The organism is Solirubrum puertoriconensis (assembly GCF_001483135.1).
GTDB classification, from domain to species: domain Bacteria; phylum Bacteroidota; class Bacteroidia; order Cytophagales; family Hymenobacteraceae; genus Solirubrum; species Solirubrum puertoriconensis.
The window spans coordinates 630,970-688,640 of the sequence record NZ_LNAL01000008.1; the positions used below are offsets into that span (position 1 = coordinate 630,970).

51 protein-coding genes and 1 pseudogene (1 of these 52 running past the window's edge) are annotated in these 57,671 nt (G+C 57.5%); 27 read left to right on the forward strand and 25 right to left on the reverse strand.

The window, feature by feature from the left end:
- Window positions 1-101: 101 nt before the first annotated feature.
- The 6 genes from ASU33_RS16905 to mutY all read right to left on the reverse strand — a co-directional run bounded on the left by ASU33_RS16905 (window position 102) and on the right by mutY (window position 7,093).
- The gene (locus ASU33_RS16905; protein WP_059072005.1) at window positions 102-434 is read right to left on the reverse strand and encodes a hypothetical protein; all 333 of its coding nucleotides are present in this window, start codon (window positions 432-434) and stop codon (window positions 102-104) included.
- Window positions 435-1,886 (reverse strand): hypothetical protein, encoded by a 1,452-nt coding sequence (locus ASU33_RS16910; protein WP_149867277.1) that lies wholly within the window; start codon window positions 1,884-1,886, stop codon window positions 435-437.
- A gap of 620 nt (window positions 1,887-2,506) precedes the next feature.
- The gene (gene recG / locus ASU33_RS16920; RefSeq protein ID WP_059072008.1) at window positions 2,507-4,603 is read right to left on the reverse strand and encodes an ATP-dependent DNA helicase RecG; all 2,097 of its coding nucleotides are present in this window, start codon (window positions 4,601-4,603) and stop codon (window positions 2,507-2,509) included.
- Window positions 4,604-4,688: 85 nt separating this feature from the next.
- Complete coding sequence (gene gldD / locus ASU33_RS16925; protein ID WP_491044428.1) at window positions 4,689-5,276, reverse strand: gliding motility lipoprotein GldD; 588 nt, start codon at window positions 5,274-5,276, stop codon at window positions 4,689-4,691.
- A gap of 184 nt (window positions 5,277-5,460) precedes the next feature.
- A complete protein-coding gene (locus ASU33_RS16930) occupies window positions 5,461-5,934 on the reverse strand; it encodes a single-stranded DNA-binding protein (protein WP_434060537.1) in 474 nt (157 codons plus the stop codon).
- A 58-nt stretch (window positions 5,935-5,992) separates the two neighbouring features.
- Window positions 5,993-7,093 (reverse strand): A/G-specific adenine glycosylase, encoded by a 1,101-nt coding sequence (gene mutY / locus ASU33_RS16935; protein WP_059072011.1) that lies wholly within the window; start codon window positions 7,091-7,093, stop codon window positions 5,993-5,995.
- Window positions 7,094-7,239: 146 nt separating this feature from the next.
- Between mutY and ASU33_RS16940 the strand changes: the two genes are divergently transcribed.
- The 3 genes from ASU33_RS16940 to ASU33_RS16950 all read left to right on the forward strand — a co-directional run bounded on the left by ASU33_RS16940 (window position 7,240) and on the right by ASU33_RS16950 (window position 10,549).
- Complete coding sequence (locus ASU33_RS16940) at window positions 7,240-7,581, forward strand: HU family DNA-binding protein (RefSeq protein WP_262696974.1); 342 nt, start codon at window positions 7,240-7,242, stop codon at window positions 7,579-7,581.
- Between the two features lie 96 nt (window positions 7,582-7,677).
- Complete coding sequence (locus ASU33_RS16945; RefSeq protein ID WP_059072013.1) at window positions 7,678-8,586, forward strand: tetratricopeptide repeat protein; 909 nt, start codon at window positions 7,678-7,680, stop codon at window positions 8,584-8,586.
- A gap of 355 nt (window positions 8,587-8,941) precedes the next feature.
- Window positions 8,942-10,549: an Rne/Rng family ribonuclease gene (locus ASU33_RS16950; protein WP_059072014.1), complete on the forward strand. Its 1,608-nt coding sequence runs from the start codon at window positions 8,942-8,944 to the stop codon at window positions 10,547-10,549.
- Between the two features lie 93 nt (window positions 10,550-10,642).
- On the opposite strand, the gene ASU33_RS16955 is transcribed toward ASU33_RS16950, so the two are convergent.
- Entirely contained in the window at window positions 10,643-11,332 is a 690-nt protein-coding gene (locus ASU33_RS16955) for a porin family protein (protein ID WP_059072015.1), read from the reverse strand.
- 111 nt (window positions 11,333-11,443) lie between these two features.
- On the opposite strand from ASU33_RS16955, the gene gldB reads away from it, so the two are divergent.
- Together gldB and ASU33_RS16965 are read left to right on the forward strand one after the other, a co-directional pair.
- The gene (gldB, locus tag ASU33_RS16960) at window positions 11,444-12,466 is read left to right on the forward strand and encodes a gliding motility lipoprotein GldB (RefSeq protein WP_059072016.1); all 1,023 of its coding nucleotides are present in this window, start codon (window positions 11,444-11,446) and stop codon (window positions 12,464-12,466) included.
- 33 nt (window positions 12,467-12,499) lie between these two features.
- Window positions 12,500-13,699 carry a glycosyltransferase family 4 protein gene (locus ASU33_RS16965; RefSeq protein WP_059072017.1) on the forward strand — a complete coding sequence of 400 codons (1,200 nt, stop codon included), beginning with the start codon at window positions 12,500-12,502 and terminating at the stop codon, window positions 13,697-13,699.
- On the opposite strand, the gene nth is transcribed toward ASU33_RS16965, so the two are convergent.
- The 5 genes from nth to ASU33_RS16990 form a co-directional block, all read right to left on the reverse strand.
- The gene (gene nth, locus ASU33_RS16970) at window positions 13,696-14,370 is read right to left on the reverse strand and encodes an endonuclease III (RefSeq protein WP_059072018.1); all 675 of its coding nucleotides are present in this window, start codon (window positions 14,368-14,370) and stop codon (window positions 13,696-13,698) included. The two genes, ASU33_RS16965 and nth, sit on opposite strands and share 4 nt — an antisense overlap.
- 22 nt (window positions 14,371-14,392) lie before the next feature.
- Window positions 14,393-14,623, reverse strand: a complete 231-nt coding sequence (locus tag ASU33_RS16975) for a hypothetical protein (RefSeq protein WP_286130624.1) — start codon at window positions 14,621-14,623, stop codon at window positions 14,393-14,395.
- Window positions 14,562-15,197, reverse strand: coding sequence for an RNA polymerase sigma factor (locus tag ASU33_RS16980; protein ID WP_059072020.1), 636 nt, complete (start codon window positions 15,195-15,197; stop codon window positions 14,562-14,564). Before ASU33_RS16980 ends, ASU33_RS16975 begins: the two co-directional genes overlap by 62 nt.
- 228 nt (window positions 15,198-15,425) lie before the next feature.
- Window positions 15,426-15,962, reverse strand: a complete 537-nt coding sequence (locus ASU33_RS16985; RefSeq protein ID WP_059072021.1) for a DUF6799 domain-containing protein — start codon at window positions 15,960-15,962, stop codon at window positions 15,426-15,428.
- Window positions 15,963-16,019: 57 nt separating this feature from the next.
- On the reverse strand, window positions 16,020-16,469 hold the full coding sequence (locus ASU33_RS16990; protein WP_059072022.1) for a hypothetical protein: 450 nt from the start codon (window positions 16,467-16,469) through the stop codon (window positions 16,020-16,022).
- A gap of 338 nt (window positions 16,470-16,807) precedes the next feature.
- Between ASU33_RS16990 and ASU33_RS16995 the strand changes: the two genes are divergently transcribed.
- From ASU33_RS16995 to ASU33_RS17025, 7 genes are all read left to right on the forward strand, one after another.
- Window positions 16,808-18,103, forward strand: coding sequence for an MFS transporter (locus ASU33_RS16995; protein WP_078063208.1), 1,296 nt, complete (start codon window positions 16,808-16,810; stop codon window positions 18,101-18,103).
- Between the two features lie 339 nt (window positions 18,104-18,442).
- On the forward strand, window positions 18,443-19,021 hold the full coding sequence (locus tag ASU33_RS17000; RefSeq protein WP_059072023.1) for an RNA polymerase sigma-70 factor: 579 nt from the start codon (window positions 18,443-18,445) through the stop codon (window positions 19,019-19,021).
- 97 nt (window positions 19,022-19,118) lie between these two features.
- Window positions 19,119-19,853 carry a head GIN domain-containing protein gene (locus ASU33_RS17005; RefSeq protein ID WP_059072024.1) on the forward strand — a complete coding sequence of 245 codons (735 nt, stop codon included), beginning with the start codon at window positions 19,119-19,121 and terminating at the stop codon, window positions 19,851-19,853.
- 199 nt (window positions 19,854-20,052) lie between these two features.
- Window positions 20,053-22,428: a TonB-dependent receptor gene (locus ASU33_RS17010; protein ID WP_078063210.1), complete on the forward strand. Its 2,376-nt coding sequence runs from the start codon at window positions 20,053-20,055 to the stop codon at window positions 22,426-22,428.
- 21 nt (window positions 22,429-22,449) lie between these two features.
- Window positions 22,450-23,280, forward strand: a complete 831-nt coding sequence (locus tag ASU33_RS17015; RefSeq protein WP_059072025.1) for a DUF4249 domain-containing protein — start codon at window positions 22,450-22,452, stop codon at window positions 23,278-23,280.
- Between the two features lie 164 nt (window positions 23,281-23,444).
- A complete protein-coding gene (locus ASU33_RS17020) occupies window positions 23,445-24,518 on the forward strand; it encodes a FecR family protein (protein ID WP_059072026.1) in 1,074 nt (357 codons plus the stop codon).
- A gap of 45 nt (window positions 24,519-24,563) precedes the next feature.
- Complete coding sequence (locus ASU33_RS17025; protein ID WP_160328226.1) at window positions 24,564-26,501, forward strand: DUF4974 domain-containing protein; 1,938 nt, start codon at window positions 24,564-24,566, stop codon at window positions 26,499-26,501.
- A 76-nt stretch (window positions 26,502-26,577) separates the two neighbouring features.
- Here the strand turns inward: ASU33_RS17025 and ASU33_RS17030 are convergent, their stop codons facing one another.
- Window positions 26,578-28,092, reverse strand: a complete 1,515-nt coding sequence (locus ASU33_RS17030) for an alpha/beta hydrolase family protein (protein ID WP_078063212.1) — start codon at window positions 28,090-28,092, stop codon at window positions 26,578-26,580.
- Window positions 28,093-28,269: 177 nt separating this feature from the next.
- On the reverse strand, window positions 28,270-28,716 hold the full coding sequence (locus tag ASU33_RS17035) for a GNAT family N-acetyltransferase (RefSeq protein ID WP_059072029.1): 447 nt from the start codon (window positions 28,714-28,716) through the stop codon (window positions 28,270-28,272).
- A 202-nt stretch (window positions 28,717-28,918) separates the two neighbouring features.
- On the opposite strand from ASU33_RS17035, the gene uvrA reads away from it, so the two are divergent.
- From uvrA to ASU33_RS17060, 5 genes are all read left to right on the forward strand, one after another.
- Window positions 28,919-31,753, forward strand: a complete 2,835-nt coding sequence (gene uvrA, locus ASU33_RS17040; protein ID WP_059072030.1) for an excinuclease ABC subunit UvrA — start codon at window positions 28,919-28,921, stop codon at window positions 31,751-31,753.
- Window positions 31,754-31,828: 75 nt separating this feature from the next.
- Window positions 31,829-32,242: a DUF2251 domain-containing protein gene (locus ASU33_RS17045; RefSeq protein ID WP_059072031.1), complete on the forward strand. Its 414-nt coding sequence runs from the start codon at window positions 31,829-31,831 to the stop codon at window positions 32,240-32,242.
- Window positions 32,243-32,307: 65 nt separating this feature from the next.
- Window positions 32,308-33,114, forward strand: a complete 807-nt coding sequence (locus tag ASU33_RS17050; protein ID WP_059072032.1) for a TspO-related membrane protein — start codon at window positions 32,308-32,310, stop codon at window positions 33,112-33,114.
- Window positions 33,115-33,305: 191 nt separating this feature from the next.
- Entirely contained in the window at window positions 33,306-34,070 is a 765-nt protein-coding gene (tpiA, locus tag ASU33_RS17055; protein ID WP_059072033.1) for a triose-phosphate isomerase, read from the forward strand.
- 182 nt (window positions 34,071-34,252) lie between these two features.
- Entirely contained in the window at window positions 34,253-34,633 is a 381-nt protein-coding gene (locus ASU33_RS17060; RefSeq protein ID WP_059072034.1) for a 7(1) septoil knot domain-containing protein, read from the forward strand.
- 81 nt (window positions 34,634-34,714) lie between these two features.
- Here the strand turns inward: ASU33_RS17060 and ASU33_RS17065 are convergent, their stop codons facing one another.
- Window positions 34,715-35,029, reverse strand: coding sequence for an OmpA family protein (locus ASU33_RS17065; protein ID WP_160328227.1), 315 nt, complete (start codon window positions 35,027-35,029; stop codon window positions 34,715-34,717).
- A 26-nt stretch (window positions 35,030-35,055) separates the two neighbouring features.
- Window positions 35,056-35,763 (reverse strand): hypothetical protein, encoded by a 708-nt coding sequence (locus ASU33_RS17070; protein WP_059072036.1) that lies wholly within the window; start codon window positions 35,761-35,763, stop codon window positions 35,056-35,058.
- 186 nt (window positions 35,764-35,949) lie between these two features.
- On the opposite strand from ASU33_RS17070, the gene prmA reads away from it, so the two are divergent.
- The 5 genes from prmA (at window position 35,950) to ASU33_RS17095 (ending at window position 46,799) form a co-directional block, all read left to right on the forward strand.
- Window positions 35,950-36,792 (forward strand): 50S ribosomal protein L11 methyltransferase, encoded by an 843-nt coding sequence (prmA, locus tag ASU33_RS17075; RefSeq protein WP_059072037.1) that lies wholly within the window; start codon window positions 35,950-35,952, stop codon window positions 36,790-36,792.
- A 282-nt stretch (window positions 36,793-37,074) separates the two neighbouring features.
- The gene (locus ASU33_RS17080; RefSeq protein ID WP_078063213.1) at window positions 37,075-38,667 is read left to right on the forward strand and encodes a T9SS type A sorting domain-containing protein; all 1,593 of its coding nucleotides are present in this window, start codon (window positions 37,075-37,077) and stop codon (window positions 38,665-38,667) included.
- 507 nt (window positions 38,668-39,174) lie between these two features.
- Window positions 39,175-44,556: a hypothetical protein gene (locus ASU33_RS17085; protein WP_149867278.1), complete on the forward strand. Its 5,382-nt coding sequence runs from the start codon at window positions 39,175-39,177 to the stop codon at window positions 44,554-44,556.
- 153 nt (window positions 44,557-44,709) lie between these two features.
- On the forward strand, window positions 44,710-45,351 hold the full coding sequence (gene plsY, locus ASU33_RS17090) for a glycerol-3-phosphate 1-O-acyltransferase PlsY (RefSeq protein ID WP_059072040.1): 642 nt from the start codon (window positions 44,710-44,712) through the stop codon (window positions 45,349-45,351).
- 71 nt (window positions 45,352-45,422) lie between these two features.
- Entirely contained in the window at window positions 45,423-46,799 is a 1,377-nt protein-coding gene (locus ASU33_RS17095) for a dipeptidase (protein ID WP_059072041.1), read from the forward strand.
- Between the two features lie 83 nt (window positions 46,800-46,882).
- On the opposite strand, the gene ASU33_RS17100 is transcribed toward ASU33_RS17095, so the two are convergent.
- Entirely contained in the window at window positions 46,883-47,101 is a 219-nt protein-coding gene (locus ASU33_RS17100) for a hypothetical protein (protein WP_149867279.1), read from the reverse strand.
- A gap of 88 nt (window positions 47,102-47,189) precedes the next feature.
- Between ASU33_RS17100 and ASU33_RS21335 the strand changes: the two genes are divergently transcribed.
- A complete protein-coding gene (locus tag ASU33_RS21335) occupies window positions 47,190-47,417 on the forward strand; it encodes a hypothetical protein (protein WP_149867280.1) in 228 nt (75 codons plus the stop codon).
- A gap of 213 nt (window positions 47,418-47,630) precedes the next feature.
- Here ASU33_RS21335 and ASU33_RS17105 read toward each other — a convergent pair whose 3' ends face one another.
- From ASU33_RS17105 to ASU33_RS17125, 5 genes are all read right to left on the reverse strand, one after another.
- Window positions 47,631-48,272: a porin family protein gene (locus tag ASU33_RS17105; protein ID WP_160328228.1), complete on the reverse strand. Its 642-nt coding sequence runs from the start codon at window positions 48,270-48,272 to the stop codon at window positions 47,631-47,633.
- A 213-nt stretch (window positions 48,273-48,485) separates the two neighbouring features.
- Complete coding sequence (locus ASU33_RS17110; protein WP_059072044.1) at window positions 48,486-49,097, reverse strand: porin family protein; 612 nt, start codon at window positions 49,095-49,097, stop codon at window positions 48,486-48,488.
- A 98-nt stretch (window positions 49,098-49,195) separates the two neighbouring features.
- Entirely contained in the window at window positions 49,196-49,855 is a 660-nt protein-coding gene (locus ASU33_RS17115) for a porin family protein (protein ID WP_059072045.1), read from the reverse strand.
- Between the two features lie 173 nt (window positions 49,856-50,028).
- Window positions 50,029-50,736 carry a porin family protein gene (locus ASU33_RS17120; RefSeq protein ID WP_059072046.1) on the reverse strand — a complete coding sequence of 236 codons (708 nt, stop codon included), beginning with the start codon at window positions 50,734-50,736 and terminating at the stop codon, window positions 50,029-50,031.
- Window positions 50,737-50,929: 193 nt separating this feature from the next.
- Window positions 50,930-51,676, reverse strand: a complete 747-nt coding sequence (locus ASU33_RS17125) for a porin family protein (protein ID WP_059072047.1) — start codon at window positions 51,674-51,676, stop codon at window positions 50,930-50,932.
- Window positions 51,677-51,937: 261 nt separating this feature from the next.
- Here ASU33_RS17125 and ASU33_RS17130 point away from each other — a divergent pair, with 261 nt between their 5' ends.
- Window positions 51,938-53,044, forward strand: coding sequence for an acyloxyacyl hydrolase (locus ASU33_RS17130; protein ID WP_078063216.1), 1,107 nt, complete (start codon window positions 51,938-51,940; stop codon window positions 53,042-53,044).
- A 74-nt stretch (window positions 53,045-53,118) separates the two neighbouring features.
- Here ASU33_RS17130 and ASU33_RS21060 read toward each other — a convergent pair whose 3' ends face one another.
- The 3 genes and pseudogenes from ASU33_RS21060 to ASU33_RS17140 form a co-directional block, all read right to left on the reverse strand.
- A complete protein-coding gene (locus ASU33_RS21060; RefSeq protein ID WP_078063217.1) occupies window positions 53,119-53,241 on the reverse strand; it encodes a 30S ribosomal protein THX in 123 nt (40 codons plus the stop codon).
- A 71-nt stretch (window positions 53,242-53,312) separates the two neighbouring features.
- Window positions 53,313-54,362: a quinone-dependent dihydroorotate dehydrogenase gene (locus tag ASU33_RS17135; RefSeq protein ID WP_059072773.1), complete on the reverse strand. Its 1,050-nt coding sequence runs from the start codon at window positions 54,360-54,362 to the stop codon at window positions 53,313-53,315.
- A 78-nt stretch (window positions 54,363-54,440) separates the two neighbouring features.
- Window positions 54,441-54,998, reverse strand: a pseudogene (locus ASU33_RS17140) (magnesium chelatase subunit ChlI family protein); the annotation flags it as partial.
- Between the two features lie 137 nt (window positions 54,999-55,135).
- Here ASU33_RS17140 and ASU33_RS17145 point away from each other — a divergent pair.
- The 3 genes from ASU33_RS17145 to ASU33_RS17155 form a co-directional block, all read left to right on the forward strand.
- Complete coding sequence (locus ASU33_RS17145) at window positions 55,136-56,299, forward strand: site-specific integrase (RefSeq protein WP_059072049.1); 1,164 nt, start codon at window positions 55,136-55,138, stop codon at window positions 56,297-56,299.
- 5 nt (window positions 56,300-56,304) lie between these two features.
- On the forward strand, window positions 56,305-56,991 hold the full coding sequence (locus tag ASU33_RS17150; RefSeq protein WP_059072050.1) for a hypothetical protein: 687 nt from the start codon (window positions 56,305-56,307) through the stop codon (window positions 56,989-56,991).
- A 264-nt stretch (window positions 56,992-57,255) separates the two neighbouring features.
- A protein-coding gene (locus ASU33_RS17155) for a hypothetical protein (protein WP_149867281.1) crosses the window boundary here: on the forward strand, window positions 57,256-57,671 show its 5' portion. It continues 388 nt past the right edge of the window; the window shows 416 of its 804 coding nt (coding positions 1-416); the start codon lies at window positions 57,256-57,258; the stop codon falls past the right edge of the window.

A 57,671-nucleotide genomic window follows, 5' to 3' on the forward strand; every position in this document is an offset into this window, starting at 1 on the left:
GCCGCGGGGAAACGGCAGGGGTATTTCCCGATGGGGGAAAACTGAAAAACCGCCGCTCCGGCTTGGAGCGGCGGTTTTTTGTTGTGGGCGCTTCGGGTAACCTAGGCGTGGTCGTCGTGCCCTATGGCCAGGAGGCCGGTGTGGGCCGCCGAGGCATTCAGCAGCAGCAGAAACAGACGTTGTGCCGGAGTATCGGCTTGCAGAGAGGCAGGCGAAAGCTGCGGGTGCCGGTGCAGCAACATTTGCAGCTTCATGTTCACGATGCCGTTGCTCCAGCGGAAATCCTGCCAGTAATCCAAGCGCTTTTCGATGATGCGCTGCTCCTGCAAGTCGGTAAAGTCCTCAGCCGACAGCTGGCCAGCCTTGGGCAACTCGGCTAAACGGGCCGGGCTAGGCCTAGGTGCGGCATCATCCAACAGGTAAAAATCGAGCATTTACTTCAGCACGATTTTGTTGAGCTGAAGAGCAGCCGATTTCTTGTTGGGGCGCGTTACCACTACCATCGTCTTGTCGTCGAGCCAGGCGGTAAAGTCCTTCACGTAAGCCAGTTGCTGGTCGTTGGCTACGTTCAGGCCTAGAGCTTTCGGGGCCGATACCACGCCGGTAGCGGTGGCTACTTTGCGTCCGAACAGGTCCGACTTGTTCTGCAGCTTTTCCATCGTTACAATACTCACTTCGTTGCCAATGGTGGTGGCGCGGTAGCCAATGCCCGTGAAGCTTTCCGAAGCCGGTGCTACCTGGTGCTTGGCCACTACCTTTTGCCACGTGGGCGACTGAAACTCATTGTAACCGAACAAGTGCAGCTCGCGGGCGTGCACCGGAGCGTTTTCGCCTTCTTCGGCCTTCTTCTCAGCAACTACTACCACGTTCTGGTCGTCGGTGCGCAGCACGTCGGAGATGTACACGTCGTCGAGGCGCTTGGCCGAGCCGCCAGTAGCTTTGTTTACCTCGGTTAGGTATTCGGGTGTGAACTTAAACTCCGGCGCGAACTTCATATCGGTGTTGGCGAAGTCAAACTTCACCAGCTTCAGGCTGTAGTAGTCGCCCGAGTTGTAATCGGCGCAAATGGCGGCGCCGTACAGCGTCTTGCCATCGAGCAGGCGCCATTGGGTATCGCGCACGGTTACCTTTTTGCCGCCAAACGTGCCGCCTACCGCTACCGACATCACCTTCACGTCGGGCTCGGCATCTACGTAGCGGCGCACCGTCAGCTTTTGGTTGTTGTCGCTGATGAGGGCCACGTACTGCGTGCCGTCGTTGGCCACATACACGGTAGGGGAGAAAAACGAACCTAGGGCCGCAAAATCGTAGCTGCGGTCTTTCAGCTTGTTCAGCTGGCGGTCGTAGTGTACGGCATTCAGGGCCTTAATTTGTTCTTCGCGCGTTACGTAGCGGAAGGCAACCACTTGCGTGCCATCGGGCGAGATGCTGATGCCGGGGCGCCGTTCGCGCGGGCCGCCTTCGGCTACTTTCTTGGCCGTGAGCTTCTGACCCGTTTTCAAGTCGATGGGCTGCACAAGTAGGTGCTGGCCAGTTTCATCCTTGTGGTGCACCACCACCAAAGCTTGCTGATCGTTGCGGGCAAAGGCCTCAAGGCTTTCGCCAGCGGCTACCGGCACAGCAGCTGCCCACACTTTCTTCAGGTCGGCATCGTAGCGCTCCACGGCGTACTCCGAGGCCGAGCGGTGGCTCAGGATGATAAAGTCCTTGCTACCCGCAACGGGCAGCGTTTTCACGTGCACGCGCTGGTTGTATGGGTCCTCGGTATGTTCGGGTACGTAAGCAAACGGGGTAGAACGCACGCGTTGCGCTTCGGCAGTGGGCCCGTTCAGGCAAAGGCCAGCTACCAACACAGCGGCCGAAAGGTGAAAAAAAGAAAAGCGCACGGAATTAATTGGTTTAAAGAGGCTTGTGGGTAAGACTAAAAAAAGTTCCTTCTCAAAGGTATCATTCTGCGGGCCGCTCCCGTACATGCCCCGCTACCGAACGGTAGAAATCAGTTGTTCACTTTTTCTTAACCTGCTTTTCGTTACCTCTTACCCTCTTAAACGTTTGAGCCACCTAGGATTACCCAGATGCAAGGCTTAATTTTGCGCGGCCAATAACCAGATCAGTCTGCCAAACCGATCTGCGCTAAAAGCTTACCTCTGGGCACTCAACAGCTAAGTCAGCCGGGCTTGGCCAACTTTTGGGCCCAAATTTTGCAGAGGGCTGCTCTCCTCCACCTGTCTATTGCTCACATGAAGTCCTTTTTACAATTCGTTGTTCTGCTAACCTTAGTTATCCTAGGGAAGCTCGTTAAAGAGCGAGCTAGCACACCCGTCGCTATTAAGCCTCCTGTTACGGAGCAAACGAGCCCGTTGCAATCGTTCTTCGCTCGCCAAGCAAGTTATACGCAAGCACAGGCGAGCAACGCTCCCGTTCGAGCGACAACCGTCTCGATGAACTAGCACTGCAAAACGGCTCTTGTAGCCGTTTTTTTATGCCCATTCCGTGCAGCTACCCGTTAGCTGATGCGGCTCCAGTTCACCGCTGTAGCCGGCAACGACTCGATATGGCGGCGGATGTTCTGGTTTTCGGGTTTGGCTAAGTTGGGGTCGTCGTTCAGCAGCTCCTGCGCTGCAGCCCGCGACTCCGTCAGTATTTTGCCATCCTTCGCTAAGTCGGCCACTAGCAAATCGAGTACACCACTTTGTTGGGTGCCCATCAGGTCGCCGGGGCCGCGCAGCTTCAGGTCGATGTCGGCAATTTCGAAACCGTTGTTGGTGCGTACCATAGTTTCGAGGCGGGTGCGCGAATCCTTGCTGAGCTTGTAGCCCGACATCAGAATGCAGTAGCTCTGATCGGCACCCCGGCCCACGCGGCCGCGCAGCTGGTGCAGTTGCGAGAGGCCAAATCGCTCAGCCGACTCAATCACCATCACCGAGGCATTAGGCACGTTCACGCCTACCTCGATTACGGTGGTAGCCACCATTATCTGGGTTTCGTTGCGCAGGAAGCGCTGCATTTCGTAATCCTTGTCGGCAGCGCTCATGCGGCCGTGCACAATGCTCACCTTGTACTCTGGGAAAGCACGCGTAATGCTCTCGTAGCCGTCGGTCAGGTCTTTGTACTCGGCCATACTTTCGCTCTCCTCAATCAGCGGGTACACCACGTAGCACTGCCGACCCAGCCGAATTTGCTGGCGCATAAACTCAAACACCTTCAACCGGTTCGAGTCGAAGCGGTGCACCGTAACGATGGGCTTGCGGCCGGCCGGCAGCTCGTCAATTACCGACACGTCCAGGTCGCCGTAGAGTGTCATGGCCAGCGTGCGGGGTATGGGCGTGGCCGTCATCACCAGCACGTGCGGGATTACGTGCGGGTTCTTTTGCCAGAGTTTCGAGCGTTGCGCTACGCCAAAGCGGTGCTGCTCGTCCATAATCGTGAGCCCTAGGTTCCGGAACTGCACCACGTCTTCGAGCAGGGCGTGGGTGCCCACCAGCATGTGCAGTTCGCCCGAGCGCAACTGCTCGTGCAGCACACGGCGCTCCGAGGTGCGGGTACTGCCCGTGAGCTTGCCGATCTTGATGCCGAGCATGTCGGCAAACTTTTTCAGGCCCTCGTAGTGCTGGTCGGCTAGGATTTCAGTAGGCGCCATCATGCACGACTGCGCACCGTTGTCGGCGGCAATCAGCATCGAGATGAACGCCACAATGGTTTTGCCCGAGCCCACGTCGCCCTGCAGCAGGCGGTTCATCTGCTTGCCGGCCGTGAAATCCTTGTAGATATCGTGGATAACCCGCTTCTGCGCCATCGTCAGGTCGAAGGGCAGCACGTTTTTATAGAAGTGCGTGAGCGTGGGCACCTTGTCGAAGATTTGCCCCGCCAGCTCCACTTTGCGCTCCGTTTTTTGGCGCAGCAGCTTCAGCTGAATGTAGAACAGCTCTTCAAACTTTAGCCGGAAACGGGCGGCCTGCAGCAAATCGGCGCTCTGCGGAAAGTGAATCTGCTGCATGGCCTCGGCCTTGGGCATCAGCGCGTAGCGCTGAATCAGTTCGGTCGAAAGCGTTTCGTGGAAGTGCGGTGCCGCCAGTTTCAGCACCTGCGCCATCAGCTTGCTGAGGCCCTTGGTGTCGAGGTTGAAGTTGCGCAGCTTGTCGGTGCTGGAATACACTGGCTGCAGGAACGACGTGCCCGGCTTCACCTCCGATACTTCTTCCAACTCGGGGTGCGCCATCTGCGGCTTGCCATTAAATAGCGTCGGCTTGCCGAAAACAATGTACTCTTGGTGGTTTTTAAGCCACTTCTCAAACCACTTCACGCCCTTAAACCACACCAGCTCCACCTCGCCGCTGGCATCCTGCGCCTTGGCCACAAGGCGCTGCTTGCGGCCTTCGCCCAGTAACTCCTTGGTGCGCACGGTAGCCTTTACCTGCACCATGGGCAGGTCGTCGTGCAGGTCGCACACGTTGTAGAACTGCGTGCGGTCGAGGTAACGGAAGGGATAATGCTGCACCAAGTCGCCGTACGTGAACAGGTTCAGCTCTTTGGCCAGCACGTCGGCCCGCCGCGTATCCATACCGCGGAGCAGGGCAATTTTGGTGTTGAAGAAGTTGCTCATGCAGTCATTCAGCTGCCAGCAGCAGGCGAGTGGCTATGGGCAGGGCCCTAGGTGGATAACAGTGGTTAGCAGATAGGAGGCCCGGCTACTGGTACTTCAGCGTATTGACGAGGTGTACGATGTCCTCTTTCACATAGTCAATAACCGGGGCCAGTGAATCGTTGGCCACGGCCGTGCGGAAATACAGCGCTCCGCGGAAAAAATGCTTCGTGGAGTCGGTGGTGTAGAACTGAAACTGGCTTGGCACTTCGCCGCTCAGTTCGAACACGGTTACCTTCTTGCCATCCGGCGTTTGCAGCATGTTTTCCTCTATAGCCGACGCCTTAATTTGGTGCTTGCCCGTGAGCTTGCGCGCATCCTCCAGCATCTTGTTGAAAAGCTTCGGGTTGTTCTGGATGTTGGTGTAGGTAATCTGCACATTGGCGTGCAACGCGGGATAATTCACGTTGATCCAGTGCGGCTGGGCCAAGTACGACGAATCGCGCAGAATGCGGGCGTGCTTCGAGTACTCGAACCGGTACGGATGGCCAGCCGGCAGCTGCTGGTAGGCGTGCGGCGGCAAATCGATGCGGTTGTAGCCTTTGGGCTTGGGCGTGTAATCGGGGGCAGCGTTGCAGCCCGAAAGCAGCAAACTGGCGGTTAGCAGCGCGCAGAAGGAGCGGAGCACAGGCAGCAGGAAAGAAGGTGATAAACCAAAATTACGCGAAGTAGGGCGGAGTACGGCCTAGGTGTATAGACGCTATGCAGCCAATGGGAGCTAAACATACTTAGAGCAACGCTCTGGCCCCGCGTAGCAGAAACGCAAACCGCCCCAGCCAACGCATGACTGGGGCGGCCTATGCCACTGAACAGCAAGCTTAAAACGGCAGTTCGTTCAGTTCCGGCTCTTGGCGAAAAGTATTGGGCTCGGCAGTCGCGTTGTTGGCTTGACTGGCAGCCTGGTTGCCCTGCTGCTCACCGTGGCTACGCCCGCCGCCACCCAGCATCGTGATTTCGTCGGCCACGATTTCGGTGACGTAGCGCGTCTGCTGGTCTTTGTCTTGGTACTGACGCGTGCGGATTTTGCCTTCCACGTACACCTGCTGGCCCTTCTTGATGTATTTCTCCACCGTTTCGGCCAGGCCGCGCCAGGCTACCACGTTGTGCCACTCGGTGCGCTCTACACGGTTGCCCTGCTTGTCCTTATAAAATTCGTTGGTAGCCAAGCGGAACTGCGCTACCGTGCTGCCGCCTTCGAGGTGGCGCACTTCGGGGTCGGTACCTAAGTGGCCGATCAGGATAACTTTGTTTACGCTCGACATAATCTTCTGTGTGTCTTGTTGAAAGAGCAATCAGCAAGTGCTAATTGTATTACAATATCTAAAATTATTAGCTAAAAAGCAAATGGTTTTAGCTAATAAGAATGCCTTTCTGGCTTAAGTAATTGGAAATAATCACCGGTTTGGGCAGCTCGTTCATTTCAGCAGCCATATAAGCCGCTAAGCCCGTCTGCTTCATTACTTCATCGGAGAGCGGAGCATCCAGCCACAGCTCATGAAAGCGCGCTTCAACTTTCTGGTGGCTGAGTGCGTGCCGCAATGCGGCAGCCGGTTCGCTTACCCGATCGGTGGCCATTTGGGCACCTAGGGCTTCGAGTTCGGCAAGTAAGGCTTGCGGCGGCAAAGCGGCCTCAGGTGTTTCGGTCAGGTAGAAATCGTACAGGCTGTGCCAAATGTCCTTGCCCGTGCGCTTGCGCAGGTACACCCGCTCACCGTGGCGCAGCACTAGGTAATGGAAGTAGCGCGTGCGGCCTGCCTTGGCTTTGCTCTTCACGGGCAGCTGCTGCACCATGCCGTGCTGAAACGCAAAGCACTGCTCACGCACGGGACAGAAAAGACAATCGGGATTAACTGGCGTACACTGTATGGCGCCAAACTCCATAATGGCTTGGTTATAGTCGCCAGGCTCTTCCACGGAAATCAGCTGATCGGCCAAGTGCTGAAACTCCTTGCGAGCCGATGGCTGGGCAATGTCGGTAGTGAGGCCAAAAACCCGCGCTAACACGCGGTACACGTTGCCGTCGAGCACGGCCACCCGCTCGCCGAAAGCAAACGAGGCAATTGCCGCTGCCGTGTAGGGGCCAATACCGCGCAGTTTCACTAACTCGGCGTAGCGCGAAGGAAACTGCCCGCCATACTCATTTACGACCTGCTGAGCTGTGGTGCGCATATTACGAGCACGGGAGTAATATCCAAGCCCTTGCCACAGCCGCAGCACTTCCTGCTCGGGAGCGGCGGCCAAGTCGTGCACGGTGGGGTATGCAGCCAAGAAACGCTCGTAATACGGAAGCCCTTGCTGCACACGGGTTTGCTGCAAGATTATCTCCGACAGCCATATAGCATACGGATCTTGGGTGTGGCGCCAGGGTAAGTCGCGGCGGTGGCGCGGGTACCAGTCCAATAATGCCTGCGCAAAAAACGGATGAGCTTGATGCGGCGAAATGTTGATCAACGTGCTGATTATTAATATATTGCCAATAATTACCAGTATTCACGGTATTTGGCAATTGCATTTGTAAAACCAAAAAACGGGACTACCTTTGTGGCCCGAAATGCCTACCGGGCAAGGGCTTACGGGTTTTTAACAGCTTTTTGCCTATTCTTTTTTTCACTTTTCAGGTTCCTAATACAGTGACCAAAGCAGAAGTAATTGCCGAGATTGCCGAGAAGACCGGCATTGAGAAAACCGACGTGTCTGCAACCGTTGAGGCTTTCTTCAAAGTGGTGAAGGATTCGATGGCCAACGGCAACAACATCTACGTGCGTGGCTTCGGTAGCTTCGTAAACAAGAAGCGGGCCCGGAAAGTAGCCCGTAACATTTCGAAAAATACTTCGATCATCATCGACGAGCACTTCATCCCAAGCTTCAAGCCGTCGAAGACCTTCATCAGCAAAATCAAAAACAGCAAGAAGGTAAAAGAGCAGCCGGTACAGGCCTAAGGCTTAAAACCGCTCGGTTCTTCGTAAACTTGCCGGCGCCGCCGAGCTGGTCTGCCCCGAAAGCAGCAGCCCGGCGGCCGCCTTTTTCTTCTGCTTATGGCTAACGGCCGCTCTTCTTTTTCGCCCCAACTGCTCATTCTCATCCTGGCTGCCGCAGTGGTAGTAGGGTTGTTTTTGCTGCCCAAAGGTGTGGTGAAGCCCAAGGAGGGCAAAGGCGAAGCTGCCCGCGATGCGGCGGCCACCAGCGCCCCCAATGGCGGTGGCCCCAATACCAACGGATCCAAAACCGAGGCTTCCTCGGGGCCCGTGCCAGCCAGCCAAGGTGTTACGGCTCAACAGCCGCATACCATGGCTTCGGCCGAGCAGCGTAAGGGCCTGAACACGCTTGTTGCTCGTTATCGTACGGCACAAGGCGCTGCTAAGCTTACAGTAGCAACCGATCTGGCCAAGCAGTACCAATCGGTACAGCGCTTCGACAGTGCCGGTTACTACTACGAGCAGGTTGCCCAAGCTAAGCCCGGCGAGCAAGCCTGGAAGCGCGCTGCCGATCAGTACTTCGAAGCGTACAGCTTTGCTGCTACCGAAGAGCGCGCCAAAATGCTAGGTGGAAAAGCCCGCGAGCTCTACGAGAAGGTCCTGAAGCAGAACCCTCAGAACTTAGACGCCAAGACAAACCTAGGGATGGCACTGATGGCTAGCGAAAACCCCGTGCAGGGCATCATGATGCTGCGCGAGGTGCTAGCGGCCGACCCGAAGAACGAAAAGGCACTTTACAACCTGGGTATTCTGTCGCTGCAAAGCAACCAGCCCGAAAAGGCGGTAGAGCGATTCCAAGAGCTGGTGAAGGTAAACCCCAAGAATGTGAACGGTTTGTTCTACTTGGGCGTATCCTTGGCACAATCCGGTAAAAAGGAGGCGGCCCGGCAAGCATTTCTGAAGGCAAAAAGTATCAGCAATGATCCTGGTTTGCTGACTTCAGTGAACGAAGAACTACAGAAATTGTAGTGCAAACTACTTTCGAAATCAACCACTTAACCTTAAACCATAAATCTCATGCCCTGCGGTAAAAAGAGAAAGCGTCACAAGATTGCCACCCACAAGCGGAAGAAGCGCCTGCGCAAGAACCGTCATAAGAAGAAGTAAGCCCGCGGGGGTTTGCTGGGCGCCTGCGCGGCCGTAAGGCCACGCCGCGCCCTATGTTTCACCCCGCCGACTCCCGGGCGTGGCTTTGTGGTTACGTTCTCCCCGTGGAACTAGATAAGGGGGAAGCTGGTGCTCGTGCGCTGGCTTCCCTTCTTGGCTTATGCACGGTGCAACGCTACTGCAAGCACTCCGGACAGCCGGCTAACCCCGAACTCCATTGAGTAACGAGTTAATCATTAATTCGACTCAGGAAGGCGAGCGGATTGCCCTGCTTCAGGACAAGCGGCTGATCGAGTATCACTTCGACCGCAACGACACCAACTACGCGGTAGGCGACATCTTTCTGGGCACCGTCAAGAAAGTAATGCCCGGCCTGAACGCCGCGTTTATTGATATCGGGTATCAGAAGGACGCCTTTCTGCATTACGGCGACCTAGGCGAGCAATTCCAAACCCTGGCCAAGTGGACGCGCTTGGTGCACTCCGGCAAAGCGCCGGTGGCGCACCTCAAGGGCTTCCCACGCGATGCTGCCCTCGAGAAAGTCGGCAAGATGGCCGACATCGTCAAGAAGGGCCAGCAGCTGCTGGTTCAGATTGTGAAGGAGCCGATTTCGACGAAGGGTCCGCGCCTTTCCTCCGACTTATCCATGGCCGGGCGCTACCTCGTGCTCATGCCCTTCTCCGACACCATCTCGGTTTCGAAGAAGATTGTGAGCCGGGCCGAGCGCGAACGGCTTAAACGCCTTATTGCTTCCATTAAGCCCGATGGCTTCGGCGTGATTATACGCACCGTTGCCGAAGGCCGCGACGTGGCCGAGCTCGACCGCGACATGACCAACATGGTGGCCATGTGGGAGCAGCTCTACCAAAATTTGCGCAACGCCAAACCCAACGACAAGGTGCTCGGCGAGCTGGGCCGTACGTCGTCGATGCTGCGCGACATGCTCAGCGACTCGTTCGACGCTATTCACGTCGATTCGCAGGAACTGTTCGACGAGTTGCGCAACTACCTGCAGCAAATTGCCCCCGACAAGGTAGATCTGCTGAAGCTGTACTCGGGCAAGACGAAGATTTTTGAGCAATTCGACATCGAAAAGCAGCTCAAAACCCTCTTCGGCAAAACCGTTACGGTACCGGGCGGGGGCTATCTCGTTATCGAGCATACCGAGGCACTGCACGTTATCGACGTGAACTCGGGCAACAAGAGCAACCAGCAAAGCGACCAGGAGGCTACTGCCCTGATGGTAAACCTAGCTGCTGCCAAGGAAGTAGCCCGCCAGCTGCGTTTGCGCGACATGGGAGGCATTGTAGTGGTCGACTTCATCGATATGCGCTCCGGCGAGAGCCGCAAAAAGGTGGAGGACACTGTGCAGCAAATCATGGCGCGCGACCGGGCCAAATTCACCATTCTGCCCATCACCAAGTTTGGGCTGATGCAGATTACGCGGCAACGCGTGCGGCCCGAGCAAAACATTATTACCACCGAAGTGTGCCCCACCTGCGGCGGTACGGGTAAGATTACCGCCTCTATTCTGGTTACCGACGAAATCGACCTCAGCATCGATGAGCTGCTGGTGAACCAGAACCACGCCGGACTTACCTTGTACGTGCACCCCTTCTTGCACGCTTACTACACCAAAGGGTTGGTAAGCAAGCAAATGAAGTGGTATCTGAAATACTACAAGTGGGTGAAGGTGGTAAAAGACACCAGTCTTGGCCTCACCGACTACCGTATTCAGGACGAGCGCGGCGAGGACATTGAGCTGCACAGCCGCGCAGCCGAGCTGAACAGCCTGCAAGACCGCGATGACGAAACCGATGACTAAGGCCTAGGTCCTTGTTCCTAAGCCTAAAACACCAACGCCCGCCGTTCTTGAGTGCAGAACGGCGGGCGTTGGTGTTTTCCGTGGCAGCTATACCTAGAACTTCAAACCTAGGTCGAGAGCAACTTCGTTGTTCTTGAAGCTAACGTCCTTGAGTTTGCGGGTGTTATCGAAATACCGCTCGATGTTGAACAAGCCCCGGTGGTACGACACCCCGGCGAAGACCTTGGTGCTCTGGCCCACCTGGTACTCCACACCTAGGCCGCCAAGCAGCGCAGCATCGGGCACAATAAAGTGGCTCGATGCTTTGGTCTCGTTACCAGTAGAGGGGTCGGTGTAGAACTTGTTGCCGTTGATGCGAGACGCTACGCGGGCATTGGCCGTGCCGCCTACCTGGAAGTAGAGCTTGGTATCGGTGGCAATTTCGTTGGTGAACAGCTTCAGCGTAAGCGGAATTTCGAGGTACTGCAGACCGATCTTTTGCTTTTGCGTAGAGAGGCCGTTGTCGGAGGGCGAGTTTTCGGTTAGGTAGCGTACGTTGCCACCCTTAAACGTGAGATTCAGTCCGGTACTGAAGGCGTAGTTTTCGCCGAAAAAGTAATCGACAATTATTCCGCCGCCGATACCTGCCCGGCTACCGTCGCTCTGAAAATTGCGCTCCGCTGGCGAGCTAACGCGCAGGCTGGTGATGGAGGGAGATACTTTCAGACCAATTTCTACTTGGGCTGAGGCTTTAGTAGCTACGCCGCCCAAAAGCAGGGCCAGCGCCAACATCGTTTTTTTCATAGAAGATGACACGCTTAGCAGCCATAGCGCGTTGCTACAGCCAACCGGGCGCGTTGGCCCGGCGTTTTGTCTAATTTCGCCCTAAATATATCAGTCCCCCTGCTACCCATCATGCCCTTTCCGCGTTTGCGCCTTTGGCTGAGCACCTCGGTGTTGGCTACCACGCTGCTGTTTTCGGTTGGTTGTAACCGGGATGAAAAGTGCGAGATGTCGCCGGAAGTGGCCCGCGTAGCCGCCCCAGTGCAACTCGATCGGCTCGAAAAACAGTTTTTTCAAGTTCGGACGCCTGCCGACGCCAAGCAGTTTTTGGACCGCAACCCGGTTTTTGCGCGTCACTTTTTGCAGCGGCGACAATACCCGTCAGATGCTATTCTGCAGCAAGCCTTGGTGCGCCTCGCCACCAACCCTGGGTTGCAGAAGCTAGGGCAACAGGCCGACACTACTTTCCGGAACACCGAACAGTGGCAGGGCAATTTGCAGCGCATGTTTCAGCATGTGCGCTATTACTTTCCCGATTTCAAGGTGCCGCAGGCTAAGACATTCGTGAGTGGCCTCAGCCAAGACGTTTTTGCCAACGACAGCTTGTTGGTTATCAGCACCGATTTCTTTGTAGGGCCGAAGGCGGTGTACCGGCCCAACGTGCCCAACTACATCCTGCGCCGCTACCGCTCCGAGTACGTAATGCCCACCGTAGCCCTGGCTATTTCGAGCAAGTACAATAAGAAGGAGCTTACCAACAACACCATGCTTGGCGAGATGATACAGGGCGGAAAGGCGCTCTACTTCGCCGAAAAAGTGCTGCCCTGCACCGACGATTCGTTGCTGATTGGCTTCCCGGGCAAAGACCTGCAGAACGTAAACTTCAACGAGGCTAAAATCTGGGGACACTTCTTGCAGAAGAATTTGCTCTATAACACTTCGCCTTTCCAGATTCAGAAGTACGTAGGCGAGCGGCCCAATATTCCGGAAATCGACAAAACATGCCCGGGCCGTGTGGGCTTGTGGGTGGGGTGGCAAATTGTGCGCAAGTACATGGCCGAGCACCCCAACGTTACGTTGCCGCAGCTAATGGCCATGAAAGATCCGCAGCGTATTCTTACGGAGTCGCGCTACCGGCCCAAGCCCAAGAGTTAGCCTAAATATTCTGGAGCTCGGAGCGCCCGCACAGTGCACATCGCCGTTTTTAGCCAGTACCACACCAACCCCGACTGCCCGGCTACCAGCCGGCATTACTCGTTGCTGGCGCACATTGCCCGGCAGCACCGCGTCACGCTCATCACCACCAACACCTGGGAGCCGCAGCGCTTGACGCACGAGTACCCGTGGCTGCCCGAGGGCGTAGAGATGCTGGCCGCCGACATACCCTACCACAACCGCATGGGCGTAGCGGCACGCGGGTGGGCTTTTGTGCAGTACATGGCTTATGCGTGGCGGCAAGGCCGGCGCATACCTAGGCCCGATGTAATCTGGGGTATTTCGACGCCGCTGTCGGCCGCTTGGGTAGCCGGCAAAGTAGCACAGCAGCGCCGGGTGCCGTGGGTGTTTGAGGTGCAAGACTTGTGGCCCACATTCCCGATTGAAATGGGCGCAGTGCGCAACCGTTTGGCTCAGCGCCAGCTCTACGCCGCCGAGCGTCGCCTCTACGAGCACGCGCAGCACATCATCACCCTCTCGCCGGGCATGACGGACTACGTGCGCCGCCTAGGGCTAGGGGAGGAGAAGCTGAGCACTATTCTCAACGGGACCGACCTCGACCAAGTAGCGCGAGCTACGCCTGAGGCAGTAGCAAGCCTTCGCCAACAACATGGCTTAGCTGGCCGGCCGGTGGTGCTGTATGCCGGCACGTTCGGCCGAGCCAACGACATACCCACGCTGGTACAAACCGCCGAAGCCCTACATCGGCTGCAACCCGATGTAGTGTGGCTGTTTATGGGCCATGGCTATTACGAGCCACTAATTCGGGAGGCAGCGGCGCGCTGTCCTGCTATCCGGCTGGTGCCGCCGCAACCTAGGCACCAAGTTTTCACATGGCTGGCTGCCGCCGATGTGTCGGTGGTTTCCTTTGTGCATCTGCCGGTACTCGACACCAACTCGCCAGCCAAGTTTTACGACAGCCTCGCTGTAGGTACGCCTGTAGTCGTAACCAACCCGGGCTGGACCAAACAGTTCGTGGAAGAGCACCGCTGCGGCTGGTACGTGCCCGCCGAGCAACCTAGGGCTTTGGCCGAGCACTTACACCGTGCCCTAAGTGCCAAAGCTGAGCTACGTGCGGCGGGGCAACGGGGGCAGCAGGTAGCGCAGCAACTGTTCGACCGCCAGCAGCTAGCTGCCGAAGTGCAGCGCGTACTGGAGCGGGCAGCGGGTTAAACCGGCGCTACAATCGGCTCCAAGGAAGGCTTCACCTTGTCATTGTAGTACTTGCAGAAATCGGTGAGCGGGCACTGCATGCACTTAGGGCTGCGCGCCACGCAGATGTAGCGGCCGTGCAGAATCAGCCAATGGTGCGCCTTCGGGATGAGTTCCTCGGGCGTGTGCTTTACCAACGCCTTCTCTACTGCCAGCGGGGTAGTGGCCGTGCGGGGTACCAGACCTAGGCGGTGCGCCACCCGAAACACGTGGGTATCCACGGCCATGGCGGGCTGGTTATAAATAACCGACACGATTACGTTGGCCGTTTTGCGCCCTACGCCCGGCAGCAGCTGCAAATCTTCGAGCCGATCAGGTACTTCGCCGCTAAACTTTTCTACCAGCATCTTACCTAGGCCGGCTAGGTGCTTGGCTTTGTTGTTGGGGTACGAAACGCTGCGGATAAACGGAAACACCTCCTCGGCCGAGGCAGCAGCCAAGTGCTGCGGCGTTGGGAACTGCTCGAACAGCGGGGGCGTAACCAAGTTCACACGCTTGTCGGTGCATTGCGCGCTAAGCACCACGGCTACCAGCAACTCGTAGGGGTTGCGGTAGTGCAGCTCGGTTTCGGGCTCCGGAAAGTGATTGGTGAAATAGGCCAGAAAGCGGCGAAACCGCTCGGCCCGGGGCATAGTTGCTCTGGGCACAGGCGGTTTAGCTCGAGCGCATAAAAGTGCGCGAATACTGCAAAATGTTCTCGACAGCGCGGTCCGACGGCCCGTGTTGCAGGGCATCGAGGTAGCGCTGGGCTTGGAGCAGGTCGGCGCAACGAGCGGCTAGGTCGGCGTCGTGCAGCAGAGCTTGCTCTATACTTTGGGTCTCCTTAGCCGGCAATTCGTTGTACACATACCGGAGCAGGGTCTCGTGGGTAAAGGTTTTGATCATAGAAGACGGGTTGCGCGGCCATTTTCTTCCGCAGGTTGATGAGCGCGTAGCGCATACGACCTAGCGCCGTGTTGATGCTCACCCCCGTTGCATCGGCAATTTCCTGGAAGCTCATGTCGCCGTAGTGGCGCATGATGAGCACTTCCTTCTGCGCGGCCGGCAGCTCTTGTATCAACTCCCGAAGATGGCTATAGGTTTCCTCGCGGGTCATGGAGGCGTCTACACCTTCTTCGGCCAACGACAACGAGTTGAACGCGTGGCCGGTGGCATCGAGGTTGAGCTGCGGATTACGCTTCTGGCGACGGAAAAAGTCGATGGCCAGGTTGTGAGCAATGCGGCAGATCCACGACGAAAATTTCCCCTCTTCATTGTACCGACCGCTCTTCATCGTGTGCACCGCTTTAATGAACGAATCCTGCACCAAGTCTTCGGCAATCACGGGGTCTTTCACGATCAGCATGATCGTGGTGAAGACGCGGCGCTTGTGCCTGTCCAAGAGCAGGGCGAAGGCTTCTTCCTTGCCGGCAATGTAGAGCGAAATCAACGCGGAATCGCTCGGCTGCATAGTTTCCATAAAGGCTACGGTTAGGGGAACGTAGAGCTTTAGGCCATATTGTGCAGGTTGCCGTGAAAAGTTAAATGAAGAGCCTGTGAGGAAAGCGTGTTGATCAAATGTAGAGTTCTGCTGCCTCCAATGCAACGCGTATTGTGCCCGACAGTAAATTATTTTTTTGGTTCCTAAGCTCGACAATAAAAAAGCCTGCTTAAGGAGCAGGCTTTGAGGTCGGCAAAAATCGTGCAGTTACTGTTTCAGCTGGGCATCGAGGGTGCGGAGCTGTTGGTCGTAGCGGGTGCCGTTGGGCACGGCCGCGGCACCTAGGGCGGTGCGCTCGGCGAGCTTATCGGTGGCTTGCTGCAATAGCGCCACGCGCTGTTCAAGCTGCTTGAGTTGGCGGGCGGTGCTAGCTGGTATGGGGGTGCCGGGTACCATCACGCGGGTTTCGCCGGTGCTGCCGGTTACCTGCACGCTTTGCTTTTCGATTGCCTGCGGCGTGCGCATGTCGTCGCGGAAGTTCACTACCACGCCCTGCATGTTCACGGCCTGGCCCTCGGGCAATTGCTGGCGCGTGCCGTCTTTGCGAACCAACGTGCCCGAGGGGTTGACAACAGAGCCGTCGGAAAGCGTAAGGGGGGCTTGCAGGCGCGTGGCCTTTCCCGCTTTCAGGCGCATAACCACGCCGTTGCGGCGATAGGCACCATCTTTTAGAGTAGCAGAAGACTGGGCTACCGAAACCAGGGCAGCGCAGCATAACAAGAGTAGTAGCAACAGGCGTTTCATGGGGCTAAATGCGCGCGGCAAAAGGTGGGTGCCCGCGCGCAGCCTGCTCTACGCGCCCTAGGTGCTCGTTGTTGTTGCGGCCGGCTGGGCGTGCGGAATGTTCAGCTGGCGGCTTTGCTCGAGCCACTGCATGGCCGAGCACTCATCGGTAAATACCTGCACCCGGCAGCGGTCATCAACGGGGCGGGCGTTGCTGGTTAGGCTGGGCAGTTCACTTTGGTGGGCGGGCGAAATCAAGTAGGCCAGATACACTTGCCCGCCTAGGGTAGTTACCAGCCGGGGTAAAAAGGCCTCCATAACCCAACGCGTGGCGGTGGTGCTTACCATGCCGCGGCGGCGCATATCGAGCAGCCAGTAGCGGGCCCGCCGGGGCGCGGCCAGCGCCAAAGCGGCCTCGTAACCTTGGCGCACCTCGGCATCATCTACCCCCCGCAGCCAGCGGCTAAAAAGCAAATCAAGGTCGTCGCGGAAGCTCAGATCAACAATATCCTGAAGGGCAGCGCTCATCGTCAACAGAGAAAAAGAATACTACAGCGCGGCAAAAGGCGCAACACAACAGCAACAGGAACACAGCCCAGCACGCAGGGCTGCCCAATCAGAAAGGCCGGGAACGTAAGCGGGAATGGGCACCTAATCGAAACCAACCCCGAGCAGAGTTGGCAAGCCAAGCAAAGTAGGTGCGTGCAGTGGGCGCAGATGGAGGCGCTGGAGAAGGAGGCTGCGAGCGAATAGGCGCAGCACGGGGCGTTGTACACAACGGTACAAAAATTGGCGACCTTATCCAAGTCGGCAGAAGCAATTATGTGCAGCCTACCTTTGCCCGCTTTTCCCGTTAGAGGCTTCCTATGAGTACTGCCGATTCGGCCGCGCCCCAGCGGCCCCACGACCCCTACGCCGCGTTGCGCATTCCGGAGTTTCGCCGCCTGATTTCGGCGCGCGTGTGTTTGGTGCTGGCCACGCAAATGCAGGCGGTGGTGGTAGGCTGGCAGATGTACCAGCTGACCAAAGATCCCCTGGCCCTAGGTCTGATTGGCTTGGCCGAGGCCATACCCAGCATCACGGTATCGTTGTACGCGGGGCACGTGGCCGATTCAGTGCGGCGCAAAAACATCATTGTGTCGGCCGTAACGGTGTTTATGCTGTGCTCGTTGGTGCTGTACCTATTTACCAGGCCCACGGGTGCGTGGGTGATTGAGCACTACAAAACCCTGCCCATCTACGCCGTCATTTTTGTAAGCGGTATAGCCCGGGGTTTCTTGGGGCCGGCGCTGTTTTCGTTTATGCCGCAGCTACTGCCCAACCGCCAACTGCTGCCCAACGCCATTACCTGGAACAGCTCCACCTGGCAGTTCTCGGCCGTGATGGGGCCTGCCATTGGCGGCTTGCTTTACGCCCACCTAGGCATATCGGCGGCCTACGGCATCGATTTGCTGCTGACGATTATGGCCCTGCTGCTGTTTAGCAGCATAGCCGGGCGGCCATTGCCACCGCGCGAGGGCGAGCAACTAAGCCTGCAGGAAAGCATTTTGTCGGGCGTGCGCTTCATTTTTCAAAACCAGATTGTGCTGGCCGCTTTGTCGCTCGATTTGTTTGCGGTGCTGTTTGGCGGGGCTGTGGCCCTGCTGCCCATCTTCGCCGACGACATCCTGAAGATTGGTGCCGACGGCCTAGGTTATCTGCGTGCTGCGCCAGCCGTGGGCTCGGTGCTGATGGCCGTTACGCTCACTTATTTTCCGCTGCACCGCCACATGGGGCGCAAGCTGCTGTGGGCGGTGGCGGGCTTTGGCTTGGCTACAGTGGGGTTTGCCTTATCTACCAACTTCTGGCTGTCGTTGTTCTTGCTGTTTCTTACCGGCGTATTCGACTCGGTTTCGGTTATCGTGCGCTCTACGCTCATCCACACCTTCACGCCCGAGTACATGAAAGGCCGCGTGGCCGCCGTCAACAACATCTTTATTGGCTCTTCCAACGAAATCGGCGCCTTCGAATCGGGCACGGTGGCGAGGCTGATGGGCGTGGTGCCTTCGGTGGTATTTGGCGGCATGATGACGATGGTGGTGGTGGGCTTTACGGCCTTGCTGGCGCCCCGCCTGCGGAAATTGCAAAATGTAAAAGAGGCCACACCCGCTGCCGCAGCCTAGGTTGTGCTGTTGGTAGCTGAGCACTATTGCCCGGAAACGGACGCCCGCGAGGCACAATGGGGCGTGGTTGTTTTTTTGAGTAACCACATTATTATGTGTTTACTGGCGTGGCATTGATTTGGTAATTCGTACTGGGGTTTCCTTCGGCCTTGTACGATTATGGACAGTTGCGCTTCTCTTTCTTTGGGTTCTTTCCCGCTGCTGGTTCACCGGTTTGCCGTTTGGGCTGAGTATGCAATTGAGCCTTCGATAAAGCATAGCACAAAGCATATCTTCCGTAGTTTTGCGCCGCGCCAGTCGAGAGGCCCGCGTGCTACCCGCGAGGATATTGCTCCTGTTATGCCCGAAGTTGAAACCGTAGATGCTCTTGAAGCCCGCCTTGCCGAGCTGCAGCGCACCAACGGCGAAGCTTTTATGCAAGAGCTGTTTCGGGCATTTTACCGTCCGCTGGGCAACGTGGTGTTTCGGGTGGTGCAAGACCGCGCCGTGGCCGAGGACCTGCTGCAGGATGTGTTCATGCGCATCTGGAACGGGCGCGATTCGCTCACCATCAGCAGCACCTACAAAGCCTACTTCTACCGCGCCGCTATGAACGCGGCCCTGCGCCATGTGGAGCAGCAAAAACGCCAAGTAAGCTGGGACGATGCCAACCTGGCCGAACCCGGCCGCGACACCACCGCCGAGCACCTAGAGGGCCAAGAGGCCGAGCAGCTGGTGGCCACGGCCCTCGAGGCCTTACCGCCGCAGTGCCGCGCCGTGTTTCTGATGAGCCGGCAAGAAGGCATGAGCTATCAGCAGATTGCCGAAGCCTTAGAGGTAGCGCCCAAAACCGTAGAAAACCAGATGGGGAAGGCCTTGCGCATCATGCGCGAAAAGCTCAGTGGCTTTTTTTCGGGCCTGAATTCGTGGCTGTTATAGCGTGGTTAAAAATTTTTTTTGGGGTGGCGTAGGGGTAAGGCCTGGGTTGTGGCTCTTACTACTGAAAACCCTGATAAACCAACCTCTCTCAACCGCTATGAAAACCAACTGGCTCATTGCTCCTCTTTTCTCGGTACTGCTACTCTCTGCCGGCTGCTCGCACGAAGGCGACGCCTTCGGCCCGCGTGTGCGGGGCACTGGCCCTACCGTTACGGAAACCCGCTCGCTCAACAGCTTCAGCCGTGTGGAGCTCAAGATTGATGCGGAAGTAATTCTCACGCAGGGCAGCCGGCAGGAAGTACGCATCGAAGGGCAGCGCAACATCCTCGATGTGCTCGAAACCGAAATCAACGGCGACGAGCTGCAGATTGAGTACGGCCATGTGCGCGTGCGCAGCCACGATCCTATCCGTGTGTACATCACGGTGCCTTCGCTGTCGGAGGTGCAGGTATCGGGCTCGGGTAAGGTGCGCAGCACCTCGCCGTGGTCGGCTAGCTCCTTCCAAGTAGAGGTGTCGGGCTCTGGCGAAGCCACCCTGGACCTCGACCAAGTACAAAGCCTGCGCACCCTCATTTCGGGCTCGGGGGAGGCCCGCCTGAGCGGTGAGGCAGCTAGCCACACCGTCAACATCAGCGGCTCGGGCCAGGTAAGCTCCTACGAGCTGGCCACGCAGGATACCTACGCTTCCATCAGCGGCTCGGGCAAAGCCTACGTGCAGGCTGACCGCACGCTCAATGCCGAAATCAGCGGCAGCGGCACCATTTACTACCGCGGCAACCCCACCGTTACCACGCGCATCTCGGGCTCGGGTAAAGTGCTTAGCGGAAACTAGTCTCAGTTAGTGAGTTTAGGAATAGATGAGTTTACGAGTTAGGCATCTGTGTTCGGCCTGCAAACCGCGCAAGCAAAACTTGCCCTCTCATTAACCCACAAACTCTCTAACTCTTAAACTCTCCCTTCTCTCAACAACCGCAACTACTCCGGCCAGCCCCTGCTGGTTGGCCGGAGTAGCTGCCGCTCCGAAAACAAACATGAAACCATCAATCCACTGGGGGCTGACTGCTGGGCTGCTACTGACGGCTGCCCCCTCCTGGAGCCAAACCTTGCCCGAGGCCAGCCAGCGCGCAACCCTGAGCGGCTACCTCCGCGACGGTGCCACCGGCGAGGCTTTGGTGGGCGCCAGCGTATTCGTGAAAGCGCTGGGCCTAGGTACCAACACCGACGAAAACGGCTACTACCAGCTGCAACTGCCCAAAGGCACGCACACGATTACCTACCTAATTATCGGCTACGAGCCGCAGGAGGTGAAAATCAACCTAGGGGCCGATGCCACGCGCTCGGTAAAGCTATCGGCCACGCGGGTGCAAACGCAGGAGGTAGTGGTGCAGGGCCAACGCGCGGAGGACAACGTGCGCAAGCCCGAAATGAGCGTGAACAAGCTCGACATGAAAACCGTGAAGCTGATGCCCGCGCTCCTAGGTGAGGTAGACGTGGTGCGCAGCATTCAGCTGTTGCCCGGCGTAACCACGGTGGGCGAGGGGGCATCGGGCTTCAACGTGCGCGGCGGCGGTGTCGATCAGAACCTGATCTTGATGGACGAGATGCCCGTGTACAACGTGTCGCACTTGTTCGGTTTGTTCTCGGCCTTCAACCCCGACGCCGTGCAGGACATGAAGCTGTACAAGGGCGGCATTCCGGCCCAGTACGGCGGGCGGTTGTCGTCGCTGCTTGATGTGCGCCTGCGCGATGGGCACACCGCCGAGCGCGCCAGCGTAAACGGCGGCATTGGCCTGATTTCGAGCCGACTGGCTGTGGAGGCGCCGCTGATTAAGGACCGCACCTCGGTGGTGCTGGCCGGCCGCCGCTCCTACGGCGACTTGTTCCTGAAGCTGGTGCCCGATCAGAAAGACAACCAGGCGTACTTCTACGACCTGAGCGTGAAGGTGAATCACAAGTTCAGCTCGCGCGACCAGCTGCAACTCACCGGCTACCGCGGCCGCGACGTGTTCAACTTCAGCAACGTGTTCAAAAACAATTGGGGCAACACCGGCGGCACCGCCCGCTGGACGCACCAGTTCTCGCCGCGCCTGTTCGGCAACTTTACCGGCGTGGCCGCGCAGTACGACTACGCCCTAGGTGTGCCCAACGGTACGCAAGCATTCGAGTGGACCTCGAGCGTGCGAAACTACACCGGCAAGGCCGATTTGAACTTCCAGCTGAACGCGAACAACACCATCAGCGGGGGCGTGAGCGGCACGCGCTACCGGTTTAACCCTGCCACGGTAAAGCCGCTAAGCGCCGAGTCGATTTTTGTGGAGCTGAAGGTGGACGATCAGCAAGCCGGCGAGTACGCTGCGTACATCGATAACGAGCAAACCCTTTCGCCGCGCCTGCAGGTGCAGTATGGCCTGCGCCTATCGGTGTTCGATTTCCTGGGTACCGGCAAAACCATTTACGACTACCAGGGCGAAACCGGCCAGCGCAAAGACCCGCTGAACCCGCGCACGCCCAAGGACGGCGAGGTGGTGAAGCGCTACGCCAACCTGGAGCCCCGCGCCTCAATGCGCTTCACGCTCGACGAGAACAGCTCGCTGAAAGCCAGCTACAACCGCACGGCGCAGTACATCCACCTGATATCGAACACCACGGCCGCCTCGCCCTTGGATGTGTGGAGCCCCAGCACGAACAACATCCGGCCGGAGCGCGCCGACCAAGTGGCCCTAGGTTACTTCCGCAACTTCCTCGACAATGGCTACGAGGCCTCGGTGGAAGTATTCGGCAAAACCATGGACAACCAGATTGATTACGTGAACGGGGCCAACACCCTGCTCAACAAAAATCTGGAAGGCGAGCTGCTTTACGGCCAGGGCCGCGCTTATGGCGCCGAGTTCTTCGTGAAGAAAAACCAAGGCCCGCTGACGGGTTGGGTAAGCTACACCTTGTCGCGCTCGGAGCGGCAGATTGATGGCATCAACCGCGGCGAATGGTACGCCAACAAGTACGACAAAACGCATAACCTCTCGGTGGTGAGCATGTACCAGGTGGGCAAGCGCCTCACGGTGTCGGGCAACTTCTCTTACAGCACCGGCGTGGCTACCACTTTCCCCAACGCCCGCTTTAGCTACGAGGGCCTGGTGGTGCCGGTGGTAAGCGGCGATGCCCGCAACAACTACCGCGTGCCTGCCTACCACCGCCTCGACCTAGGGGCCACGCTCAAGAACCGCACGGTAGAGGGCCGCCGCTGGCAAAGCGAGTGGGTGTTTTCGGTGTACAACGTGTACAGCCGCCGCAACGCCTACGGTATCTACTTCCGCCAAAACGAAGACGACCCGCGCAAAACCGAGGCCGTGCGCCTGTCGGTGTTCGGCTCGATGCTGCCTTCGGTGTCTTACAACTTCAACTTCTAACGGCTGCGGCCGCCTAGCAATATGCTCGCCCGTTTCTTTTCTCTTGCCGCTTTAGTCCTAACCCTAGGTACGCTGGCCAGCTGCACCGATGTGGTGCAAGTTGAGTTGCCCGAGCCGGAGTCACAGTTGGCCGTGGAAGGCAACATCACCGACCAACCCGGCCCTTACGAAATTCGCCTGACGCGCACCGGCGCTTACTTCGACGACAAAACGCCGCTGGCCGTGCGCGGCGCCGAACTCACCATTTCGGATAGCCAGGGCGCTACCGAAATCCTGCGCGAAACCGCCCCCGGCGTGTACCAAACCAGCAGCCTGCGCGGCCGCATCGGCAACCAGTACACGCTTACCATCAAGGCCGATGGGCAGGAGTACCGCGCCGCTACCGAAATCAAGCGCGTGCCCGAAATCGACCGCTTCGAGCAGCAGCACAAGGTAAACGAGCCCGGCTGGCGCGACGGCTACTACGTGCTCTACAACGGCCCCGAGCTGCCCGGCGTGGGCGACTACTACCGCTTTAAGCTGTACCAAAACGACACGCTGCGCAACAACCCCGACGAGCTGATCGTGCGCGACGATGCTCTGGTCGACGGCAAGTACATCGGCGACGTGGAGCTATCCGACCGGCCCTTTCGTATCGGCGACCGGGCGCGGGTAGAAATTTTGTCGCTGCCGAAAGATTACTTCTTCTTCCTGAACGAGATGTTCACGCAGATCAACAACGTAGGCATGTTCTCGTCGCCGCCCGCCAACGTACGTACCAACATCGTCAACGTAAACCCCAACGGTCCCAAAGCCGTGGGCTACTTCGCCGGCACGGCCGTGCGCTCGGCTACGGTTACCATTACGCCATAGCCGCCGTAGCGCGGACTTCAGTCCGCGTTCTTTGGATAGTAATTTTAAGTCGTTAGCACCTAGGGCGAGGATTAGAAATTGCTACCTAGAGGACGCGGGCTGAAGCCCGCGCTACATGCAGTTTGGTCGAAAATCACCAACTTAATACCCGATTCTCCGCCACCATGCCCGAGCTTTACCCCGATACGGAAGCCCCCTGGGAGCTACTCGCCAAACATTTGGCGGGCGAAGCCTCCGTGTCGGAGCAGGAGGAGCTGCACCGCTGGCTAACGGCGCGCCCGAGCCGCTTGCGTGTGCTTACCGACGCCACCCGGGCGTGGGAGCGGGGCGGCACCACGGCAGAAGTTTTCACCGAAGCCGATGTGGATAAAGCCTGGCAGCGCTTCAGCGCGGCAGCGGGCATAAAGACCACTGGCGGCAGCACGGTAGCACCGCCCGCATCGGCCGAAGAAGCTCGGGTAGTTTCGATGTGGGGCAGCAGCCAAACCTGGATGCGCGTAGCCGCGGCCGTGTTGCTGCTGGTAGGCGCCTGGGCGGTGGCCCGCACCTTCTTGCTCAGCCGAGGCTCGGCCGAAACGGTAACCGTAGCTGCCGGCCCCGAGCGCAAACTGAGCACCTTGCCCGATGGCAGCCGCGTGTGGGTAAACCGCAACTCCACGCTTAGCTACGCGGCCGATTTCAACGAAAGTAGCCGCGTGGTGCAGCTGAAAGGGGAGGCGTTTTTCGAAGTAAAAAAGGACAACGGCCGACCCTTTACGGTGCTGGCCAACGACACCCGCACCCGCGTGCTGGGCACCTCCTTTAACGTGCGCGCCTACTCGGCCGAAGATTCGGTGGAGGTTTCGGTAGTAACGGGCCGCGTGGCGTTCAGCCCCGATCGGCAGCGCGTAACGGTGCAGGATTCGGTGGTGCTTACGCCGGGGCTGCGCGGCGTTATCCGGCGCTCGGCACCAGCAGTTGCCTTGCAAAAACCCATCGTCGACCCCAACTTCCGGGCGTGGCAGCAGGATGAGCTGGTGTTTGATAACCAGAGCCTCGGGCAAGTAGCCCAAACTCTTACCCGCTTCTACGGCACTCCCGTGGAGCTAAGCCGGCCGGAGCTGGCGAACTGCCGCTTTACGGGCAACTTTAAACAGGCCCAACTGCCGCAAGTGCTGCGCGTCGTCAGCCTGTCGGCTAACCTGTCGGTTTCGCAAACCGCCGACGGCTATATTCTTGACGGACCGGGCTGCCAGTAGCCCTATCTTCACCCTCCAACAGACTTCCTGATCCCCATGTCTGCTATGCGAAATCGCATATGCCTGGCGGCTGCCATGCTGTGCGCCCTGGCCGCTGAGCCCGTTGTGGCCCAAGTTCGTAGTGGCTCGGTGCTCGAGCGCAAAGTTACGGTTACGTTCAACGACGCGCCGCTCGAATCGGTGCTGCGCACCTTGCGGCGCCAGTACGGCGTGCGCATCTCCTACAGCAACACGGCGTTAAACCTGAAGCAGCCCGTAACGGTGTCGGCCAACAACCAGCCGCTGCGTGCGGTGCTTAGCGAAGTGTTGCGCGATAAGAACATTGGCTACGAGCTGGTGGGCGACCAGGTGGTGCTGCACCCCGCGGTACCCAAATCTGCCGCGACCAAACCAGCTTCGGCACCCGCCCCGGCCACTACGACTACCACCGTCAGCAAAGCCGTACTCGACCGCACGCCTAACGAGGCAGCGCCTAGGCTGGAGCCGAGCAAAACGGCCGATAAGCCCGGCGCCGCACCGGCCGCAAAGCCGGCAACCCCAGCCAAAGCTGCACCCACGAAGAAAGAGCCAGCTAAGGCTACCAAGAGCCAATCGGCCACGTCTAAGGCTAGCAACACGGGTGGCGGCAAAGTACCGGCCAAGGCAGCACCAAGCAAGAAGGAAAGTGCAACGCCCGCGCAAGCCGCTACCGCTGATAAACCTAGCGGCCAGGGCTCAGCGGCTAGTGGCGTAGGAGGCACCGACCCGGAAGTAGCGCCAGCTACCACCACTGCATCAACCAGCACACCGGTAGCTGCTACACCGCCCGCCGCAGCTGATACTAAACCCACAACCAAGCAAGATTCGGCTGCCGTAACTGCTGCAGTACCCCCCGAGACTAACGAAAATGAGGCACCCGCACGCCCGACCTACCGAGAGCCAGCGCAGATTTCCTTCCTAGGTCCGCTGGGCTCCAATGGGCTGCGCAGTAGCCAAACGGTGAATAACCTGTCCATCAACGTGCTAGGAGGTTATTCGGCCGGGGTAGAGGGCTTCGAGGCAGCCGGCTTGTTCAACATCGACCGCGACACCGTAGATGGCGCGCAGGTGGCCGGCCTAGCCAATATTGTGGGCAAGCACTTGGATGGCGTGCAAGGAGCGGGCCTGATGAACGTGCTGGGCGGTGGTGGCCGTGGCTGGCAGGCCGCGGGCTTGCTGAACGTGGCCGCGCGACCCATTGCCGGCGCTCAAACGGCGGGTTTGTTCAACTACGTGGGCCCGACCAAGAAGCTGCCCGTGGTAGCCGATGCAGCACCCGCCACGGAAGCCGCGCCAACCCGCAAGCCCACTGTGCAGGCGGCAGGCTTGTTCAACGTGGCCCTAGGTGAGGTGCGCGGCGGGCAGGCAGCAGGGCTGCTAAACGTAGCGGGTACCGTGCACGGCGTGCAACTTGCCGGCCTGCTGAACGTGGCCGACTCGGTAGATGGCGTGAGTATTGCGCCCATCAACTTTGTGCGCCACGGCTACCACCGTTTCGAGGTGACTAACTCCGAGGTATGGCCCGTAAGCGCCAGCCTCAAACTAGGCGGCTCGGCGGCATTCTATACGTTCTTCACCGGGGCCTATGCCGGCTTCGGCAACAAGCCCCGGCGGTGGGCGGTAGGCTACGGGCTAGGCTCCGAAGTGTGGGCGCGGCGCCGCCTGAGCGTAGCGCTAGATGCCGTAGCCATGCACGTAAACGAAGAACAACGCGGCTGGACGCGCGACCTGAACCTCGACAGCCAGCTGCGTCTGCTCCTAGGTGTGGCACCCTTCAAAAAAGACGGGCACCTGCGCATTGTGTTTGGCCCCACGGTGAGCGTGCTCGTGACGCAACGCTACGACACTACCGAGCAGCAAGTGTACTCCAACCTGGCCGAAGGCCGCAAACTGTGGCTCGACGAAGGCAACTCTGCCACCCGCGTGCTCGGTTGGGTGGGCTACACGGCCGGCATCCGCTTCTGAGTTCCTAGGTAACCGCGGCCCGGGCACCCGCAAGCAGCGACTTGTCTGGCACTCATGGATAAGAAAAAAGAGCCGCCTAATTGGCGGCTCTTTGTGTTGCGGTGCTGGCTTGCGCGGCTTTTGCTTTGCTCTTGAGGCCCAATTTGGTTTTGGCTACCTGTGGTTGCGCCGAGGCGGGTCGTTCTACGGGCTTGGCGCTGTGCTTGGCAATCCAACCGTGAATGAGCACCAGCGCGCGAGGCGAGAAGGTGGGCTGAATTTCACCGTTCACGAGGGGCCACTGCGAGCGGTCCGACTGAAACCAGTGGTTAACGCCGGTTAGTTTATACACCTCCACCTTTTTGTTGCCCTTGGCGCGCAGGCCTTTTTGCAGCAGCGGCAAGTTGCGGTTAGCCGATACCATCAGGTCGGCGGTGCCGTTGAGGGCCAACACCGGGCATTTCACGCCCGAAAAGCGTGTTTTGGGGTCGAAATCGATGAAGAAGCGGTACCAGGGCGAGGTAAGCTGCGTGGCGCGGGCCTGCACCATGGTAAAGTCGATGTCGGCGTTGCTCATGCGCAACATGGCGGCCACCTTGGCACGGGCTAGGTCGTTATTGGGCGTTTCGCGGATGATGTTCAGCATCCGCTCGTGCAGCTGCAGCGCGGCGCTTACCTGGGCCGGCGTCGAGCCAATCAGGCGCATGATTTCGGTTTGCTGCCGACGCAGTAACTCCGAACCCGATTGCCCACTGCCTGCCAACGACACCACATAGCTGGGCGCTCCAATAGGTTGAGCAGCGGCCAGTAAGGCAATGTTGGCACCTTCGCCGTGGCCAATCATGCCCACTTGGGTTTTGTTTACCTTGTAGTGGGCGCGCAAAAAGCCCATGGCTGCCTGCGCATCCGACACCAAATCGGCGGTGTTGGCCTGTTGGTAGCTGCCCGTCGATTTGCCCACGCCGCGGTCGTCGTAGCGCAGCACGGCTACGCCCCGGCGCGTGAGGTAATCGGCCAAGATGTTGAACATGCGGTAGTTATCCACGGCCGCGTTGCGGTCTTGCGGGCCCGAGTCCGAAATGAGTACTACGCCAGGAAATGGGCCACGGCCTTGCGGCATGGTAAGTGTACCAACCAGGCGAAGCTTATCTACTTTGTTAGGCACTACCACTTCTTCTTCGCGGTAGGGAGCAGTGGGCTTAAAAGTAGCTGCGTTCAGCACCGATCCGGCCGAGCGCTCGAGCACCAAGGCCGAGGTAAGGCCCGGTTGCGACCACATGCCTTTCATGCTTTTTTGGTCGCCGGAAAGGCGGCCCGTAAACCGGCTGCCCGCTTCCTCGATGCGCATGGATACATCGGAGCCTTTTACCGTCACCTTCACGGGCATGCGGCTGATCTTCTGCTTCGGCACATCGAGGGTGGCGTAAAGCGTGCCGTTGCTCAGCGGAATGATGGTGATTACCAACTCCGATGTGCTACCCGATGCCTTAAGCTCGCCGCGCCATTGCCCGCCCAAGGGCGAATCGGCCGGGTTGTAGGCAACAGCTGTGCACAACAGCGGAAACAGCAGGAAGAGCCACAAAAGCGACTGAAGGCGTAAAAAATTCCTCATATAGTTCAATAAAGAGGCTGGCAGAGCGAACCTAAGCACGCTTTATTCTTGGAGAATACCAAAATTAAGCATTCTTGGCGAAGCCCCATACGCAAGAATACTGCCGAGGTTGGTTGAACTCAGAAGAAATTTGCACGAAATAAACAGCCGTGTTAGCCTAGCATGCAGGTTTTCAGCCTAGGTGGTACTTGAGCCGAGCCACTCGTCGCGGCGCATTTCAAACTTTATTTCGCCTTTGCCGTGCAGGCCCACCTCGTGCCAGCCATTGCGTCGATAAAAATGCTCAGCGCGGGTATTGGGCGCCGTGCCCAGCCATACGGTGTTCTGGTTTTGCGCGAAGTACCAGTCGAGCATGCGGTTGTGCAGCTGTTTGCCAATGCCACGGCCCTCAAACGCCGGATGCACAAACAAGGCCCAGATATTTTGGTCCTGTAAATCGGCAATGGCAAAACCCACTACCTGATCGTCGACCAGGCAAACCCAGCCTTTGCCGCGGTGATTAATATATTCCTCGTAATCCTGCTCGGTAACACGGCTGGGGTCCGACAGCACATTTTCTTTTACCGAATTCCGGACCACTTGCATTTGCTTGATGTCGGCGGTTCGCGCTTCTCTGATGAGCATATTGGTACGGATTGCTGAAGAGGTATTTGCTCTCGATTGCTGGGCACGTTATTCCTGTTGTTTGCCAGTCGAGGTTGGGTAACAAGTACCAATCTATCAGCTTCGCACCAAACGCATTCGGCCCCGTTGTACCTTCGCTGTCCCAACTCACTAACCGCATTAGCCGAAACCTAAGAGGTAGGGTTGGGTGTTAGAGGAATCTATGGCCCAGGACAACCTGCAGGTAGCCGCACCGGCTGCCGATCCGATTGATCAGCTCGATCCGCGCGAGTTCATCATTATTAAGAACGCGCGCGTTCATAACCTCAAAAACCTGAGCGTGGCTTTCCCACGCAACAAGTTCATTGTTGTCACGGGCCTGTCGGGCTCGGGCAAGTCGTCGTTGGCATTCGATACGCTGTATGCCGAGGGCCAGCGTATGTACGTGGAGAGCCTAAGCTCCTATGCGCGCCAGTTTTTGGGCCGTATGGACAAGCCCGACGTCGACTACATCCGCGGAATCTCGCCGGCCATTGCCATCGAGCAGAAGGTTACGGTGCGCAACAACCGCTCGACGGTGGGCACCAGCACCGAGATTTACGACTACCTCAAGCTGTTCTTCGCCCGCGTGGGGCGCACGTACTCGCCCATTTCGGGCCGCGAAGTGCGCAAGGATCAGGTGTCCGACGTAGTCGACTACCTCTTCACCTTGCCCGAAGGCACGCGTGTGATGGTGCTGGCGCCGCTGGTGCCCTCCGAGGAAGGCCGCTCGTTGCGCAAGGAACTCGATTTGCTGCTGCAGAAAGGCTACGCCCGCGTGGTGATCAACGGTGAAATGGCCTTCATTGAAGACCTGCTGGCCGAGGGGCAGCCGGAGCCCGAAGGCGAGGTGCAGATTATGATTGACCGGGCCGTGATTCAGCCCGGCGACGAGGATCTGCAGTTCCGCCTGAGCGACTCGGTGCAAACCGCCTTTTTCGAGGGGCACGGCACCTGCGTGGTGAAGATGCCCGAGGAGTCGCGCATGTTCTCCGACCGCTTCGAGCTCGATGGCATTGTGTTCGAGGAGCCGAATGTCAACTTCTTCACCTTCAACAACCCGTACGGCGCGTGCCCGCGCTGCGAGGGTTTCGGTTCGGTGCTGGGCATCGACCCCGATCTGGTAATTCCGGACAAAACCCTGACGGTGTACGAAGGCGCCATTGCCCCGTGGCGCACCGAAAAGCAAAGCGAGTGGCTGAAGCCGCTGCTTAAAAACGGCATCCGCTTCGATTTTCCCATTCATCGCCCCTACAACGAGCTGACCGAGGCCGAGCAGCGTTTGCTTTGGGAAGGCAACAAGCACTTCCAGGGCCTGAACGACTACTTCGAGTGGGTACAAACGCAGACGCACAAGATTCAGTACCGCGTGCTGCTCTCGCGCTACCGCGGCCGCACCGTGTGCCCCGATTGCCGCGGCACGCGCCTGCGCAAAGACGCCCAATACGTAAAGGTAGACGGCAAGAACATTGCCGACCTAGTGCTGCTGCCTATCCGCGACGCCCTAGGTTTCTTCGAGAACCTCTCGCTGACGGAGCACGAAAAGGCCGTTTCGGACCGCTTGGTAACGGAGGTGCACAACCGCCTAAGCTACCTCGTGCGCGTGGGCCTAGGTTACCTCACGCTAAACCGCCTCTCCAACACCTTGTCGGGTGGCGAGTCGCAGCGCATTCAGCTGGCTACATCGCTAGGTTCGGCGCTGGTGGGCTCGATGTACGTGCTCGATGAGCCCAGCATTGGCCTGCACCCCAAAGATGCCGAGCAGCTGATTGGCGTACTGCGCTCGTTGCAGCAACTGGGCAACACCGTGGTGGTGGTAGAGCACGAGGAGAAAATGATGGAGGTGGCCGACCAGATCATCGACATCGGGCCCGAAGCCGGCTCGGGCGGCGGTAATCTGGTGTTTCAGGGCACGTACCCCGAAATCCTGCAGGACGAAAACACCTACACCGGCCAGTACCTCAGCGGTAAAATGGAGGTGCCGGTGCCCAAGGTGCGCCGCCCCTGGCGCAACGCGCTGGAGGTAATCGGCGCCCGCGAAAACAACCTGAAAAACCTCACGGTGAAGTTTCCGCTGGGCGTGATGACGGTGGTTACGGGCGTATCGGGCTCGGGCAAGTCTACGCTCATCAAGCGCATTTTATACCCGGCGCTGGCGCGCCACCTAGGCGGTACTTCGTCGGAAAGCATCGGCAAGTTCGATAAGCTCGGCGGCGACCTAGGTGCCGTGTCGCACGTGGAGTTTGTCGATCAGAACCCCATCGGCAAGAGCAGCCGCTCGAACCCGGTAACCTATGTGAAGGCCTACGACGCCATTCGCACCTTGTTTGCCGATCAGCAGCTGGCCAAGGCCCGCGGGCTGAAGCCTTCGCATTTCTCCTTCAACATTGAAGGCGGCCGCTGCGAGGTGTGCCAGGGCGAAGGCCAAGTGAAGATCGAGATGCAGTTTATGGCCGACATCTACCTGACCTGTGAAGCCTGCGGCGGCCGCAAGTTCAAGCAGGACATCTTGGAGGTGAAGTACAAGGACAAGAGCATCGACGAGGTGCTGGAACTGACCGTGGAAGATTCGCTCGATTTCTTCGCCGATCAGCCCAAGGTGGCAGAGCGCCTGCGGCCGCTATTCGATGTGGGCTTGGGCTACATTCGCCTAGGTCAGTCGGCCAACACGTTGTCGGGCGGCGAGGCGCAGCGCGTAAAGCTGGCGTCGTTTCTCACCAAAGGTGCCACGTTGCAGTCCGATAAAATCCTGTTTGTGTTCGACGAACCGAGCACTGGCCTGCACTTCCACGACATCAACAAGCTGCTCACCGCCCTGAACGCCTTGGTCGAACAAGGCAATTCGGTGCTCATTATCGAGCACAACATGGATATTGTGAAGGCGGCCGACTGGGTGATTGACCTAGGGCCCGAGGGCGGTACCGGCGGCGGGCACCTGCTATTCGAGGGCACGCCCGAGGAGTTTGCCAAGCTGAAGGATGAAAACCACACGGCTCGTTTCTTGGCCGAGAAGCTGTAGCGCTGGCGCAGTTGAGCTTGATGCCGTATAATCAGGAGCCGCATGGTTGCGGCTCCTTTTTTTATACCCTTGCCCATGATAGTAGGAGCAGAAGAGCAATTCCGGATAGGCCAACCCGACGCGGGCGCCGACAATTGGTTGCTGGCCAGCAAGGCTTCGCATCAGGAGTTTGAAGTGATGTTTGAGGACGACGGCACCACGGGCTACTTCTACGCCATCCGGAGCAAGCCCGAGCCTGAGATTTTGGATGCGCTGCACGTGTACAACGTAGCCGACGTAGCCGACCGGAACGTGCCGGTTACGGCGCAAGTCCTGTGGGACGAAACCGAGGGTGCCGCCGCGCTAGTGCTCAACGGCTACTGCCACGCCCTGTTCGATTTTCGGCAGCTGGCCGGCTTTTGCCGCAACGCCTTTCCGCCGCCCATGCAGGCCCAATCCGCACCTAGGGAGCTAACCGACGACTTGGTCGATCAATACTTTTCGGCTTGACATTCGTCGTCAGCGCTCAAAGCAGTAGCTTAAACAGAACCCCCCGGCAAACTTGTTCTTGAGCCATGGAAACAACTCTCGCCCCCGATTCGCAAGTTCACTCCAGGTCGGCGTCGCAGGCGTGGCGCTGGGTGGCGGCTGCGGCCATTTTCGGCTGCATCGGGCTAAACTATTGGTGGAATACCAACCCGGCCAATGGCCAAAACATGGGGCAGGTATCGGCGCAGTACCCCACGCCACTTACGCCATCGGGCTGGGCGTTTAGCATCTGGGGGCTGATCTTTTTGTCGGAAGCTATTTACGCCGTGTGGCAGCTACTGCCCGCCCAGCGCTCCAACCCATTGCCCAATGCTGTGGCGCGGCCACTTACCGTTGCCAACCTAGCCGCCGCGGCCTGGGTGGTGTGCTTCAGCTACGAGCTAATTGCCGTTTGCACCGCGCTTATGCTGCTAACCCTAGGTGCCTTGGTGCTGGCTTATGGCCGGGCAAGGCGGCTGGTATTGGCTGGCGAAACCGCCAAGCTCTCGAGCTGGCCCGTGTCGTTGTTTATGGGCTGGATATCCGTGGCTACCGTGGTAAACCTCACGCTGGCGCTGCGCGATTTTGGCTGGGAAACCCCCATGAACGTGACGGTGGTGCTGTGTGTGGCGCTACTGGCTGTGGTAGTGGCATTGGGTCTGATCATCAGCAGCTCGTTCCGTGATGCCGTGTACCCGCTAGTGCTGGCTTGGGGCCTGATAGGAATTTGGGCTGCCCGCCGCGCCGATTTAGTAGAGCTGGCTTGGGTAGCTTTGGCCGGGGCTGTGGTAGTAGGCTTGCTGGGCGTGCTGCTGGCCAACCGCCGGCGCAGCACCAGCAGGGTCGGCGCATAGGGGAGGGCTAAGCCCAGACTATGTGCCCCAATACTCACCCGGGCCTCCATCATTCGGTTTTGTTTGCCCCAATAGTTGCAACCCCGCCCACCAGCGGGGTTGCTCTTTTTCGGCCACCTAGGGCCGTGGCGCCGATGGGTGCAGCCCAAATGCTTTTCTTTGCACCACGTCAGATATTTCCCTCCCACTCTATGCGTAAGAACATCGTTGCCGGCAACTGGAAGATGAACATGACTCTTCAGGACGGCCAGGCCCTCGTTTCGGAAATCGTGAACATGGTGCAGGACGAAGTAACCGGCTCCGAGGTGGAGGTGGTTATTGCGCCGCCCTTCCCGCTGCTGCCCGTTATCGGCCGCATGCTGCCCGAGGGTGGCCGCATTCACCTAGGTGCCCAAAACTGCCACCAAAAGGAGAGCGGCGCGTTCACCGGCGAGGTATCGGCTAAGCTGCTGGCTTCGGTAGGCACGGAGTACGTTATCCTAGGTCACTCGGAGCGCCGCCAGTACTTCGGCGAAGACGACGAACTGCTGAGCCAGAAGCTGAAGGCTGCCCTAGCTGCCGGCCTGCGCCCCATCTTCTGCGTGGGCGAGTCGCTCGAAACCCGCGAGCGGGAAGAAACCTTCGCGTTCATTGCCAGCCAGCTGAAAAACGGCTTGTTCCACCTCTCCAACGAGGAGTTTGAGCGCGTGGTAATTGCTTACGAACCCATTTGGGCCATTGGCACCGGCAAAACGGCTACCAGCCAGCAAGCACAGGAGGTACATGCGTTCATCCGCGAGCAAATTGCCCGCGCCTACGACGCCCAAGCGGCTTTGAACACCACCATCCTGTACGGCGGCTCGGCCAATGCCCAGAACGCCCGCGAGCTGTTTTCGCAGCCCGATGTTGATGGCGGCCTGATCGGCGGTGCTTCGCTGAAATCGCGCGACTTCACCGAAATCATCAAGTCATTTTAAGACTGATATTCAGGTTGTAGCTGTTGCATAAACTTATTGTAAGTGGGTTTACTGACTAAAAATAATGGTCTGGTAAACGCACTTACAATGCTTTTCGCGCTTATCCAACCGTTGCTCGCACAGCTACCTAGGCCCGAATCAAAATGGCGCGGTACTTGTCGGTACCGACAGAAATCTGCTCTATGCTCTTAGCTACTCTCGTTTCGACATTGCTCTGGCTGCAGCCCGCCAGCGCGCCCAAAGTACCCTTTGCGGTGCAGCAACAGCGCGGTGGCTACGTCGATCCGTGCAAAATTTACGGTAGCATTTACTTGGAGCGTGACCCGCGCCGCCGGGCGTACTGTTCGGCCACCGTGTTCGTGGAGCAGCAAGATGCCTTTGCCAGTCTCGTGGTGTATCAGGAGGCCAACAAGCTCTTTGCCGATAAGCCGGGCATGTGGTACATCACCGACGCACGCGACTTTGCCGACTACACCGTGCTCGTAACCGACAACCGTGCCTTCGCCGATTTTGGCATCTTCTACACCAAAGTGCGCTCGTTTGCAGGCTGCCGCCAAAACTAGGGCGCCGCTCGCTACCAGCTACAAGGCCCGGCCGCAACGGTACCACGTTGCGGCCGGGCCTTTGTTTTAAGAGGCTTGCTGCTACAGCTTCACGAGCTCCACGCGCCGGTTTTGGGCTTTGTGGGGCTCCGTATCGTTAGCCACCAGCGGCTTATCGGAGCCAAAGCCAGCGGCTCGCAACCGCTCGGTTGCAATGCCGGCTTGCGTAAGCTTCGCTACCACGGCCTGCGCCCGGCCCTGCGATAATTGCCGGTTGTGGGCTGGGCTGCCGGTGTTGTCGGTATGGCCCTCCACACCTAAGCGCAGCTGCGGATGCTGGCGCAGCAGGGTTACTACCTCGGCAACCGTGGGCTCCGATTCGGGCCGGATAGTGGTCTGGTCCGTGTCGAAGTTCACGTACAAGGTAGCGTGCCCTTCAGCATCTAGTTTTTTTTTATTTCAGCGGCTGGTACCACCGAAATCTGCTGAGGCATGGCGGCTTTCTCGGCTACGTTCAGGTAGTAGTTATCGTTCTGCTTTTGCACGTGCATCCAGATTTCTTTGTCTTTCTGGCGAATCACGTACACGTCGTATTCGGCTGAATAGCCGGAGATGCCGCCTTTTTTGGCGACGTCGCTGCCGCCTACTTTCTCCACGGCTTCGTCAGGTATGGCGCCCGAAAACACCTTCACGCCGCCTACGCTGTTGATAAAGTTCTCGTAGTTGCGGCGCACCATCAGATCCGATGCTTGCTTTTTGTCATCAACCGGGAGGAAGCGGCGGCGCAGCACATGGCCTTCCACGGCCACCAGGTTTTTACCGTCGTAGAAGTAAGAGCGGTCGAACTCGTAGTCTACGCTGTCGCTGTTGTACGGAATGCGGTAGCCTTTCATGGCGCCCACGTAAGGGAACCTGCCCAGGTTGGCCGTCGAAACGGGTACGCTGTTGATGTCGAAGGTAGCAGCAGCCTGGGGCGTGGTAGCCGGTGTCGTAGCGGCTGCGGTTTCAGCGGCAGGGGCTGCTGGGGTGGTAGCGGCAGTAGCTTCGGGAGTGGTGGTTTCGGCCGCCGTTTCTTTCGATTCTTTGGAGCCGCAAGAGCCCGCCAGGGTCAAGAGGGTGCAGCTGGCAGCTAAGCGCAAGGCTTGTTTCATGGGATGGTGAACGGTAGGATAGAATGGGTGTAGTTGAGCCACAAAGCAAATAATATTTTAATACTTCTATGTTTTGTGCAGCCGAAGTGACGCTGGGGAAGCCAGCATCGGGCAGTTTTTTCTCCGACCTTTGCTTCTGCAACGCGCTGCTACTTATGCCGGCGCTTTCATCTCCTTAAGTTGCTCATGGATTTTATTGAACTCCGCGTAACGGCTCCGGCCGACCTCACCGATATACTGGTTGCCGAGCTGGGCGAAGTCGGCTTTGATACCTTCGAAGACAACGACGAAGGTTTTTGCGCCTACACCACCGAAGACGCCTTCAATCAGGATGCCGTGTCGGAGGTGCTGGCCAAGTACGCCACCTGGCCCAGCGGCCACCCCACCGCCGACAGCCGCGTGATTACGCGTCAGAACTGGAATACGGAGTGGGAGAAAAACTTTGAGCCGCTGGTAATCGGCGAACAGGTATCGGTGCGCGCACCTTTCCACCCCGAGCGGCCCGACTTGCCCTACGATATCGTGATTATGCCGCGCATGTCGTTTGGTACCGGCCACCACAACACCACGGCCCTGATGATTGAGAACCAGCTTACCGTGGACCACCAGGGCAAGCGCGTGCTCGATATGGGCTGCGGCACGGGCATCCTGGCCATTATGGCGGTGCACCTGGGCGCCAACTACGTGCTGGCCGTGGATGTGGAGCCCTGGACGGCCGAAAACGCCGCCGACAACGCCCTGGAAAACAACGTGCAGGACAAAGTAGAAGCGCGCCTAGGTGACATTTCGGCCCTCGACGGCGAAGAGCCCTTCGATATCATCCTGGCCAACATCAACCGCAACGTATTGCTCGAAGATATGGGCGCCTACTACCGCTACCTGCGGCCCGGCGGCCCCATTTTGTTCTCGGGCTTCTACGAAGAGGATATGCACCTCATCCGCGATGCGGCCGAGAAGGAAGGCTTCCGCTACCAGTCGATGCGCACCCGCAACGATTGGGTATCAGCCATTTTCATCAATCCCCAATAAGCTAGTTGTAGCTTCATCAGCAAGCGCCCGCAGCCGTAATACGGCTGCGGGCGCTTGGCTTTTGTACTATTCAGAACCAATAGAAAACAGAATAGATTTGAAATAGATGAGCTAAATAGATTATATTTAATATTTGTAAAAGTATATTTTTTACCCGTTTTTCGTGCCGCTAGCTAGTGACTTATTCGGGGCAAAGCTGATCAGTAGGCAGGGCTTTGCGCGGTGCCAATCGTGGCATCGGGTGGCTGATGAAGGAATCGATTTATCTACTCCGAGTATGCAATGAAACAAGTACGACTTTTATTACTCGCCTTATTCTATTGGCTGGCTGCGTTGCCAGCCCTCGCCCAGGTTGAATGGGAATGGGCCGAGGCCCAGCCGTTCAGAGTAAACGCCGTAGCCACCGATGCCGTGGGCCGCGTGTACGTGACGGGCAGCTTCAGCGGCACCATTACGCTGGGTCAACAACAACTCACGGCCCAAAGCACCGGCACCGATTTGCTCGTGGCCCGCTTCAGCCCCGAGGGCAAAGTGGATTGGGCTAACTCCCTAGGTGCCGCGCCTATCTTTAACGGCGGCAACAGCAGTGCCAGCGGCACCGACATCAGCGTGAACCCGCAGACGGGGGAGGCCTCCGTGGTGGGCAGCTACGGTGGCAATCTAATTGGAGTACCTGGCTCCGAGCCCGGCGACCCGGCCGTAAGCCGCATGGTGGTTCTTAAGCTGGCCAACAGTGGCCGCATTCAGTGGGTAGTGCGCGCTGGCACCTTTAACCCGGCTACAATTGGCAATGCCATTGCCTCCGATTTGTTGGGCAACACCCACGTATCGGGCAGCACCAATGGCGGGTTTAATCTGAGCAACGGCAGCACGTTCGGCACGGGTAGCCGCAGCATGTTCGTATTGTCGCTGGGCCCAACTGGCCAAACTCGCTGGATAGTGGGCGGACAAAGCACCCTCGGTGCCAACGCCGACGACATTGCTACCGATGCCCAGAACAACGTGTACGTGCTCGGCCGTTACTTTGGCCCGTTCCAGTTTGGCAACGCCTCTTTTAACGGCGACGGCAACACCTTTTTGGCTAAGCTAGCTAACCAAACGGGTACTCCACTTTGGGTACGCAGTGGCGTAAGCGCTGGCGCCGGCTCGCTGGCCGTAGATGCGGCGGGCAGCAGCTACATCGGGGGCCGTGCGGGCAGCAGCGTGAGTTTTGGAGGCGTTTCGCTCAACATCAGTTCCGGTTCAGTGGGCTTCGTCATTCACGTCGGGCAGAACAGCAATACCGAGTGGATCCGTTCGGTGGGCGACGCGGCCTCAAATGCGCCGGTTGAAGTGGCTACGGTACCTGCCTCGAACGGTGGAGCCGCGCGGGTAGTAGTGGGGCTTACGCGGCCCAACAATGCGGCTACGGTTCTGGCTTTGCGTGCCAATGGCACCATTATTTGGCAGGAGCAAGCCAGCGGCGGCCAGAGCAACATCCGCGACGTGGCCGTGGCGCCCGGGCTGCGCATTTACCTAGGCGGCACGCTTTCGGGGCAGGTGCAGTTTGGGGCCGACGCAGTTGGCGCCAACGGCCCTACCGATTACCTGGCTGCCTTGGCGCCGCGGGCCAATCCCTTACGCTTCAACTGGGATGCGTTGAGCGTATTCCCGAATCCGGCCACAGTGCAGCTCTCGGTGCAAGTGCCGCCCCTGCCGGCCGTGCACATTCAACTGGTCAACCTGAACGGCCGCGTGGTGCGCGAGGTGCGCCTGCCTGCCAGCCGCCAGCCTCAAACTGCCACGCTCGATGTGCGTGAGCTGCCCGGCGGCTTGTACAACCTGCGCCTCACCGCAGGCGGCGAAACCATTAGCCGCCTGGTGCAAATTCGCTAGCGCAGAAGCCTGCTAACATGACTCGGCCCCACCAGCCATTAAAACGGCTGGTGGGGCTTGGTGCAGGGTGCCTACCGGCAATGCAACAGCTAACGGCCGATGCTGCCTACAGCTGCCCGCCGCACTGCCGAGCGGCGTGTACCTGGTGCGCAGCGGACCGCAGGCTCAGCGCCTCATAATTGAATAAGCTGGCAGGTGCAAATAGGCTAACTCATCTACTGTCTACTTAATACGCCCGGCTGGTGGCTTCGTGCCGCCAGCCGGGCGTGTGCTTTTGCCCTAGGTGCCATAGAGTTGCTTTACATTGAGGCAAAGCAAAATACCTAGGACGAGTTAACTAATAAAATACTTCGAAGAGCGTTGTAGTCCTTCGAATATTCCACATTTACTACTTGGATGCATTCAATGTAAAATGTGGATTTTCAATTGGTTGACTACTGAGTTCCAATGAATGCGCCAAATTTTACCGAAATTGTAGGCGACTCATTTTGCCTTGAGGGCATTTGTATGAAGCACTTCGCCACATGGGGGCTTTGCGCGTTGTTGGCGTGGGGTTCGGCTGCCACCAGCCGGGCCCAAACTACCAAGCCACAACAGCCAGCCACAAATCCTACTCCATCTATTTCGCCTGTAGTACGCTACAGCACCACACCCTTTAGTACCGATGCCGAGCAGTTTATCGGGGAGGTAGTAGCCCTTATGGCTACCACCAAAAACGCCCCAGCTATTGCGCTTACCGAGCAACTTCGGCAACTCTGGGCTAGCAATAAGCTAACCACTACGCAGCAAGGGAAAATCATTGAGCTGGCGCGCAAGATGCAGGCCCGCCGCTTAAAGCCACGTCCACACCTAGAGGCCTTTATCGGCCTGGTTGTAGCGGCCAAGCAGGGGCAACTGGCGCTCAATGACCTGCAAACCGATCAGCTGCTGGAGGTGACGGGCAAAGCGCTGGCACAACAGGACTTGCAAGAGCTGGAAAAGTTTGTGAACTCCAGCACGCAGTTCCTGAAAACCCGCGAGCTGTATACCTCGCGCTACAACCGGCTTAAGCTAAGCAGCAACACCTTGGTGACGTTTGCCTACAACGACACCGACTACCCCACGCCGCCCGCGCCCAAGCCCGCCGACGTACCGGCCCCTATTACCCCCGAGCCACTCAAGCCCGCTGCTACGCCGCCCAAAGCTGCAACCAAGCCCGCTGCGAAACCGGCCGCCAAGCCTGCTGCTAAGAAGAAAAGCAGCGGCTGGGATGGTTGGGACACGGGCGGTTGGGACACCGGTGGTGGCTGGGGCTCCGACGATGGTTGGGGTACGCCCGTGAAGAAAAAAGCCGCGCCCGCCAAAAAAATCACTGCTGCCACGCCAGCCAAAACCGCTACGCAGCCTGCTGCCGAGGTAAAGGAACCCGAGCCAGAGCCCGAACCGCAGGCCCCGGCTTACAGCAGTTACTACGCGCCGCCCAGCACCAAAGGCCCCGTGGTGGTGCTGAAGGATGCCGACTTGCTCATTGCCACCGCCTACGATTCGGTGGTGATTCAGAAAACCAGCGGCTCGCTCGTAACCACTACGGGCAAGTACGTGGGGCAGGGCGGTACTTTCAACTGGCAACTCAACGGCAACCCGCTCTCGGCTGAGCTGGGCCCGTTTGATATGGACGTGAATAAGCCGCAGTTTAAAGCCGAGCCGGTTACGCTTACCTATGCAGCTGTGCTGGAGGCGCCCGTAAAAGGTGCTATGGCTTACAAAAGCGTGCAGAAGAAAAACGGCGCCGACACGGGTTTCCCTAGGTTCGTGTCGCTCACCAACGATGCCCGCATCAAGAACATCGGCGAGAACATTAAGTACCAGGGTGGCTTCTCGCTGAACGGCAAGCAGATGTACAGCTCCACGCTCGATGGTTCGCTGTCGCGCATCACCGTGGAGCTCGATGGCAAGCCGCGCTTCCGGGCAGCCTCGCGCAGCTACATGCTCGGCGATACGCTGATTACTGCCGACCGTGCTGCCATCACCATCTTCGAGGATAAAGTAGACTCGCTCACCCACCCCGGCGTGAAGCTGAAGTACTCGAAGCCCCGCCGCGTACTGGTAATGGCCCGCGAAGAAGGCCTGTATAAAACCACGCCCTATTACGACTCATACCACCAAATGGAAATAGCGGCGGAGCAGGCCAAATGGAACCTCGCCACGCCTAACATCGATTTCCAGACCCTCACGGCCAAAAACCAGGTTACCGCCGATTTTGAGTCGAAGGAATTCTACACCAACACGCGCTACCAGCAGATTAAGGGCATCAACAAGATGCACCCGCTGCAAATGGTGGTGGGCTACAGCCAGTCGCACGGCAATGCCAAGCGCTTTGCGGTGCAGGACTTAGCTAAGTCGCTTAACCTCAAAGAAGCCAACGTGCGCTCGGCGGTAGCCGGCCTCGCGCGCGACGGTTACGTGTCCATCAGTCCCGTGAACAGCGACATCACGTTGCTGCCCAAGGCAATGCACTACGTTAACTCGTCGCGGGGTAAAAAAGACTACGACCACATTGCCATCAAATCGTTGGCGCCGAACGGGCGTAACGCCTCACTGAACCTGAACAGCAACGTGCTCACGGTGCGGGGCGTCGACAAGTTTAACTTCTCCGACGACTCAATTGCCGTGTTTGTAAAGCCCGACTCGGCCATTGTGCGCGTGCAGAAGAACCGCAACATCGAGTTTAACGGTACGGTAGTGGCCTCGGCCTTCGTGTTCAAGGGCAAGGAGTTCAAGTTTGATTACGACGGCTTCTACATCGACATGTTCAAGATCGACTCCATCATTGTGAAGGGGAAGAACTCGAAAGGTTCGGTGATGCGGGCACGTAAGGAAACCGACTTCACGCTGACGAACAAAGACCGCCACTCGGCCGGCCGACTCTACATCAACGCGCCCAACAACAAATCGGGCCGCAAAAAGCTAGGTGCTTATCCCACCTTCGATGCTACCACGGGTGCATACGTGTTCTTCAACAAGCCCGAGGTATTGGGCGGCGCCTACGACACCACAATCTACTTTGATATTCCGCCCTTTAAGCTCGACTCGCTGAACAACGCCAACCGAACGGCGGTGGGCTTTAAGGGAACGTTTGTGTCGGGCGGTATCCTGCCGGATATCAAAACGAAGCTCTCGATGCAGGACGACGGCTCCCTAGGTTTCACCTACGCCGTGCCGAAGGATGGCTTCCCGGTGTACGGGGGCAAAGGCCGCCTGTTCAACCAAGTGCGCATGAGTAACCGCGGTATCCAGGGCGTGGGCGAAATGACCTACCTCTCGAGCACCCTGCAAAGCGACCAGTTCATCTTCTATAAGGACTCGGTAGTGACGGTGGGCAAGACGGCCCAAATCAAGGAGGGGCCGCTGAACGGGGCCGAGTACCCAAAGGTGGCCTTGCTGCCCGGCTACCAGATGAAATGGGTGGTAAAAGCCGACTCAATGTACCTATCGACGCCGCCCGGCGGCGAGTCTATGCGCTTTTACGACGGTACTTACCAATACAAAGGAGTAGCTACGCTTACCCCCAAAGGCCTGTATGGCACGGGCCGGATGGAAAGCCAGCAGTCGGTTATTCGTTCGCCTTCGTTTACTTTCTTACCCACGCAGTACAAAGGCAACAACTCGGTAGTAAGCGTTAAGTCGTCGGAGCCGAACAAGCCTGCCCTTACCGCGCCCGACGTGGCCTTTACCTACGACATCAAGCGCGGGTACGCCGATTTCACGCGCGAGCAGAACGCCAAAACCACCATCGAGCTACCGTACTCGCAATACCGCACTTCGCTGAGCGGTGGCCGCTGGGATTTCAAGAAAAAGTCGGTACAGCTGCGTGTTGCCCCAGGCCAGGACTCGACCACAGCTTACTTCTACTCGGTTAAGCCCGAGCAGAAGGGCCTGCGCTTCCGGGCTGCCACCGGTGTGTACGACCTGAACAAGTACCGCCTGGTAGCCTACGGTGTGCCTTACATTGCCGCCGCCGATGCCTGGATTCAGCCTGACTCGAACAAGGTATATGTGCTGCCCAATGCCGAGATGCGCGCCTTCCAGAACGCGGGCATCACGCTGGATACGCTGCAGCGCCCTCACCAGCTCTACAAAGGCGAAATCAAGGTGCTGTCGCGCTTGGCCTTCACCGGTAATGCGCTCTACCGCTACAAAACACCTACTGACTCGTTTGCTATCAAGTTCAGCAACTTCCGCACCGACTCGACCAGTATAGCTGGCGTGAAAGGGGAAGGCAAGAAGCGCAGCGGCTTGCTAAGCCGCGGCAACGACGAAGGCCCAGAGCGCCTGCCCACCTTGGCACAGGCCGACATCAAGGCTGCCGACAAATTCCGGATTGCACCTCGCATCCAGTACCGCGGCGCCATGACGATGAACTCGCAGCGCAAAGGTTTTGCCTTCGACGGACAGGCCCGCCTCGAGTTCAGCAAGCAGCAGGCGCAGGCCGGGTGGTTCCCGGTGCAGGATAGTATCGACCCGCAGTTCGTCAAGATTCACTTAAAGGAAACCAAGGCCGAAGACGGGACACCCATGCTCACGGGCTTGTTTGCCAACGAAGGCACCGGCAAGCCGTATCCGCTGTTTGTAGCCGCCAAGCCCAACGTTACCGATGGCAACTTCTTCGAGGTAGGCGGCACGCTCACCTACGACCCCAAGAAGCGCGTGTACACCATCAGCCAGCACGATGCGCTGAACACCGAAATCTACGAGGGCTCGGTGCTGACGCTGAACGACACGACCGGGCTGCTGGGCTTCCGTGGTAAGCTGAACCTGATCAACTCAAACAAGGACTACAGCATCATTGCCTCGGGCATCGGCAAAGCCAACACCGACTCGAGCCGCTACAACATCGATGCGATGATGGCCTTCAACCTGAACTTCCCCGACAAAGCTTTTGAGGCCATGGCGGCCGATATGGCCAAGTACTCGAAGGGCTTGCCCGAGGCGCTAACTAGCACCCAGGACGAGTACTACAAGCTGGGCGAGTTTGCCGGGTCAAAAACCATCAACGAGTACGCCAACCGTAAAGGCGGCAGCTACATGCCGCTGCAGAAGGTGTCGAGCAAGTTCCTGCACGACATTGTGCTGAACAAAGTGAACCTGAAGTGGTCGAACAAGCACAACTCGTGGTACTCGGTAGGCAAAATTGGCTTGGTGAGCATCGGTAAAAAGGACATCAATGCCTTGGTCGATGGTTACATCGAAATCAAGAAAGAAAGCACCGGCGACGCCGTGGAGCTGTACCTCGAAGCCGACCCCGAAACCTGGTACTACTTTAAGTACTCCGAGAACAAGCTGCTGGCCAAAGCCCAGCACGGCGAGTTCGACGAAATCCTAGGTCGGGCGGCCAAGGGCGACTACAACACGGCCACCAACTTTGGCTTCTTCCTGGGTGATGAGCAAGAAAAGATTCTCTTTGTAAACCACTTCCGCAAAGACTACCTAGGCGAAACCAAGCCGCAAAAGCAAGTAAGCCGTCCGCAGAGCACGGGCAACTTCGACTTCATGGAGGAGCCTGGCAAGAAGAAAAAGAAGAAGGAAGAAGCTGCTCCGGCCGCCGATGAAGGCCCGATTGACTACGCGGAACCCGCCAGCAAAAAGAAAAAGAAGAAAGACGAGGCGGCTGCAACCGATGGCTTCGGCGACACCAACGCTGCACCGGCCGAAGAGCCAGCCAAGAAAGACAAGAAGAAAAAGGACGAAGCCCCGGCCGCAGCCGATGAGCCGGTAGCCGAGCCCAGCAAGAAGGATAAGAAGAAGAAAGAAGAAGCCGCCCCGACCGAAGAGCCGAAGCAAGAGGAGGCTCCGAAGAAGGACAAGAAGTCGAAGAAGAAGGCGGAAGACGACCCCTTCGGCGACACCTGATCCGAGCTGCCTAACCACGCAACAGCCACGCCCACCTAGGGTGTGGCTGTTTTGCTTTTGGGCGCAGAGTGTTGGTTTTGCCGAAAACCGCCATCCTGCACGGCCGAGCCTGCGTTAGCTAGCTATATTTGACTGTTTCCATCTTTCCCCGCTATGAATTTGGCTGTAGTTCTACCCTTGCTTGTGCTGGCGTACCTGCTCGGCTCCATCCCAACTGCCCTGTGGGTAGGCCGCCGCTTCTACGGCATTGATGTGCGGGAGCACGGCTCGGGCAACGCCGGCGCCACCAACACCTTTCGCGTGTTGGGCAAAAAGCCAGGTTCGTTTGTGCTCTTCGTCGACGCCTTGAAAGGCTTTGTGGCAGCTTACTTCCTGCCCATGCTCATGGTAAACCTAGGTGCCATCAACCCCGAGCACGAGGTGTACTACCGCTTGGCTTGCGGGGTGCTGGCCATTGTTGGGCACATTTACCCGGTGTTTGCGCAATTTCGGGGCGGTAAGGGCGTGGCTACTGTGCTGGGTATGATGCTGGGCGTTGCGCCGGCCACCGTGGGTGTGTGCCTGCTCATATTTATCATCATGCTGCTGCTCACGCGCTACGTGTCGCTCAGCAGCATGACGGCCGGCATGGCTTTCGCGCTGTTGCAACTGTTGCCCGCATTCCGGCCGCCGCAAGACTTCCTAATTTATGTAGGCTTTGTGCTGGCTGCGCTGCTGGTTTACACACACCGCGCTAATATTGGCCGCCTGCGGGCCGGTACCGAAAGCCGTGTGCCGTTGTTTGGTCGGAAGTAAACCTGATTCTTCAAACCCGCCCGGCTGTTACCTTTACAGCCCTCTGCATTCCTGTTATTTCCCATCTGCTGATGACCTCGAACTTCCTCACCGAAAACCAAGATCGTTTCCTGAGCGAGCTGCTCGATTGGCTCCGCATTCCGTCGGTTTCGGCCGATCCTAAGTTTCACGGCGATGTGCTGCGTGCCGCCGAGTACCTCAAAACGCGCCTCGAAGAAGTAGGCCTCGACAACGTGGAGCTGTGCCCCACGGCTGGTAACCCTATTGTCTACGGCGAAAAGCTGATCGATCCTGCGCTGCCTACGGTGCTGGTGTACGGCCACTACGACGTGCAGCCCGCCGACCCGTACGAGCTCTGGACCTCGGGCCCATTCGATCCGGTTATCAAGGACGGCAACATCTACGCCCGCGGCGCCTGCGACGACAAAGGCCAGGTGTACATGCACGTAAAAGCCTTCGAGGTGCTCAACCAGAACGGCGGCGTGCCCTGCAACGTGAAGGTGATGATTGAGGGCGAGGAAGAAGTAGGCTCCGAGAACCTAGGCATCTTCGTGCGCTCGAACAGAGAGAAGCTGCGCGCCGACGTGGTGCTGCTTTCCGATACGGGCATCATCAACAACGAAACGCCCAGCATTGAGGTGGGCTTGCGCGGCCTGAGCTACCACGAAGTAGAGGTAACCGGCCCCAACCGCGACCTGCACTCGGGCCTGTACGGCGGTGCCGTGCACAACCCCATCAACGCGCTGTGCAAGATGATTGCCTCTTTGCACGACGAGAACGGCCATATCACCATTCCCGGCTTCTACGATAACGTGCAAGTGCTGTCGGAAGCGGAGCGTGCCGAGCTGAACAAGGCGCCCTACAACGAAGAGGAGTACAAAGAGAGCATCGGCCTGCCCGCTACCTACGGCGAGAAGGGTTACACCACCCTTGAGCGCACCAGCATCCGGCCCACGCTCGACGTGAACGGCATTTGGGGTGGCTACACCGGCGAGGGCGCCAAAACGGTAATTGCCTCGAAGGCCTACGCCAAAATTTCGATGCGCTTGGTGCCTAACCAAACCTCGGAGGAAATCAGCCAGAAATTTCAGCAACACTTCTTGAGCATCGCGCCCGAGGGCGTGACGGTAGTAGTAAAGCCCCACCACGGTGGCGAACCCGTGGTTACGCCCACCGACTCGGTAGCGTATCGCGCCGCCAGCATGGCCATGGAAGATACCTTCGGCAAGAAGCCCATCCCCACGCGCGGCGGCGGCTCTATCCCGATCGTGGCCATGTTCAAGGGCGAGCTAGGCGTTGATTCGGTACTGCTCGGTTTCGGCCTCGACTCCGACGCCATTCACTCGCCCAACGAGAAGTATGGCGTATTCAACTTCATGAAAGGCATCGAGACGATTCCGCTGTTCTACCAGCACTACGCCCGCCTCATGCAAGAGCAACAAGCCTAAGCGGGCTTAGCTCTTCGGCCTACACGCAAAGCGGCCCGGCTTTCCCTAGGCGGAAAGCCGGACCGCTTTGCGTGTTAGCGCAGTTAGTTGCTGCCGAAAGTATAGCCCACAAACAGCTGAAACACTGAATTGCGCGCTGTGCCCGTAGCCCGCGTAATACCACTGTTATTGCGTACGCCCAAAGTGGGGCCGCTGCTCAGTTGATAACCCACACCGGCAACGTAGCCCACATCAAAACGGTCGTAGCCATCGGTACCGTTGAACTGTGCCTTGGTTGGCGGTTTGCTGTTCGCAGTTGGCACCGGCGAGGTAGCCAAACTGCGGTCCAGCCTCGAACACATACCCATCGGCGTTGATGCGGGCCAACACGGGAACATCAACGTAATGCACATGGTCGAAGCGCTTCAGATTTCCGGCTTTCCACTTTTAGCCTTTCAGTACATAAAGCACCTCGGGCTGCACCGAGAAAAAGCCGTCGGAGCTAACGGGAATGTTGTATCAGATACCGCCCATAGCCCCAAGCTTGCTGCTAGTACCCGTCGTAATGTTGGTATTGGCGAAGGTGGCCAGGATGGCGCCGCCCTTCACGCCATTTTGAGCTTGCGCGGCGGTGGTTAAACCTTAAGCGGCGGCCAAGAAAAATAATGTGTCTTCATAGGTTGTTGAGAGAGAAAGCTGAGCTGTGGCAACCTAGGAGCGAGCTTACTCTTGGTTGAATGCCGAACGTTGTTGAGCTTTTCTTCAAAACTTGGCCAAAAATTCATTTTATCCTATATATCGAGCAGCTGCGGGCCGTAACTTATCTGGCACGCTGATTTAAATATTTGTCAATTAAGAAGTAGCGTCGGTATTTCTCTTAGCTCGCCGTTTAAAAGGGTTAAGCCTGATTTTCTTCAGCCCCGAAAAATCGTTGAAGCGGTACCCCAGCGTGAACTGCACTACGCTGTTGCGCAGGCGCACTCGCTCACCAGGATTGACGAACCCCTTAGGGTACACATCAGCTAAGCCAGCCACGTAGCGCCAGCTCAGGCTGAAGCCGCCAGGGTCTTGGTAGCCGATGCCCAACACGGCGCCGTAATCAAGCTTCTCGTAGGTGGGTGCTGTACCTAGGGCTACCGTCATCAACGTATCGTTTTGACGGGTTCGCAGCAGATAAGCAGCATAGGGGCCAACCTCAATAAAGGCGTCGTCGCGGGTGTAGCGGACAAGCAGCGGAGCCTCGAGGTACGAAAGCTCGGCACCAATGCTCGGGCCGTATTGCAAGGTATTGTCGCCCTTTACCGAGTATAGCACCTCGGGCCCCACCGACCAATATTTACCCAGCAGCAACTGCGTGGTAATACCGCCGTGGTAGGCCAAGCGTACTTTGCGCTTAGCAGCATCGGGCCCGGCAGCATTAGCAAAGCTGCCACCGCCCCGGAGGCCCACTTTAAAGTTTAATTGTGCTTGCGCAGGGGCAATTGGTGGCAGCACAAGCAGCAGCAAGCCGGCCCCTAGGTATTTGAGCGAACGTAACCCTTGGTAGGGCAAAACCGGACAGGGCCCGGTACCGGGAGCGAAGAAGTAGCGCAACAGAATGCGGGTAAATAGAGCTTGGCCATGCCAGCCAACAACCAAAACTATAAAAAGAAACCGGGCGGCTCCGTTACTACGGAGCCGCCCGGTTTTGTTGCGGAAGGCAAAATGCTATTCGCCAAAGAAGTACCCCAACGACAACATGAATGTGGAGTTGAAGCCCTTCGAACGGTCGCCGTTAGCTGCTTTGCGCACCGGAACCAAGCTGCCATTATAGCGAAGCCCGATGCTGGGGCCGGACTCGAACTGCCAGCCAAGGCCAGCAACGTATCCCACGTCCACGGTGTTGAAATCGTCTTTGTTCTTGTCCTTGAGCGTGGAGCTAACGCCACCAGAAGTAACCGTGCTTTCGCGGTTCACTGCTGCTAGAAAGCCTACCTGAGGTCCTAATTCGAAGAACGGACCATCGGCATTGATTTTAAGCAGCAGCGGCACGTCTATGTAGTGCAGCGTTTCTTTGTATTTTATGTTTTGCCCCGCGGGCTCGTACTCAGCCCCCTTCATCGAGTACAACAATTCGGGCTGAAACGAGAGCAGATCAGAAAAGCCAAAGTTGAAGGCTACGCCTGCGTGCGCTCCTGTATTGTACTTCTGATTGTTGACGTCTTCGCCAGAGTACGTTGCAAGGTTAACCCCAGCTTTCAGTCCGAGCTTTACATCCTGAGCTGAAGCGCTAGCAGCCACGGCAAGGAGGGTGGCTGCGGAGAATATCAATTTTTTCATGGCTACTGGTAAAAGTACTGCGCGAAAGTAGGCAGCCAGGGGCAAAGCGGCCCCGGCTGCTTGTAGGCGCTATACGTTGCCAGCAGCACCTAGGCTGCCTAATCGCCGCCAAACATAAAGCCTACCGATAACAGGAACACCGAGTTACGTGCGTTGCGAAATTCGTCGCCTTGGTAGCCGTCGTCGGCAAAATCGGTGAACGAGCCGTTGTAGCGTAGGCCAATCATGGGGCCGCTTTTGGCCTGAAAGCCCAACCCGGCGGCGTAGCCTACTTCGGTACGCTTCACGTCGTCGAGGTCGGAGTAGTTTTGCGACGAGGTTTGGGTTTGGCCGTTGCGGGTTACCTCAATATCGTCGCTGGCACTGAGCAGGTACCCAAACTGCGGACCGGCTTCGAAGAACAAACCGCCGGCGTTGATCTTTAGCAGTACCGGCACATCAAGGTAGTTGTAAGTGAGCTTGCCAGTGAAGCGAAGCCGGTCGTTGCCAATGGTCACGTCGCGGTCGGCGTATTTGAAGCCCTTCTGCGAAAACAAGATTTCGGGTTGCAGCGAAAGAAAACCGTCATCAACCAGGCCCACGTTCAGCATTAGGCCGCCGTGCACACCAAACTTGCTTTCGTAGCGGTCTTCATCCACTACGTCGCCGGCCAGGTTGGAGTAATTAGCCCCGGCTTTCACCCCAAAGCGAATGCCTTGTGCTTGGGCGCTCAGCGTAGCGAGGGCAAGGAATGTCAGAACAAAGACAAAGTGTTTCATAGCGGTAAAATGGTTAGAAGTAAAAGAGCGTAGATGGCTCACGCCACAACTACAAGAACCATTACGCAAACCACATGTTGCATCAAAACGCTTATAAATCAAGAACTAAAGCGCCCGGCCTCCTTGCGGAAGCCGGGCGCGTTTCATAGCTCAGAAGAGGGGCAGGCGACGGGTTACTTACCAAGGAACAGGTAGTTCACCGAAAGCTGGAAGGCCGAGTGGCGTGCGTTCTTTAGGTCGCCCTGGAAGTAGGTGCCGTTTTCCGGCTTCACGAAGTCGCTGAAAGCACCCGTGTAGCGCAGGCCAAAGCCCAAACCGCTCTCGGTTTGGTAGCCTACACCGGCCACGTAGCCCAACTCGCTGCGCTTCAGGCCGCTTACGTCGTTTTGGTCTTCGCTCTCACGTACTTCCTGAAAGGTGCCGTTGGGCAGCGTACGGCGCGAAAGTTTGCTTTCGTTGCTCGAGCTGAGCAAGTAGGAGTACTGCGGGCCGGCCTCAAACACAAAACCATCGGCGTTAAACTTGGCCAGCACCGGCACGTCGAGGTAGTTGTAATTTACCTTACCCTCGCGCTTTTCTTCAAAACCGGCTCCTAGCAGCGTGCTGGAGTAGGTAGTGGGCTTGTTTTCGAAGCCTTTCTGCGAGTATAGTATTTCGGGCTGCACCGAGAAGAATCCGTCGCCGGTGAGGTCGGCGTTGAGGATTACGCCGCCCATAAAACCGATTTTGTTATTGTAGATGCTCTCGTTCTGAACCTCGCCAGCGAGGTTGGAATAGTTGGCACCAGCCCGGAAACCGAGGCGTACGCCCTGAGCGTGGGCGGCCGGAGCGGCCAGTGCAGCAATAGCGAGAGCGGAGAAAGCAAAAACAGCTTTTTTCATGGTGAAAAGGCAGTTTTAGGTGGAGAAAAAGGAACTGCGTGTGGCAGTTTGAAGGCCATAAACGTGCCAACCCGCCCCTGCAGATTTGAAATAGCCTCCGTTGTTGAGCTAACTCGCAGAAAATCTGATAAAAAAAATGAGCCGCCTCAACCGAGGCGGTTCATGGCAATAGGTGTTGCGGAGGTTAGTGAGCTTAGCGACCTAGGGGCAGCAAGTAGCCCAACTGCAGCGTAAAGGCGTTGTTGAAGGCTTTGGGCTCGTTGTCGGCGTCTTTGCTGTCGATCAGCGAGTTGAAGCCGCGGGCATAGCGCAGGTTCAGGCTAATGCCCGCGTCCGGAATCATGTAGCCTACGCCGGCTACACCGCTGATGTCGAACTGGGACAAGTCGGATTTGTAAGCCTCGTCGCGCGAAATGCCGGTGTAGTCGCGGAAGCCGTTGTTCTCTTCCACTTTATCCTTGGTGCCATCCCGGTACTTGGTGGTCGTTTCCGATTTGTTTTTCGAGCCGAACAGGTAGCTCACCTGTGGGCCTACCTCGAAGAAGAGGCCACCCGCATTGATGCGCGCCATTACCGGCACGTCAATGTAGTGTAGCACGCGCTGCTGCTCAATCTCAACCTTCGATACGTTGCTGGCCAGCCCCGTAGTCTGTTCCGACTGAATCTCGTAGCCCTTGCGGTTGTACAGGATTTCCGGTGCGATAGAGAAGAAGCCGTCGCTGCTCACGGGCAGGTTAAACGTCAGACCGGCGTTGTAGCCCAGCTTGTAGTCGCCTAAGTCCGAGCTGTAGCCGGGGCCTGTAAGCTGCTGCACGTTGTCGCCCGATACGTTGGAATACGTACCGCCTACTTTAACACCGATGCCAAGGCTGGTTTGGCCTTGAGCAAAGGCAGCGGTAGTACCGGCTAGTGCAAACGCGAGGGCAAAAACCTTTTTCATAGTCGTGGAATGTTGTTGCGTGTTTGGAAATGGGAGGCAGTTACTGCACTGGATTCGCTGTCGATGACCGAATACTGCCAACTGATTACAGCGCCTCTTACGCAGATGCACTTGCACAATGTTGCGGATCAGTTGTATTATTAATTTCTTATTAACTATATCCAAGCTCGAGGGCGCATGCACAAGGCTCATTCATAAGCATTAACCTGCTGCGTAAACGGCGGCTATTTATTTTTGTAGCTGATCTAGTTTACTCTGCTTATGCCTGCTGCTCTTCGGCGCCTTGTTGTATTGTTGTTGGTGTTGCCGGGGTGGGGCAGTGCGTGGGCGCAGGCACCTAGGGCAGTGCAGCCGGTGGTGGTAGGTTTGTATGCACAAGGCGGCTTCATCATTGCGCACTCGCCTAGGGTTAAGCACCTCGTAACGGCCCATCCCACGGGCCTCGAACTTAACCTGCAACGCCAGCTAACCGGCACGCAGCCGTGGCACGCATGGTACCGCTACCCCAAAGTGGGCGTAGCGCTGGTGTACTACGATTACCACAACTCGGCAATGGGAAAATCGTACGCCGGCACGGTGTACCTGAGCAAGGCCGTGTGGCGCACCCCGCGGCAGGAGCTAAGCTTCCGACTAGGAACCGGCATTGGGTATTTCCCAAAGGCATTCGACCGCGAAACCAACCACAAAAACCTATTCGTTAGCTCGCGGCTGAACGCCACCTTGCAAGCCCGCGCCGAGTACGACGTGGCCCTCACGCCCAAGCTTGGCCTGATGGTGGGCGTGGCGCTCAACCACTACTCGAACGGCGCTACAGCCAAGCCCAACCTAGGGGTGAATATCCCAACGGTTGTGCTGGGGCTCAATTACCACCGGCAGCGCCAATTTGTGCCGCTGCCCGCCAACCCCGCCGACGAGCCTACCGACTTAGGACGCAACTTCGTCAACCTGAGTACCAGCGTAGGCTTTAAACAGCGCAACGAGTCGGACCGGCGCCGTTACTGGGTGAACTCCGTAACCGTGGCCGGCGGCCGCCGCCTCAACCGCAAAAGCAATTTGCTGGTTGGGCTCGAAGGCTTCTACGACCGTTCGTTACTGGCCGAGCAGCGCGATACGGCCCGCAATGCCGATAAGCTGCAAGACGTGAAAAAGGCCGGCGCGTTCGTCGGCCACGAGTTGCTGCTAGGCCGTTTGGCTTTTGGTACCCACCTAGGGTTTTACTTCTACAACCCCTACAAATCCAACAACTTCTACTACGAGCGGCTTAGTTTGAAATACCACTTTACCGACCGTTTGTTCGGCGCCCTCGACCTGAAAGTACACCGCGGCGCCGCCGATATAATTGAGTGGCGGGCGGGCATAAAGCTGTAACCTACTGCAACCAAACGGCCCCGCTTCTGCGCGCAGAAGCGGGGCCGTTTGGTTGCCGACGCGGAGGGAGTGGCTTACTTCGCTTCCGCCGCTTTGGGCGTCGAAGCAATTTTGTTTCGGGTTTTGTGCGGCCGCTTTTTGCCAAACGAGCCTTTCGTGAGTTTACCGCGTTTCGATTTCTTGTCTCCTTTGCCCATAATGTGTATTGGTGTAAAAGGTGATTGAGGAAATGCCTGAGGTTCTAAAATAGCACCTAAGCGAATTCCGTTCAACCCCGTTCTACGCGCATGTGCCGCGCTAGTTGGCGGCACATGCGTTCTACCACCGCCGGCCCTTCGTAGATGAAGCCAGTGTAAAGCTGCACCAAGGAGGCGCCGGCGTCCAGCTTTTCCTGCGCGTCGTCGGGGCTAAAGACGCCGCCCACCCCGATGAGAGGCAAGGTGCCGCCCGAGCGTTGGTGTAAGTACCGGATGACCTCGGTGCTGCGCGCCCGCACTGGAGCACCGCTCAATCCGCCCGCGCCCATGTGCTCTACTTCGCTGGCAGGTGTGCGCAGGCCATTGCGCGCAACAGTGGTGTTGGTGGCCACCACGCCGTTCAGGCCCGCTTCCCGAACAATGACAAGGATATCATCCAATTGCTCATTCGTCAGGTCGGGCGCAATTTTGAGCAACAGGGGCCGCGCCGTGCGTTGGGCGTGGTTGGCGCGCTGTACTTCGCGCAGCAGTGCCAGCAGCGGCTCACGCTCCTGCAACTGCCGAAGCCCCGGCGTGTTCGGCGACGACACGTTCACCACGAAGTAGTCGACGGTGTCGTGCAGGGCTTGCACGCAGGCCACGTAGTCGGCCGCAGCTTCTTCGTTGGGCGTGTCTTTGTTTTTGCCGATGTTGCCGCCGATAATTACGTCGGTGCGGCGCTTGCGCAGGCGTTCGGCCGCCGCCGCGGCCCCGGCATTGTTGAAGCCCATGCGGTTAATGAGAGCCTTGTCGGTAGGCAGCCGGAACAACCTAGGGGTGGGGTTGCCGGGCTGCGGCCGAGGTGTTACGGTGCCCACCTCCACGTGTCCGAAACCTAGGGCCGCCAGCTCGTCAACCAACACCGCATTTTTGTCGAAGCCGGCTGCCAGCCCAATGGGGTTCTTAAACTTCAGCCCAAACACCTCGCGCTCCAAGTTGGGATGCTCGTAGCCGAACTGATTCCGAAGCAGGGCATGCGCAAAGGGCAGTTTGCCCGCTGCACCTAGGGCCTCGAACGTGAAGTGGTGCGCCTGCTCGGGGCTGAGGCGGAAAAGCAGGGGGCGCAGGAGGTGCTGATACAACATGGGTGCAAATAGAAAGTGGCAGCTGCCGGCGAAGGGAGCCGACAACTGCCAGCTCACTACTGACAGCAAATAAAATCAGCCGGCCCAACCTTCGCGGTCGAGCGAGCGGTATTGAATGGCTTCGGCCAAGTGTTCGATGCGGATTTCGTCGGAGTCGGCCAAGTCGGCGATGGTACGCGAAACTTTCAGGATGCGGTCGTAGGCGCGGGCCGACAAACCTAGGCGCTCCATGGCCGTTTTCAGCAACGTACGCCCGGCTTGGTTTATCTGGCAAATGTCCTTCACCATTTGCGACGGCATCATGGCGTTGGAGTGGATATCCGGGAAGTCCTTGAAGCGCTCGGCCTGCACTTGGCGCGCTTTATCCACGCGCTCCTGAATGCTAGCGCTGCTTTCAGCTCGGCGCGTTTCCGTCATTTGGTCGAAGGTAACGGGCGTTACCTCCACGTGCAGGTCGATGCGGTCGAGCAGCGGGCCCGATACCTTGTTGAGGTAGCGCTGCACCACGCCCGGGCCGCACACGCACTCCTTGTCGGGGTGGTTGTAGTAGCCGCACGGGCAGCGGTTAGCAAAAGCCACATTGCAGGGCAATGAAGCGCTTTTTCTTCTGCAATCAATTGACAGCCTGTTTTTTGGCTTTGCAGAGATTGTCATTGCTTTTCATCGTTTTGCAGGCTTTTGCATGTTTTTGTACAGGCTTTTGTAACGCGTAACAGTGAACTAGCTTCGTTCAGTAACAAGGCGTAACAAGTCACAAAAACCTTACTGATATGGGCGTAAAGATACGCTACCGCAAGCTCCGCGACGGCTCCGAACAAATCTTCTTCGACGTTTACCACAAGGGAAGAAGGGAGTATCCAACCTTTAAAGAGCCGCAACTAATTTTAAGACCGGGTACTGACGAGGCCACTAAAAAGGCCAACGCGGTAATGGAAGCCCAAGCTCACATTCTTTTAAAACGTTTGGAGCTTCAATTGCTGGAAGGTACTTACGAATGGCAGCAGCAATCAGCAGTAGAAAGCAGGGGCAGCGAAGCTCCGCAAAGCTTTTTGGCTTACTTCCGCGATGAGGCTGAGCGTCGTAAAACACAGCGCGGCTGCAAGTCAAACACGTACGCCTGCTTCAAGCACTTTGAGCGTTTTGTAAATGCCAACTATGGCTCGGACGTAGCGTTTGCGCAATTTACCTCCCAACTAGTGGAAAAGTTTAAATGCTACTTAGAGCAACTAGTCGCCTACAATAAGGACTGGAACAGCAAGCGCATTCACGGCAAGCGGGGTATCAACAACAACTGCGCTCTGATTTACTTGAAGAGACTGAAGATGGTGTCTGCAATGGCCCATAAAGCAGGCATCATTACTTCTGACCCTGCTTCAACCGTCAAAAACTTCAATTACGTTGCACCTGAACGCCACTACCTGCTACCCGATGAAGTGAAAGCCCTGGTAAAGGATTGGGAAGCTAATCAGAGCGACGACCTGATGAAGCGGGCTTTCCTGTTCTGCTGCGCAACGGGGCTTCGATGGGCCGACCTGACAAGTTTGACTTGGAAGGACGTGCAGGGCAATAAACTGGATACTTCGATTGCGAAAAGCGGCGGCAAAAAGCGCCTGTCTTTCGAGTTAAGCGACTTCGCTGTCCGCATGATGGGGGAAATAGGTGCCTCCACTTACCGCATTTTCCCATTGCAGTACTCTCTGTACTTGAACACGAAGCTCGAACGGTGGGTGCTATCCAACGGCATCAATAAGAAAATATCCTGGCATTGTGGACGGCACACTTTTGCTACCGCTTTGCTCTTTCAAAGCGAAGACATTTCGCTAGTTCAAAAAGCACTAGCTCACAGTAGATTGGAAACAACCCAGATTTACGCCAAAATTCTGGACACGAAGCTCAACAAGGCTACTTCTTCCATCGGTAACTTATTTGAATAACACCTATGGGTACGTCAGTAAAAGAGTTTGAAAGCTTATTGCTGCAGATGGGATTAGATGATGTTAATGATCCCTGCGACACGCTTGATGTTGCTTTACGTGGCATGTCATTGACAAGCCGTGTTGAGTGCTTAACGTACCTCCTCACTGAATACGAAGAGGGAAGAATTGACAAAGAGGGGGGGATTTGGCACCAACGATATGACTATGAACCTTCTTTTTATAATCATAATACCTTTCAAGAGGATAACAATAGCAGAGGAGTTATCGATAGGACAATGAGTAGGCTGGTTCTAATGTTGAAAAGCTACGTCCCTTATAGGTTAGAAAATGCCAAGAAGCAGCTCAGTAACCTGGGAAAGAGTGACGCAGCAGAACAAAAAGACGACGTATCAGAAGCAGAGCAAAAGCCGCTTTCCCCAGTAGAGCTCTTAACCAGCAAGGATGCAGCCGCTCTACTGAAGAAGAGCTTATCATGGCTGCAGAAACAAGTCAAAGGTCATGAGCTTCTTAGGCCTTATAAGTATCCCGGCAGCAACATTAACCTGTATCCGAAAATGAACTTGGTCAAGTATATGAACTTAGCTTCGCCGGAACAAAAAAAGACTACAAGCAGCATCGAAGTTGGTGAGGCAAACAAGGCTGACCCACTTGTGCCATTGAGATACTACAGGAGGAAAAGAACAGGATGAAACCTGGTGATTGAAATTGCGAATAGAGGCTCAATTTAGTTGATAAGCCTGAAGTGCTTGATTTGCACAAATTTCATATGCGTCGAATTAGGCTAGCTATTCCTGATTTTCTATAACTTTGCTATAACGAGTTCTTGCAACCTAGTACTATTACTTGGGGTGCTCTCGCCGACCGTACAGACATAAAGACCGGGAACGCTCGACGCTGGTGCGTTGCGACGACTCTCTGCGGCTTCTCTTCTGCGGCGGCCCTCTCCTTTGACGGTGCTGAAAATCCCGGTGTTAGCCTATCAAGCTGCCAACCGGGATGAAGGAAAGTTGTTGCCCAAAGGTCAGCTCTTGCGAGCGTTGCTGTTCTACTATCGGCTCAAGTCCTTAACTATCGAAGGCGCTTTCGGTGGAAAGCGATGGGTTGCGTTTATTCAGCAACGTACCGGCATTGCTATCAAAACCATCTACAAAGGATTTTTGCTACTAGCCAAGGCCGGCCTGGCTCGCCGCGAGCCAGGCCGGCTAAATTTGGTCAGCTACGATGCCCTGTTTCGCCTACTCGGCATTTCCGTGCGAGGCAAAGGTGGCGCGAAGCTGCTACGCATTCCTGTCACCGGTAACCTGCTTAACCAGTGGCAAGTTGCCGAGATCCGCGAGGCGCTCACGCGCCAACGGCACGCTTTGGAGAC

Bases quoted from the DNA above. Each gene is read 5' to 3' on its own strand.
- ASU33_RS17020 (WP_059072026.1), top strand. From the start codon at position 23,445: ATGCCCGAGCTTTACCCCGATACGGAAGCCCCCTGGGAGCTACTCGCC.
- ASU33_RS17080 (WP_078063213.1), top strand. From the start codon at position 37,075: ATGAAACAAGTACGACTTTTATTACTCGCCTTATTCTATTGGCTGGCT.
- ASU33_RS17005 (WP_059072024.1), top strand. From the start codon at position 19,119: ATGAAAACCAACTGGCTCATTGCTCCTCTTTTCTCGGTACTGCTACTC.
- ASU33_RS17120 (WP_059072046.1), bottom strand. From the start codon at position 50,736: ATGAAAAAAGCTGTTTTTGCTTTCTCCGCTCTCGCTATTGCTGCACTG.
- ASU33_RS17130 (WP_078063216.1), top strand. From the start codon at position 51,938: ATGCCTGCTGCTCTTCGGCGCCTTGTTGTATTGTTGTTGGTGTTGCCG.
- ASU33_RS17115 (WP_059072045.1), bottom strand. From the start codon at position 49,855: ATGAAACACTTTGTCTTTGTTCTGACATTCCTTGCCCTCGCTACGCTG.
- plsY (WP_059072040.1), top strand. From the start codon at position 44,710: ATGAATTTGGCTGTAGTTCTACCCTTGCTTGTGCTGGCGTACCTGCTC.
- ASU33_RS17010 (WP_078063210.1), top strand. From the start codon at position 20,053: ATGAAACCATCAATCCACTGGGGGCTGACTGCTGGGCTGCTACTGACG.
- ASU33_RS17070 (WP_059072036.1), bottom strand. From the start codon at position 35,763: ATGAAACAAGCCTTGCGCTTAGCTGCCAGCTGCACCCTCTTGACCCTG.
- ASU33_RS17000 (WP_059072023.1), top strand. From the start codon at position 18,443: ATGCCCGAAGTTGAAACCGTAGATGCTCTTGAAGCCCGCCTTGCCGAG.
- ASU33_RS16955 (WP_059072015.1), bottom strand. From the start codon at position 11,332: ATGAAAAAAACGATGTTGGCGCTGGCCCTGCTTTTGGGCGGCGTAGCT.
- ASU33_RS17015 (WP_059072025.1), top strand. From the start codon at position 22,450: ATGCTCGCCCGTTTCTTTTCTCTTGCCGCTTTAGTCCTAACCCTAGGT.
- ASU33_RS17030 (WP_078063212.1), bottom strand. From the start codon at position 28,092: ATGAGGAATTTTTTACGCCTTCAGTCGCTTTTGTGGCTCTTCCTGCTG.
- ASU33_RS21335 (WP_149867280.1), top strand. From the start codon at position 47,190: ATGGTCGAAGCGCTTCAGATTTCCGGCTTTCCACTTTTAGCCTTTCAG.
- recG (WP_059072008.1), bottom strand. From the start codon at position 4,603: ATGAGCAACTTCTTCAACACCAAAATTGCCCTGCTCCGCGGTATGGAT.
- nth (WP_059072018.1), bottom strand. From the start codon at position 14,370: ATGCCCCGGGCCGAGCGGTTTCGCCGCTTTCTGGCCTATTTCACCAAT.
- ASU33_RS16985 (WP_059072021.1), bottom strand. From the start codon at position 15,962: ATGAAACGCCTGTTGCTACTACTCTTGTTATGCTGCGCTGCCCTGGTT.
- ASU33_RS16945 (WP_059072013.1), top strand. From the start codon at position 7,678: ATGGCTAACGGCCGCTCTTCTTTTTCGCCCCAACTGCTCATTCTCATC.
- ASU33_RS17125 (WP_059072047.1), bottom strand. From the start codon at position 51,676: ATGAAAAAGGTTTTTGCCCTCGCGTTTGCACTAGCCGGTACTACCGCT.
- ASU33_RS16980 (WP_059072020.1), bottom strand. From the start codon at position 15,197: ATGGAAACTATGCAGCCGAGCGATTCCGCGTTGATTTCGCTCTACATT.
- ASU33_RS17145 (WP_059072049.1), top strand. From the start codon at position 55,136: ATGGGCGTAAAGATACGCTACCGCAAGCTCCGCGACGGCTCCGAACAA.
- ASU33_RS16905 (WP_059072005.1), bottom strand. From the start codon at position 434: ATGCTCGATTTTTACCTGTTGGATGATGCCGCACCTAGGCCTAGCCCG.
- ASU33_RS16975 (WP_286130624.1), bottom strand. From the start codon at position 14,623: ATGATCAAAACCTTTACCCACGAGACCCTGCTCCGGTATGTGTACAAC.
- gldB (WP_059072016.1), top strand. From the start codon at position 11,444: ATGCCCTTTCCGCGTTTGCGCCTTTGGCTGAGCACCTCGGTGTTGGCT.
- ASU33_RS21060 (WP_078063217.1), bottom strand. From the start codon at position 53,241: ATGGGCAAAGGAGACAAGAAATCGAAACGCGGTAAACTCACGAAAGGC.
- ASU33_RS16995 (WP_078063208.1), top strand. From the start codon at position 16,808: ATGAGTACTGCCGATTCGGCCGCGCCCCAGCGGCCCCACGACCCCTAC.
- ASU33_RS17060 (WP_059072034.1), top strand. From the start codon at position 34,253: ATGCTCTTAGCTACTCTCGTTTCGACATTGCTCTGGCTGCAGCCCGCC.
- ASU33_RS17110 (WP_059072044.1), bottom strand. From the start codon at position 49,097: ATGAAAAAATTGATATTCTCCGCAGCCACCCTCCTTGCCGTGGCTGCT.
- ASU33_RS17085 (WP_149867278.1), top strand. From the start codon at position 39,175: ATGAAGCACTTCGCCACATGGGGGCTTTGCGCGTTGTTGGCGTGGGGT.
- ASU33_RS17035 (WP_059072029.1), bottom strand. From the start codon at position 28,716: ATGCTCATCAGAGAAGCGCGAACCGCCGACATCAAGCAAATGCAAGTG.
- ASU33_RS17045 (WP_059072031.1), top strand. From the start codon at position 31,829: ATGATAGTAGGAGCAGAAGAGCAATTCCGGATAGGCCAACCCGACGCG.
- ASU33_RS17050 (WP_059072032.1), top strand. From the start codon at position 32,308: ATGGAAACAACTCTCGCCCCCGATTCGCAAGTTCACTCCAGGTCGGCG.
- prmA (WP_059072037.1), top strand. From the start codon at position 35,950: ATGGATTTTATTGAACTCCGCGTAACGGCTCCGGCCGACCTCACCGAT.
- ASU33_RS17025 (WP_160328226.1), top strand. From the start codon at position 24,564: ATGCGAAATCGCATATGCCTGGCGGCTGCCATGCTGTGCGCCCTGGCC.
- uvrA (WP_059072030.1), top strand. From the start codon at position 28,919: ATGGCCCAGGACAACCTGCAGGTAGCCGCACCGGCTGCCGATCCGATT.
- ASU33_RS16990 (WP_059072022.1), bottom strand. From the start codon at position 16,469: ATGAGCGCTGCCCTTCAGGATATTGTTGATCTGAGCTTCCGCGACGAC.
- ASU33_RS17150 (WP_059072050.1), top strand. From the start codon at position 56,305: ATGGGTACGTCAGTAAAAGAGTTTGAAAGCTTATTGCTGCAGATGGGA.
- tpiA (WP_059072033.1), top strand. From the start codon at position 33,306: ATGCGTAAGAACATCGTTGCCGGCAACTGGAAGATGAACATGACTCTT.
- ASU33_RS17095 (WP_059072041.1), top strand. From the start codon at position 45,423: ATGACCTCGAACTTCCTCACCGAAAACCAAGATCGTTTCCTGAGCGAG.